Here is a 55,979-nt window from a genome sequence, read left to right as displayed (position 1 = left end):
AGGGTCACGCTTGTGTCAGTGCGAGGGCGTGCGTGCGCGACCGGTTGTGTTAGGCTCGGGCACCCACCGAAAGGACCCGCGATGACAGATCCGCAGACCCATGTCATGCCCGCCGAGGAGGCCCCGCATCAGGCGACCTTCATGCAATGGCCGGTCCATCCCAAGGTCTATCGCGACCGGATCTTTCGCGAGATGGTCCAGCAAACCATCACCGACATCGCCAACGCGATCGCAGAGTTCGAGCCGGTCTATCTGCTGGCCGATGGGGCCGAGCATCGCCGCGCGCGGCGGGGGCTGTCGGACGGGGTGACGCTTTGGGACATCCCGACCGATGACCTCTGGTGCCGGGATGCCGGGCCGATCTTCGTTCAAGGCAGTGACGGAACGCTCGCCCAGCGGCAGATCCAGTTCAACGGTTGGGGCAGGCGGCAGCCTCACAGGAATGACGCTGCCATTGCGGCGCGGGTGGCCGAGCGGCTCGACCTGCCGCTTCTGCCCTCCGGGCTGGTCGGAGAGGGCGGCGGGGTGGAACAGAGCGGCCATGGCCTGCTCATGGCGCATGAGAGCTCCTGGGTGAACCCGAACCGCAATCCCGGCCTGTCGCGCGACGAGATCGGTGCGCGGCTCTGCACGGCGCTCGGGGCGGAGCGGATCATCTGGAGCCCGGGACTCGTCGGCGAGGACATCACCGATTACCACATCGACAGCCTCGCGCGCTTTACCGGACCCGAGCGGGTTCTTATTACCCTGCCGGACAGGCCCGACCCCCGGGACCCGTTCCACAAGGCCGCACTGGAAACCCATGACATCCTTGCCGCGGCCGGGCTCGAGATCGAGGTGATCCCCGAGCCGACCCGCGCCCGGATCGAGCATCCGGACTTCGTGGCCTCCTACGCGAATTACTATGTCTGCAACGGTGCGGTGATCGCCCCCTACTTCGGTGATGCAGAGACAGATGAGATCGCGGCGCAGGCATTGGCGCGGCACTATCCCGGGCGCGAGATCGTCATGCTCAATGTCGATCCGCTGGGCGAGCTGGGGGGTGGGATCCACTGCGCCACCCAGCAGATGCCCGCGGGCTGAGCCCTGCCGCGCGCGGGGTCGGGGCGGGTTCGGCCTTGAAACCCGGTCGCGGAGCCTGCACCCCTTGGGCAGATGCGCGACGGAAAAGGACAGGCCATGGGCTGGTGGACGAAACATGCAAGCGGGATCGAGGCGATGGCCGCGCTGGTCACCGCCTGCGTGGCGATTGCGGCCCTGGTTGGGGCCAAGATCCAGCTGGATCACGCCGACCTGGTTCAGCGAGAGCAATCGGCCCGCGACGCCTATCGCGCCCATCTGGCGCTGGCGGCGACCCGGCCGGAGTTTGCGCGACCAATCGATGCCTGCCAGTTGGTCCAGTCCGATGAGGGCGGGGCCTATATCGCCTTTGTCGATCACCTTCTCTATTCCGCCGAGCAGATGTTGGCGGTGGAGGAAGGCTGGTCCCTGACCTTTCTGGATCAGCTAGCGCCCCATCAGGACTACTTGTGTTCACTTGAGGGGATCTTGCCCCTCGAGGACGGGGTGGCGGCGCTGATGGATCGGTTCACCGACGCCTATTGTCCGGTTGAGCCCGTCTGCGGGCCCGGCGGTTAAAGCGTTACGATGCAGTGATCCTGATGCGGGTCCGCGAAATGCGCGCGGCAGGCCTCGACCACATGCTGTACCAGACGGCGGGGGCGGGAGGTGTCATAGGCGATCGCGAGACTCAGCGCCGGGAGCGGGTCCGAGATCGGCAGGGCGACAAGCCCGTCGCCGCCATAGCTTGTGGCGCTGCGGGGGCGCATGTTCAGGATCGCGCTGCCATGGCCCGCGCCCACGAGGCTACGCACCATCTCGGTCGAACTGGCATAGGCCGCGATATGCGGGGGCGTCGCCTGAGCCTTGAGGATCCGGGCGTAATAGGCCGCCGCAACCGGACGGTTCAGCACCACCAGCGGCCCTTGCGCGATCTCCGCGAGGGAGATCTCGGCCCGCCCGGCCAGCGGATGATCGCGTGGCATCAGGCAATAGGCCGGAGCCTCCACCAGCATCTCGTAAGAGATCATCGGGCGGACATCCTCGCTGACGAACAGGATGATGTCATAGGTCCCGTTCAGCAGGCCGTCCTGCGCGCTGATATTGTCGCATTCCTCCAGCTCCAGCTGGACAGCGCCCGGGTCCGCTAGGCTCTCATGCAGGATCCGGGGCAGAAAGGCGGGTGCGATGGGCGCGTAATACCCGATCCGCAAACGGCCGCCGAGCGCCTGTTTGAGATCCTCGGTCTCGGTCAGGATCGCGCGGTAATCCTCCAGCAGCCGCTCGAACTTGCGCGCGATGGCCAGACCGTTTGCCGTGCCCTGAATGCCCCGCGCCCGCTGACGAGTCACGAGGGTCAGGTCAAACTCCGCCTCGATCTGGTCAATCGCCGCCGAGACCGCCGAGGCCGCGATGTTCAGCTCGCCTGCCGCGCGCGCGATATTGCCATGCCGGAGGGCGGTCACGAAATAGGACATCGCACGCAAGGAGATTGCCATCGTAACCTCGGAAAATCAGCGGTTATTGATCCGTTAAATCTCTTTTTCATGCGAAACCCGATCTGTCAAACTCGGGAAAACCCCATGTCGATCCCCGAGGTGCCCATGTCTGATGCTCCGCTCAAGGGCTGGAACCATGTTCCGAATGTCCCGATCAAGGTGTCCCCCTTCTTCAGCTGGCCCCTGCGCCCGGCCGAAATGCTGCGCTGGGTCTGGAACTCGTGGTTCCTGATCACCGAGAAGCTGATCATTCTCGGCATCGCCTGCGCCTCGTTCTATTGGTTCCAGCCGCCGCTGTCGGAAACCAAGACGCTCGCCTTTGGCTGGATCGCCGAGATGTGGCTGCGCAACATGGTTCTGATGAGCGTGGTGGCCGGGGGGCTGCATCTCTATTTCTATACCTTCACCAAGCAGGGGCAGCGGCTGAAATACGACCCGCGTCCGCTGATGAAGAACGGGCGTCAGTTCACCCTCGGCGGGCAGATCCGGGATAACATGTTCTGGACGCTGGCGAGCGGGGTGACGATCTGGACGGCCTATGAGGTGCTGATGTTCTGGGCCATGGCCAATGGCTATGCGCCGATGCTGACATGGGCGGCCAACCCGGTCTGGTTCATCGCGCTCTTCCTGCTCATCCCGGTCTGGGAGAGCTTTTACTTCTACTGGATCCACCGGTTGCTGCATGTGCCGTTTCTCTACAAGCATGTGCACTCGCTGCATCACCGCAACATCAATGTCGGACCGTGGTCGGGTATGTCCATGCATCCGGTGGAGCATGTGATCTATCTCGGGACCGTGCTGATCCACTGGGTCGTCGCGGCCCATCCGGTGCATATCCTGTTCCACATGCAGTATTACACCCTGACGGCGGCCACGACCCATACGGGGTTTGAGGGGCTGGTGGTCAAGGATGAGAACCGCCTCGCGCTGGGCACCTTTCACCACCAGATGCACCACCGGTATTTCGAGTGCAATTACGGCTCGCTCGAGATCCCGTGGGACAAGCTCTTCGGGTCCTTCCACGACGGGACGGTCGAGGCGGATGCCCGCATGAAAGAGCGCCGCAAGCGCATTATGGGTAGCTGAGCAATGGGGGGACTGACGGTCATGGACCTGCTGGCCGCCAAGGGTCAGCGCAAGCTCGCCTATGTCCAGGTCGCCCGCGAGGAAGAGGCGCGCGCCGCCGCCGAGGCCGGAATGGACATGATCGGCACGGCCTTCGTGCCGGAGCGGGCGCAGTTCGCCCGGGCTGTGCCGGACACCCATTTCCAGTACGGCCTGCCCTGGGGCAGCCATGCTTCGGCGACCGAGGCGCTGCGCACGGCCATGGCCGCCATGGGGGCCGGGGCGCAGTCGGTCTATTGCGGGATGAGCCCCGCCGTGGTCGAAGTGCTGGCGCGCGAAGGCGTGCCGGTGATCTGCCATGTGGGGCTGGTGCCGCCCAAGGCGACCTGGACCGGCGGGTTCCGCGCCGTGGGCAAGACCGCGGATCAGGCCCGCATGGTCTGGCAGCAGGTCCGGGATTTCGAGGCTGCCGGGGCCTTCGCCGTCGAGTTGGAGGTTGTCGCCGCCCCGCTCGCCCGCGAGGTCACCGCGCGGACAAGCATGCTGACGATCTCGCTCGGGTCGGGGCCCGATTGTGACGCGCAATACCTGTTCTCGGCGGATCTGCTTGGCGAGACCACCGGCCATATCCCGCGCCACGCCAAGACCTATCGCAACTTCGCCGCCGAGCGCGCCCGCCTGCAGGCGGAGCGGATCGCGGCCTATCGCGAATACATCGCCGATGTCACCGGCGGCACGTTTCCGGAGCCCGGCCATTCCGTCGGCATGGCGGAGGAGGTGCTGGAAGAGGTGTTTGACGCGCCTTAGCGGCCCGGTCGGGGGACCTGATCTGGCGTGGCCGCGACGGAAACCGCGCCATGGCACGTATTACTCTCTGCATAGCCAAGCGGAGCATCTGATGATCAAGCCCTTTTCCCTCATGGCCTGTCTGGTGGCCTGTCCGCCAGCCTACGCCGCAGAGCCCTTTTTCGCCGATATCTGGGCGGATAACTGGTTCGAGATGCGCGTGAACGGCGTTTCTGTGGCCGAAGACAGCGTTCCGATCACCACCGAACGATCCTTCAACGCCGAAAGCTTCGGGTTCGAGGCCACGCGCCCCTTCGTGATCGGGCTCGTCGCCAAGGACTTCATCGAGAATGATACTGGTCTCGAATACATCGGATCCCGGCGGCAACAGATGGGCGATGGGGGCGTCATCGCCCAGATCACCAATGGCGCGGGCGAGGTTGTCGCCGTCAGCAGCGCGGCGTGGCGATGCCTCGTGATCCATACCGCACCGCTGGACAAAAGCTGCGAGGCCGAGCCGAACCCGGTCGCGGGCGAGGGGGCGTGTGCGTTCGAGATCTCGGAGGAGCCCGCAGGCTGGGACGCCCCCGGCTTCGACGCATCCGATTGGGCCCCGGCCACGGTCTATTCCGCCCGGCAGGTCTCGCCCAAAGGGGGGTATAACCGGATCGACTGGCATCCCGACGCCGCCTTCGTCTGGGGGCCGGATCTGGAGCAGAGCAACACCATCCTCTGCCGGGGGATCGTGGAGTAAAACCGCAATTGGGCGCGCGCAGATCGAAGGGCCGTCAGGGATGCCCGCGCCACATGGGCCGCGCTGAGGACCCGCGGCGCGCCCTAGCTGCGCGGCGGGTGCGGTCGGCATCGCCACTCGCGCTGCGGTCGGCCTCGCTCTGACATTGGTGCGGCGGGACAGCGAAGTGTCCCGGGGCTGACCCTGCAGTCTGCCCCGGGGGTGTTCAGCCCTGCTTGTCGGTCACGTTTTCCTTGAAGGCCACGTCAAACTCGGCCTTCTGCGCCGCGTTGGCCTCGGTCTGGTAATTGGCTTTCCATTCGGACATGGGCATGCCGTAGAAGATCTCGCGTGCTTCTTCCTTGCCCAGCGTGATGCCCTTTTCTGCGGCGGCTTCCTGATACCAGCGGCTCAGGCAGTTCCGACAGAACCCGGCAAGGTTCATCATGTCGATGTTCTGCACATCGGTGCGCTCTTCCATCAGGTGCTTGCGCAGGGTGCGAAAGGCGGCGGCCTCGAGCTCGATCTGGGTCTGCGGGTCGATATCTGCCAAGTCAGGTCTCCTCCATCTGGGATTTTGCCACCTGCAGCAGCCCGGCAAGGCGGCGTCCCCAGGCGGATTGCGTCTCTGGGGTTGAAATGAGGTCGTTGCGCAGCTCGATCAAGACATGGGGGCGTCCGGGCTGCACGCCGTGGCGGTCCATCGTGTCGCCGGGCAGGTGACCGGAATAGGGTTTGTTATCCCCGACGCAGAGATCGGTCTCGCCCTCGGCGGCGGCGATGAAGGGCCGCGCGAGCCGCGCATCCTCGGCATAAAGCACGCCGATATGCCAAGGCCGCGGAGCGCGTCCGCGCAGCTGCGGTGTGAAAGAGTGGATCGAGACCAGCAGGGCCTCGGGATGCCGCAGCAGCATCGCGCCCACTGCGTCGTGGTAGGGCCGGTGCCAATCGGCGATCCGGCGGGCGCGCTCGGTGGCATCCGCATGGCGGTTACCGGGTATGATCGTCCCGTCATAGAGCCGCATCAGCAGCGTGGGATCGTCCTCGGACCTGTTCGGATCGATCACCAGCCGCGAGAAGGTCGAGATCACCGCAGGCGCGCCCAGTTCGGCCGCCAAGGCCCGTGTCACGCCCTCGGCCCCGGGGTCAAAGGCGATATGACGGGCCATATCCTCGGCGGGCAGGCCCAGATCGCCTCCGGCGACCGTGATCGGCACGCGGTTGCGGGCGTGATCGCAGACCAGCACCCAGTCTGACTGCGCGGGGCCGGCAACCTCGAGAAAGGCGGGGCCATCCGTCTGTAATCCTGTCGTCATGCGCCTAGGCCATAGCCTCCTTTGCGGGCCGGGACCAGACCTCTGCCTGCTGCAACTGCAAAACGCCATGGAAAGCCGCTGGGCGACGTGATACCGCTAACGGCGACGGGACCGTCCGGACCGAGGGAGCCGATTGTGAGACGCCATAGAAACCTGAAAATTGTTGCAACGCTGGGCCCGAGCTCCAGTGATTATGAGACCATTCGAGAATTGTTCGAGACGGGCGCAGATGTTTTCCGCCTGAATATGAGCCATGGCAGCCACGAAGATGTGGCCGCGCGGCATGAGATTATCCGGCAGGTTGAGAAAGACACCGGGCGCCCCATCGCGATCCTCGCGGATCTGCAGGGTCCGAAGCTGCGGGTCGGGGCCTTTGCCGATGGACCGCATCAGCTGGAACTGGGACAGGCCTTCCGTCTGGATCTCGATCCGGCCGAGGGGGATGCGACCCGCGTCTGCCTGCCCCACAAGGAGATTTTCGACGCGCTGGAACCCGGCGCGCGGCTTCTGGTCAATGACGGCAAGGTCGTGCTGAAGGTCACCGATTGCGGGGCCGACTTCGCCGAGACCGAAGTGACCGTCGCGGGCGAGATTTCCGACCGCAAGGGCGTGAACGTGCCCGATGTGGTGCTGCCGTTGGCGGCGCTGTCGGACAAGGACCGGGCGGATCTGGATTTTGTCTGCACCCTGGGTGTGGAATGGCTGGCGCTGTCCTTCGTGCAGCGCGCCGAGGACGTGCAGGAGGCGCGCAAGCTGGCCGGGGGCCGGGCGGCGATTTTGTCCAAGATCGAGAAACCCGCCGCCGTCGAGGCCTATGAAGAAATCCTCGCGGCCTCGGACGGGATCATGGTCGCGCGCGGCGATCTCGGGGTCGAGCTGCCGGTGCAGAAGGTCCCGCCGATCCAGAAGCGCCTCGTGCGCGGAGCGCGGCGCGAGGCCAAGCCGGTCATCGTGGCGACCCAGATGCTCGAGAGCATGATCACCTCGCCCATGCCGACCCGTGCCGAGGTGTCGGACGTGGCCGCGGCCATTTATGAGGGCGCGGATGCGGTGATGCTCAGTGCGGAATCCGCCGCTGGCCAGTTCCCGATCGAGGCCGTGCGGACGATGAACAACGTGGCCATCGAGGTCGAGAGTGACCCGACCTACCGTCAGGTGATCGAGGCCTCGCGCCCCGGGGCCCGCTCCACCGTGGCGGACGGGATCGTTTCGGCGGCCCGCGAGATCGCCGAGACCACCTCGGGGATCAAGGCGATCTGCTGCTTCTCGGAATCCGGAACCACCGTGTCCAAGGTCAGCCGCGAGAAACCGCGCGTGCCGATCATTGCCCTGACCAGCCGTCTTGGTACGGCGCGCAAGCTCTGCCTGACATGGGGGGCCCATTGCGTGATGGTCACCGAGATCTCGCGCTTCAAGATGGCGGTGGTCGCCGCGGCTCGGGCCGCGCGAACCGAAGAGTTCGCCACCGAGGCCGATCAGATCCTCGTCGTGGCGGGTGTCCCCTTCAACCAGGCGGGCAGCACCAACATTCTGCGTGTGGCGCCCTGTGAGGAACGGCTGATCTTCTCGACCGAACCGGGCTGAGGCGTCCATGCTGACGGAGCTGACACTGGTCTGCGGACTGCTCTGTGTCGTGTTCTCCGTAACGCGCAGCCTCGTGGCCTCCATCGAGGAGCGGTCGCTCTGGCCGACCCTCGCCCTGGGCGGGGTCGGTCTGCTTTTGCTGGGGATTGCCTGGTATACCGATCCGGATGGCCTCCGGATCGAGGATGTGCCCATCGCGGTGGTCAAGCTTTTCCGGGTGATGTCCGACTGAGGGGACGCGGTGGCGCAGATCCGAGATCTGCGCGGGCGCCTTGCATCGGCCGGGGGGCATGGCCACGTCTGGTGCATGACGCATCCCCCTTCCGACCCCCCGAAACCCGAAACGCCGCGCGCTGACATTGTGGTGCGCGCCGGTTTCCCCGAGGCGCAGCGCGACCGCGCCGCCGCCCTGTACTGGCAGGCTTTCCAAGGCAAATTGCATCGGCTCATGGACCCGGAGGCCAAGGCGCTGAGCTTCCTTCGGCAGGTGGCCGACCCGGATTTCGCGATCAGCGCCCTGGGACCGGATGGGCGGCTTCTGGGGGTGGCAGGGTTCAAGACCGCCGAGGGCGGGTTCATGGGCGGCGAGATGGCGGATCTGCGCGCAGTTTATGGCGGGTTCGGCGCGTGGTGGCGGGGTCTCGGGCTGTCGGTGCTGGAGCGTCCGGTGACGCCGGGCATTCTGTTGATGGACGGGATCATGGTCGAGGCCTCGGGGCGCGGGCAGGGGATTGGCCGTGCGCTCTTGACCGCGATCAAGCAGACCGCGCGCGGGTAGGTGCGGCTCGATGTGATCGACACCAATCCAAGGGCCCGCGCTCTGTATGAACGCGAGGGGTTCGTGGCGGGGGATACCATGCATCTCGGCCCGTTCCGGGCGCTGTCCGGGTTTCGCAGTGCGACAACGATGATCTGCCCCCTCTAGCCTCTGCGCGGCGATACTCGACAGCGGGATCCTGCTCTGACAGGCTCGCGGCCATGGATCAGGGAGGGATCGATGACCACGCAAGACACGCTCGATGCACTGGCCGAGGCCTATACGGCCGCATGGAATTCCGGCGACCCGAATGCGGTCGCGGCGTTTTATGCCGAGGGCGGCGGGATCACCATCAATCGCGGCACCCCGTGGGAGGGGCGCGCAAAGGTGGCCGAAATGGCAGCGGGCTTCTTCGCGGATGTGCCGGACCTGCGGCTGAGCTGCGATGCGATCCGAGGGGCGGGCGCGCATGTGATCTATGTCTGGACCTTCACCGGACATGACGCCACGTCCGGGCGTCCGCTCAATGTGCGCGGCTGGGAGGAATGGGAGCTCGACGCGGATCTCAAGGTCCAGAAATCCCTTGGCTGGTTCGATGCCGAGGACTACGCCCGTCAGGCCGGGGGCTGACCGCGTCCTTCTGCCCTTTGCGCGCAAAGGGCTTGCCAATTCCCGGCACCTGTCCTACACGCGCACGCTCAAGCCCGAGACCGGCCCAAGTGGCATGCCGAGTCGCGGGATCAAGCGTAGACGACAGGAGACGCAAATGCCCAAGATGAAGACGAAGTCGAGCGCCAAGAAGCGCTTCAAGATGACGGCCAGTGGCAAGGTCAAAGCCGGTCAAGCCGGCAAGCGCCACGGCATGATCAAGCGGACCACGAAGTTCATTCGCACCGCGCGGGGCACCACGACCCTCAGCGCGCCCGATGCGAAGATCGTCAAGTCCTACATGCCCTACTCGCGCTAAGGAGACCGGAATATGTCCCGTACCAAAGGTGGAACCGTCACCCACGCCCGTCACAAGAAGGTCACCGATGCCGCCAAAGGCTATTACGGTCGCCGCAAGAACACCTTCAAGGTCGCCCGTCAGGCGGTTGACAAGGCCAACCAATACGCCACGCGCGACCGCAAGGCCCGCAAGCGTCAGTTCCGCGCCCTGTGGATCCAGCGGATCAATGCTGCCGTGCGCGCCCATGACGAGGCGCTGACATATTCGCGCTTCATCAATGGCCTGTCGCTGGCCGGGATCGAAGTGGACCGCAAGGTTCTGGCCGATCTGGCCGTGCATGAGCCCGACGCGTTCAACGCGATCGTGGACCAGGCGAAAGCCGCGCTGCCCGCGTAACGGGCCGCAGCGTTCGAGATCACGAGACCGCGCCTTTCAGGCGCGGTTTTTTTGTGCGCATCTGGGCGCGAAAATCTCGGTTTCCGAGCATGGGATCCGGTTTTGTTCTCTTTTTGTTTACCTAAATGCGGCGAGGATAGTGCCAAAGGCAGGGCAGCCCGACACAGGACCGTCACGCGGGGCCCGGCCAGGTAGACAGGCAGCAAGGCGGAGATCCCCGAACCGTGGCGCGTATCAGCGAAATGCACTACTCGAACGCCTATGCCAAGAAATCCGGCGTATCGGAGTTTCTGGAGGTTTCGCTCGATCCGTCCGAGGATCCGGGCGATTTCACGGTCAGTTTCTACAATCACAATGGCACCTCGGTGATGGAGGTGGATCTCGACCATGAAGATGTGCGCGTGTCCTATGACCCGGACTCGGGTGAGAATGTCTATGTGATCTCGCAGGAAGCGTTTGGGATCCAGCTCACGGATCCGGATGGTGGCGGCAAGTACAATTCCGAGGCCTTTGCCCTGACCGATACGTCCAGTGGTGACGTCATCGACTTCTATGACATCGGGGGCGGCACCAAGAATATCGAGGCGGTGGAAGGGGCGGCTGCCGGAGCCGTGTCCACCAACATTCCCCTGCCAACCAGTGCCAATGCGTCGACCTATTCCATACAATTCAACCAGCCCGACCCGACCACGCCGGTCTTCATGGCGGTGAATGCAGGCGATAGCGGCGTGTGTTTCACGCCCGGCACGATGATCGACATGGAATTTGGCGCGCGCGCGGTAGAGGATCTGGTGCCCGGGGATCGCATCTGGACCCGCGATGCCGGGATCCAGACCCTGCGTTGGGTCAGTGCGCGGACCGTGCCTGCGGCGGGGGTGCTGACCCCGGTGCGGATCCCGGCGGGGATGTTCGGACTGACCCGGCCGCTGCTGGTGTCGCCCCAGCATCGGATGCTGCTGACCGGTTGGCAGGCGGAGCTTCTGACCGGGCGGGATGAGGTGCTGGTCGCCGCGCGTCATCTGGTGGATGGCGACCGTGTGGTGCGCTGGCCCGGGGGGATGGTGCGCTACATTCACCTGCTCTTTGACACCCATCAGCTGGTCTGCGCAAATGGCGCATGGTCCGAGAGCTTTCATCCCGGACAGCAAGCGCTGGACACGCTCGATCCCGCCGCCCGGGCCGAGCTGTCGCGGCTCTTTCCGGGGCTTGTCGCGGATGCGGCCAGCTATGGTCACAGCGCCCGGATGACCCTCCGCGCCCATGAAGCGCAGCTTTTGCGGCAAGACGGGGCGGTCTGAGCGGTTGCATTCGGCCTCCGGGCTCGCTACCTCCGGGCGCGACGCAGGACGAGGCGAAAGACCATGGACGATCTCAAAGCGAAATACCTAACGGCGATTGCCGAGGCGGCGGACGAGTCGGCGCTGGAGAGTTTGCGCGTGGCCGCCGTGGGCAAGAAAGGCGAGGTCAGCCTCAAGATGCGCGAGCTGGGCAAGATGACGCCCGAGGAGCGGCAGGTCGCCGGTCCCGCGCTCAACGCCCTGAAGGATGAAATCAACTCTGCGCTGGCGGCCAAGAAAGCCGCCCTTGCGGATGCGGCGCTGGATGAGCGGCTGCGCTCGGAATGGCTCGACGTGACCCTGCCCGGGCGGCAGCGGCCTGCGGGCTCGCTGCATCCGATCAGCCAGGTCTCCGAAGAAGTTGCGGCGATCTTTGCCGATATGGGCTTCGCCGTGGCCGAAGGGCCGCGGATCGAGAGCGATTGGTACAATTTCGACGCGCTCAACATCCCCGGCCACCACCCGGCCCGCGCCGAGATGGACACGTTTTACATGAAGCGCGCCGAGGGCGATGACCGCCCGCCCCATGTGCTGCGGACCCATACCTCGCCGGTGCAGATCCGTTCCATGCAGGAGCAGGGCGCCCCGCTGCGGGTGATCTGCCCGGGCGGCGTGTATCGCTGTGACTACGACCAGACCCACACGCCAATGTTCCATCAGGTCGAAGGGCTGGCGATCGACCGCGACATCTCCATGGCGAACCTGAAATGGGTGCTCGAGGAGTTCGTGCGCAGCTATTTCGAGGTCGACGACGTGGAGCTGCGCTTCCGCGCCTCGCACTTCCCCTTCACCGAGCCCTCGGCAGAGGTCGATATCCGCTGCTCGTGGGAGGGTGGTCAGCTCAAGGTCGGCGAGGGCGATGACTGGCTCGAGATCCTTGGCTCCGGCATGGTGCATCCCAAAGTGCTCGAGGCGGGCGGGATCGACCCGGCGGAATGGCAGGGCTTTGCCTTCGGCATGGGGATCGACCGGATCGCGATGCTGAAATACGGCATCCCGGACCTGCGCGCCTTCTTCGATTCGGACCTGCGCTGGCTGCGGAACTACGGCTTCCGCGCGCTGGACGTGCCGACGATCAATGCGGGCCTGAGCCGCTAATCATCTCACGCATGTTGCAGCATAGGAGCGCCCTTCCTCAAAGGCGGGCGCTCTCAGGGTGGTGGCCGAAGCCAATCGCGGCCTTGGTCGGGATGCTCCGCGTCTCGCCAAGCGCGCCGCAGCGAAGCAGGCAGGCTCTCAGCATCTCCGCAATACAGCCAGTCAAGAGATGTGCCATAGACAAGTCGTAGTCTCATGGCAGCGTCTATGGACACGCGTTTGTCGCCTGTTTCCCAATTTGAGAGCGCAGTCCGGCCGATGCCGGCCTTCGCTGCGTACTCGGCCTGTTGCAACCCCTCGAATTCCACGCGGTGCCATCTCAGCCGCGCAGCGATGTCTGCGAAAGGGCGCTTGGATACATCGAGTGTGTGTCGTTGTCTTTTGCTCATTCCGAAGCCTCTCATTGAGGCCAAAACAGTTCAAGTCAGCGCAGATGGTCTGTTGTCAGCGATTGCAGGCTGCAAATGCTCGCCGAGCAAGAGCGGTTCCACACACCCGCCGCTGCACTACTTCTCATACATGAAAACACGTCTTGCGCTTGGCGCGCTCATGACCCTGATCATCCTCGCCCATATCGGGCTTTGGACCTCGGACGGCTGGCCCGTGGAGCTGAAGCTGCGACTGACGCTGCTTAATGCGCTGGGCTGGGCGGTGATCCTGCTGCCGGCCTACGGCGTGTCGCGCTGGCTTGCGGCGCGGGAGCGGCGTGAGGACCGCGATCCCTAGTTGAGCGGTGCCGTCCATTCGGACTTGCGCGAGGTGTCGAGCTCCGCGCCCATCTCCGCGCGCGCCTCGCCCAGGAGCCCGGCCGTCAGGCCGAGGACCAGGACAAAGGCCACGCTCATGGCAAGCGTTTCAAACCGGAGGGCGCGGGGCACGGGTGCGGTGGGGATCGTCATGGGAATGTCTCTCTGGGCGGGGTTGGCCGTTAACTGGGTGTTAACTACCGACGCCCCGTGGCGGGAATGTGGCACGGGCCGGGTTGTCTCGCGGCATGGGGCCCCTTGGCGCGGGGAATTCTCGGCCCGGCCTCTTTCCCGCGCGCATCCCTTCGGATAAGAGCAGCGGGACGTTTTACCCATGCAGGACCGGCCCGATGAAATTCACGCTTTCCTGGCTCAAGGATCACCTCGAGACCGAGGCCTCCCTTGACGACATCCTTTATGCCCTGACCGATCTCGGGCTGGAGGTGGAGGGGGTCGAGAACCCCGCCGCGACGCTGTCGGAGTTTATCGTGGGCAAGGTGATCTCGGCCGAGAAACACCCCGAGGCCGACCGGCTGAAGGTTTGTCAGGTGGAGTATGGCGAGGGCCCGACCCAGATCATCTGCGGCGCGCCGAATGCGCGCGAGGGCATCACCGTCGTCGTGGCCCGCCCGGGGGTCTATGTGCCGGGCATCGACACGACCATCGGCGTTGGCAAGATCCGCGGGATCGAGAGCTATGGCATGATGGCCTCCGAGCGCGAGCTCGAGATGTCGGACGAGCATACGGGTATCATCGAGCTGCCCGAGGGCGAGATCGGCCAGAGCTTCCCGGACTGGCTGGCGGCGCATGATCCCGCGCGCGTCGATCCGGTGATCGAGATTGCGATCACGCCGAACCGTCCGGACGCTCTGGGCGTGCGGGGCATCGCGCTCGACCTCGCGGCGCGCGGGCTCGGGACGATGAAGGCGCGCGATACGGACCCTGTGCAAGGCAGCTTCCCCTGTCCGATCTCGGTCAGCATCGACGAAGACGCCCTTGGCGCGGCGCCGGTCTTCTATGGCCGCCTGATCCGCGGTGTGAAAAACGGCCCCTCGCCGGACTGGCTGCAGGCGGCCCTGCGGGCCATCGGCTTGCGCCCGATCTCGACCCTCGTGGATATCACCAATTTCTTCACCTATGACCGCAACCGGCCCCTGCATGTCTTCGATGCAGACAAGGTCAAGGGGGGGCTGCGGGTCCATGCGGCCAAGGGTGGCGAGACCTTCACCGGTCTCGACGAGAAGGAGTATGTGCTCGAACCCGGTATGACCGCGATCTCGGATGAGAACGGCGTCGAGAGCCTTGGCGGGATCATGGGCGGGCTGGCCTCGGGCTGTACCGATGAGACCGTGAATGTCTTTGTCGAGGCGGCCTATTTCGACCCGATCCGGACCGCCTATACGGGGCGCGCGCTGAAGATCAATTCGGACGCGCGCTATCGGTTCGAGCGCGGGATCGACCCGGCCTGGACCCCCACGGGCATGGAACACGCGACGCGGATGATCCTCGATCTCTGCGGCGGGGAGGCCTCGGACGTGGTCATGGCGGGGGCGATGCCGGATGTGAGCCGGGCCTATAAGCTCGATACTGACCGGGTGCAGAGCCTTGTGGGTATGGAGATCGCGCCCGAGACCCAGCGCGCGACGCTGGAGGCGCTGGGCTTCACGCTTGAGGGCGACATGGCCCATGTGCCGAGCTGGCGCCCGGATGTGATGGGCGAGGCGGATCTGGTCGAGGAAGTCGCGCGGATCGCATCCTTGACCAAGCTCGAAGGGCGGCCCTTGCCGCGCTCGGAGACCGGCGTGCCCAAGCCCGTGGTGACCCCGGGCCAGCGGCGGCAGGCCATGGCGCGCCGCATGGCTGCGGGGCTCGGCTACAATGAATGCGTGACCTATTCCTTCATCGATCAGCCGACCGCGGCACTGTTCGGGGGGGGCACCGAGGCCACGGAGCTTGAGAACCCGATCAGTTCCGAGATGAGCCATATGCGGCCCGCGCTTCTGCCCGGGCTGATGCAGGCGGCGGCGCGCAACCAGGCGCGGGGCATGATGGATCTGGCCCTGTTCGAGGTCGGCCCGGCCTTTCATGGCGGCGAGCCGGGCGAGCAGCATACGCTGATCTCGGGCCTGCTGGTCGGGCGCACGGGGCCCAAGGATGTGCGCGGCGAGAGCCGGCCGGTCGATATCTATGACGTGAAGGCCGATGCGGAGGCCGTGCTGGCCGCGATTGGCGCGCCCGCCAAGGTGCAGATTCTGCGCGGGGCGCAGGAATGGTGGCATCCCGGGCGGCACGGCAAGATCTGCCTCGGTCCCAAGAAGGTCCTTGGTGTGTTTGGCGAATTGCACCCCAAGGTCGTTGCGGCGCTGGACCTCAAGGGGCCGGTCATGGGCTTCACCATCTGGCCGGACGAGATCCCGATGCCGCGCAAGTCGAGCGCAACCCGCCCGGCTTTGGAGGCCAAAGACCTGCAGGCGGTGGAGCGGGACTTTGCCTTTGTCGTGGATGCGGGCGTTGAGGCGCTGAACCTGACCAACGCGGCCGCAGGAGCGGACAAGGCGCTGATCGAAGAGGTGCGCGTCTTTGACGAGTTCATCGGTGGGGCGTTGGGCGAGGGGAAGAAGTCGCTCGCGATCACCGTGCGGCTGCAGCCGAAGGATGCGACCCTGACCGAGAAGGATATCGAGGCCGTCGCGGCCAAGATCATTGCCAAGGTCGAAAAGGCCACGGGCGGGGTTCTGCGCGGCTGATCTCGCGCGCTGCTGCGTGCGGCGCGTGGCCTGAGCGGTTGATCTTGTCTCCGGCGGGGATATTTCCTGACTTAAGATGGGGGCGGGGTGCCCCCGTTCCTGCGAACGGAGGGTGCCATGGGGCTGAACATTTATCTTTCGGGTGAGATCCACACGGATTGGCGCGAGCAGATCGTCGATGGGGCGGCGGGGCTTGATGTAAGTTTCAACGCGCCGGTGACCGATCACGCGGCGAGCGATGATTGCGGTGTCGCCATCCTCGGGGCGGAGCCGAACAAATACTGGCATGACCACAAGGGCGCGATGGTCAACGCGATCCGCACCCGCAAAGGCATCGCCGATGCGGATATCGTCGTGGTGCGGTTTGGTGAGAAGTACAAGCAGTGGAACGCGGCCTTCGATGCGGGCTACGCGGCGGCGCTGGGCAAATCGATCATTGTTCTGAACCCGCCAGAGCATCAGCACGCCTTGAAAGAGGTTCATGCAGCGGCTCTGGCCGTGGCTGAGACCCCGGCGCAGGTCGTCGAAGTGTTGCGCTATGTGCTGACCGGGGCTTTGCCTGCAGGGACCGCCGCGGCGGCCGAGTAAGGGTTCAGATCACCAATGCTGCGTCGCGGTTCCGGATCGCGCGCAGCAGGCTGAAGGCGGTGGTTGCCGAAGTTCCGGGCGTTGCCGAGGGTTTCGCGGTCACCGCGAACGACATCTCGGCCGCCTCGGATGCGACGGTATAGGCGTGGCTGTTGCCGGTCGCAGCCGGGTCCGCGATCAGTCGCGCGTCGGTTTCGTCAAACCCCAGCCCGGCCAGCGCCAGTGTCGCGGCAACATTGGCGTTCTTGGGAAACCGCAACGCCGCCTCGCGGGCGGTGCCCTCGAACAGCAGCCTGGGGCGCGTCAGGGCCTCCAGGTCATGCCCTTCGGCTGCCGGGCTTCCGGCCCAGGCGCGGGGCGGTTTGGTCCCGGTATAGGTCACCGAATGCAGGGTGGATTTCGGCAAGGCGGCCACCATGTCCAGCCCGCCGAGCGCGCCTGCGGGGATCAGCAATTGCGCGCCCTTCTGCGGGGCGGCCCGAAACCTGTCCTCGGTCTCGGGATCCGCGAGCGCGCCGACAGAGGCAAGCAGGACTGACATCCCGTCGGCGAGAAGGGCCGGGGCATAGCTGCGCGCGGCGGCATGTCCTGCCGCCTCCACCACCAGATCCGGCGCGAAGTCGCGCAGTGCGTCCAGGGTGCCAAGGGCGGAAACCTCTGGGGCGGTCGCACCCTGCCGTGTCAGCGCGGCCATGGTGGCGGGCTGCGCGCCCTCCCTCAGTCCGGCAGCGACGGCGCGGTTGATTGCGCCGAGCCCGATGAAGGCGATCCTCATCCGTTGCGATCTGGAATGTTGAGGCCGGTCTGCACGGCAGGGCGGGCGAGAAACCGGTCCAGATAGGCGACGAGGTTCTTGTGTTCGGACCAGCCCAGAAGCTCGCGCGTGCCGTAAAACTCGAGCGCGCGGAGCCAGGGAGCGATCGCGATATCGGCGATGGAATATGTGCCTGCGATCCAGTCCTTGCCCTCCAGAGCCCCTTCGAGAACGGCGAGGAGCCGTTTGGCCTCGGCGATGTAGCGCTCTCGCGGGCGGGGGTCCTCGATCTCGCTGCCTGCGAATTTCACGAAATAGCCCAGCTGACCCAGCATCGGCCCGAGCCCGCCCATCTGAAACATCAGCCATTGCGTGATCACGGCTTTCTCTGCCGGGCTGTTGCCGATCAGCTTGCCGGTCTTCTCGCCGAGATAGAGCAGGATGGCTCCCGATTCGAAAAGTGCGACGGGGCCGTCCGGGCCATCGGGATCGATGATGGCCGGGATCTTGTTATTGGGGTTGAGCGAGAGGAACTCCGGGCTTTTCACATCCGCGTCCGAGAGGGTCACCTTATGTGGCTCATAGGGCAGGCCGAGCTCTTCGAGCGCGATCGAGACCTTGATCCCGTTCGGTGTCGGGAAGGAGTAGAGCTGCAGCACCCCGGGGTTTTCAGCGGGCCATTTTCGGGTGATCGGAAAGTCAGAGAGGTCGGTCATCGGGGGCTCCTTCGGCGTTGTTCTGCACAGGTAAGCCAGATGCAGTAGGAAAACAGGGGACCGGCTGTTAACCTCGCCGCGCAGACCATGTGCACCCATGCAGGGGCCGTGTCTGGGTCAAGAGTATTCAAGGAGAGCTTTGCGCAATGCTCAACGAGTTCAAGGAATTTATCGCCAAGGGCAATGTCATGGACATGGCCGTCGGGATCATTATCGGCGCGGCCTTCACGGCCATTGTCACATCACTGGTTCAGGACCTTATTAACCCGATTATCAGCCTGTTTACCGGAGGTTTGGATTTCTCCGGGCTCGGGATCGCCCTGACCGAGGGTGAAGAGGCGGCCATCTTCGCCTATGGCAACTTCATCATGGCCGTGATCAATTTTCTGATCATTGCCTGGGTCGTGTTTCTTCTTGTGAAGATGGTGAACCGGGTGAAAACCATGGCGGAAGAGCCCAAGGAGGAGGCCCCCGCCGAGGACCCGGGCCCCACGGAAAAAGAGCTGCTGATGCAGATCCGGGATGCGCTCGCCAAGTCCTGAGGCGGCGCTAACCCGATAGAAATCTCTCTCCATCATGCTTGTCGCAAGGACAGGTGTGATGGATCTGGTTTACGCGTATATTCGGGACTTGCTGGCGGCGCCGTTCAATATGAACCTGCGGATATCGCTGGTGTATCTTGGCTGCACGCTATGTCTGGCGGCGTCGATCTGGCTCTGGCGTGGGCGACCGGGGGGCTTTCTGGCATGGCTCTTGCCGGCCAAGGTCTATCGTCACCGCTCCAACCTTCTGGATATCAAGCTGTTTTTTACCAATCGGCTGGTCGATGTTTCTGGTTTGGCCGGGGCGTTGTTCTTTCCGCCACTGGTGGCGAGCGGGGTGCTCAGCCTGTGGGCGGATTTTGCTGGCTATGCGCCGCCGCCCGAAAGCTGGCTTCGCGTGCTGGCCGCCACCGTGATCATCGTGATGGCTTCGGATTTCTGCAAGTATTGGGCGCATCGATGGCACCATGAATGGCCGATCCTCTGGCCGTTCCATGCGGTTCATCATTCAGCCGAGGTGCTGACGCCGCTCACCGTGATGCGCGCGCATCCGGTGGAGACATTGCTGCGCAACCTGCTGATGACATTGATCGTGGGGCTGGTGCAGGCGGTTGTGCTGATCGTTCTGCTCGGGCGGATCGATATCGTGACCATTGGCGGGGCGAATGCGCTCTACGTGGTGTTCAACGCCCTGGGGGCGAACCTGCGGCACAGCCATATCTGGCTGAGCTATGGGCGCGTGATGGAGCATGTGTTCATCTCTCCGGCGCAGCATCAGATCCACCACTCCATGGCTGTCGAGCATCACGACAGGAATTACGGATCGATCTTCGCCCTGTGGGACTGGGCCTTTGGCACGCTCTACATCCCCGAACGGCAGGAGGATCTCACTTTCGGGATCTCGGAGGCTGACGGTACTCCCATTCCGCAACCACATCGGACGCTCGGCGCAGCGTTGGTCGGGCCTTTCCGCAACAGCTTCGCCGTGCTGCGGGAGAAATCTCCCGAAGCCTCGAGACAGGCATTGGATCCGTGACCAGTCCTGCACCGGGGGGTATGACGCCGGGGTTCTCTCTCTGGCTGGATCTGTTGCGCGCGGGCGCGGCGCTGACGGTGCTCTTGGGGCATATGGCGCATCTCCGGTTCACCCGGGGCGATTACTATGTCCTGCGCGAGTGGAACGTGGCGAGCGACGCGGTGATCGTTTTTTTCGTGCTTTCGGGCCTTGTGATCGCCGCGGCGGCGGCGCGTGACGGCAGTCTCGGGCGGTTTGCCTTCAAGCGGGTCACGCGCATCTATGGGGTCCTGATCCCGGCCTTGCTGCTGACGGTGGTTTTCGATGCCCTGGGGCGCTGGGTCGATCCCGCTGCCTATCAGGCCCCGTTTTTTGAGCCTGTCTCCGGCGCTGATATGCTGTTGCGCGGGCTCACCGTGACGAGCGAATGGCAAGGGCTCTGGCCGCGTTTGCGGCTCGGCAGCAATGGCCCTTTGTGGTCCCTCAGTTATGAGGTTGCCTTTTACATGCTGTTCGCCACTTGCGTGTTTCTGCACGGGCTGGTGCGGGTGATCCTCGTGCTTTTGCTGGGTCTTCTCGCTGGACTTCCGATTCTCGCGCTGTTGCCGTGCTGGTGGCTCGGCGTCCTGGTATGGTGGCGGATGGACCAGAAGGCTGCCCCATCCCTCAGTATGGCCTGGCTTTGCGCGATTGGAGGCCCGGTTTGCGCGCTGGTGCTGAAGATCTCGGGCCTGCCGGACCTGTTATCCCAACGAACGGCAGAGGCGCTCGCACCGTTCAACCATCATCTTGTGCTGGGCTATTCGGACGAGGCGCTTTGGAGCTTTGTGCTCGCGAGCTGCATCGCGCTGCATCTTTGGGGGGTCTACGGATTGGCGTCCCGGCGCCCCAGTCTAGAGCAGACCGCCCATGCGCGCGCCATTCGCTGGATCGCTGGCGGCAGTTTTTCGATCTATGTGGTGCATTATCCGAGCCTGCATTTGCTCGACGCGGTCCTGCCGAATGACCTGCCGGGTCATGATCTGTGGATGTTCGGGCTAACGCTGACCATCTGCTTCGCCTTTGCCCGCATGTTCGAGCGCCCGCTTGCCTGGCAACGGGGCTGGCTCATCGGTGTCTGGCAGCGCCTCTCGCCGGGGGCGGCGGCGGCCAAGCTTGAGATGGAATAAGGGCGGCGCAGGGTCTGCACCGCCCGTTCTTGGTTCGTTGCCGCGGCAAGCGTGGGCTCAAGCGGCGAGCAGTTCCGCTTCGGTGACCGGAAGGCCGAGCGCTTCGCCCACGGCGCGGTAGGTCAGCTTGCCCGCATGCACGTTCAGACCGGCCCGCAGGTGGGGGTCGGCGGCGATGGCCGCGCGCCAGCCCTTGTCGGCAATGTCGAGCATGTAGGGCAGGGTCGCGTTGCCGAGCGCGATGGTCGAGGTCCGGGCCACGGCGCCGGGCATGTTCGCCACGCAGTAATGCATGATCCCGTCCACATCATAGATCGGATCCTGGTGGGTGGTTGCGCGCGAGGTCTCGAAGCAGCCGCCCTGATCGATGGCGACATCGACGATGGCCGCCCCGGGCTTCATGCTGCCGAGCTGCGCACGGCTGACGAGCTTGGGGGCCGCGGCCCCGGGCACCAGCACCGCGCCGATCACCATATCGGCGCTGGCCACCAGTTCGGCCGTCGCGGCGGAGGAGGCGTAGCGGTTCGCAAACGTGCGGCCATGCACCTCGTCGAGGTAGCGCAGACGCGTGAGCGAGCGGTCAAGAACGGTCACTTTCGCGCCCATCCCGGCGGCCACGCGCGCGGCATGGGTTCCCACGACCCCGCCGCCGATTACGACCACTTCGGCCGCGCCAACCCCGGGCACGCCGCCCATCAGAACACCGCGGCCCCCATTGGCCTTCTGCAGGGTCCAGGCCCCCACCTGCGGGGCGAGACGACCGGCCACTTCGGACATCGGCGCGAGCAGCGGCAGCGTGCCGTCCGGCGCGGTCACGGTCTCGTAGGCGATGGCGGTCACGCCGGAGGCCAGCAGGTCACGGGTCTGGTCGGGATCGGGTGCCAGGTGGAGATAGGTGAAGAGGACCTGACCCTCGCGCAGCATGGCGCGCTCGATGGCCTGAGGCTCTTTCACTTTCACGATCATATCCGCGGTTGCGAAGATCTCGGCGGCTGTGTCGAGGATCGCAGCGCCCGCGGCCACGTAATCGGTATCGTCGAAGCCTGCGCCAACACCGGCACCGGCCTGCACGACGACCTCATGGCCATGGGCGATGGCCTCGGCGGCGGCGGCGGGCGTCAGACCGACGCGATATTCCTGGGGTTTGATTTCTGTCGGGCAACCGATGCGCATGAGAGCCTCCCTCGTGAGATGTGAACGCGATGGACCGAAGCTGTCACGGTTTGTCCGGGAATGCTTTGAAAAGTGATGTGTGAAACCGTTCCGATGTGATAGAATGTTGCGCAATTACGAAAATTCTGGGAAAATTTTGCAAGATGACTGTCCTTGACGACAAGGATCTCCGAATCCTCGCGGCCCTTCAGACCTCCGGGCGTATGTCCAATGCGGAGCTCTCTGATCTGGCGCATCTGTCGCCCTCGGCCTGTCATCGCCGTGTGGCCCGAATGGAGGCAGCGGGTGTGATCCGGGACTATGTCGCGTTGCTGGATCCCCCTGCCGTGGATCGCAAGACGACCGTATTTGTCGAAGTGACCCTGTCGGGGCAGGCCGATGAGGTCCTCGCGGCCTTTGAAAAGGCGGTGCAAACCGTGCCGGAGGTGCTGGAATGCCATCTGATGGCGGGCAAGGCGGACTACCTTCTGAAGGTCGTGGCGCAGGATACGGAGGCCTTTGCCGCGCTCCATCGCAGCCGTTTGGCCACTTTGCCCGGCGTCGCACAGATCCAGTCCAGCTTTGCCCTGCGCACCGTGTTCAAGACGACGGCGCTCCCGCTCTAGAGCTTCTGCGGGGGCTGAACGGTCGGCGCCCCATCCCTGGTCCGTCCACGGCCTGGTCTCAGGTAGGATGCGCCGGGCGAGACCGACCCGAAACCGACCCGACCCGGTGGATTTTGCATTTTCCTGACAGTTTCTTGCAAAGCGCTCACGCATTGCGCGCCCATTGCCGATCCAATGGCGGCATCAAAACTGGAGGACTATATGCGCACAGTCTTATTGACCGCTTTGCTTTGCCTGGGCAGTGCTGCCCTTGCTGATCAACCGACCCCGCGCGAGATGATGATCGAGGATCATGGCACCCATAACCCCGAGGAGCTGTCCCTGCGCGGCGCGCTGGCCCGGCTCAAGATCGGCGAGGCCACCCCTATGGACAGTGCGCTCGGCTATGGCGCAGCCAAGGCCGGCCTGCATGAGGAGGCCCGCGCGCTGTTCGAGGACAGTGCCGCGCGGGGCAATGTGCAGGGCATGACCTGGCTCAGCTGGATGGAGGATAACGGGCTTGCCGGGCCCGAGAACCCGCAAGCCGCCGCCGAGTGGGATCGCCGCGCCGCCGAGCTTGGCAGCGAGGTCGCCATGTTCAATTACGGGCTCGATCTCCTGCGGGGGCGTGGTGTGCCCCGCGACGAGGCCGAGGGGCGTCGGGTGATTGCACGGGCCGCCGAGCTGGGCGAGCCCTCGGCACAGCATCTGATCGACAATGATTACGATCTCGACAGTGTCACGCCCGATGCGGATGCCTGGAAATACGCGCCGCATCTCTTCTGAGCGGCCCCTGAAAAACAACAAACCCCCGGGCAAGGCCTCGGGGGTCGTCGTTTTCAGCGAAAGCTGAGCGAGTTGGGCTTAGAGCCCCCCTTCGCGCTGGGCTTTCTTGCGTGCGAGTTTACGGGCACGGCGAATGGCCTCGGCCTTCTCGCGTGCTTTCTTCTCGGAGGGCTTTTCGTAATGTTGCTTGAGCTTCATTTCCCGAAACACACCCTCGCGCTGCAGCTTCTTCTTGAGAGCCCGCAGTGCCTGATCGACGTTGTTGTCGCGTACGCTGACCTGCATGTGGTTGTCACCACCTTCCTAAGTTTGTGTTGCGTCAGATTGCAGGAGGTGGCCGTATAGCAAGGGCTGGGCTAGATGTCCAGCATGCCTGATCGCCCGTTGATCCGCCGCCGTTGGAGACCCTGATGACCGATACCCGTACCACCCCGGAATTGCGTGACGCGCTGCTCGATGCCGCGCTGATCCATGTGGCGTTCGATGGCTGGTCGCCTGCGACCTTCGAGGCGGCCTGCGCCGATGCCGGGGTTGAGCCCGGTCTGGCCGAGAGTCTTTACCCCCGCCGCCATGTGGACCTGGCGCTGGCATTTCATGCCCGGGGGGATGCCGAAATGGTCGCCCGTCTCCGGCGCGAGCCGCTGGACGGGTTGCGGTTTCGCGACAAGGTCGCGGCGGCCGTGCGCTATCGTCTCGAGGCGGTAGACGACAAGGAGGCCGTGCGCCGGGGCACGACCCTCTTTGCGCTGCCGCAATACGCGGCGGATGGGGCGAAGGCGATCTGGGGGACCTGCGATCTGATCTGGGACACCCTTGGGGACAGTTCCAATGATTTCAACTGGTACTCCAAGCGCGCGACGCTGGCCGGGGTCTATGGCGCGACGGTGCTCTACTGGCTGGGGGACAGCTCCGAAGGGGATGCGGCCACCTGGGCCTTCCTTGACCGCCGGATTGACGATGTGATGAAAATCGAAGAGGTCAAAGGGGCCGTGAACAAGAACCCGCTGCTGCGCGGTCTGATGAGCGGCCCCAACTGGGTGCTGAGCCAGATCAAGCCGCCCTCGAAACTGCCCCGCGCGGATCTTCCCGGATCCTACCGGCCGAAATAGGACGACCCTCATGGACCTGCCCCAGACGATGCGCGCCGTAGAGATCACGGAACCCGGCGGACCCGAGGTTCTGCGCCCCTGTGAGCGGCCCGTGCCCGTGCCCGGGGCTGGTCAGATCCTGATCAAGGTGGCTTTTGCCGGGGTGAACCGCCCCGACGCGTTGCAGCGTGCGGGCAGCTATGCGCCGCCCCCGACGGCGAGCGATCTGCCGGGGCTGGAGGTTTCGGGTACGGTCGTGGCCACGGGCCCGGATGTGGCGCGCTGGGCCGAGGGCGATGCGGTCTGCGCGCTGACCCCGGGCGGTGGGTATGCGGAATACGTGGTGTGCCCTGCCGCCCACGCCCTGCCGATCCCTGAGGGCATGCCCATGGATCAGGCGGCAGCGCTCTGTGAAAACCATTACACGGTCTGGTCCAATGTGGTGACACGCGGCGGTTTGGTCGGGGGTGAGCGGTTTCTGGTCCATGGCGGCTCGTCCGGCATCGGGACCGTGGCGATCCAGCTGGCCCATGCCCGCGGGGCCCGGGTCTTTGCCACCGCCGGCTCGGCGGAGAAATGCGCGGCCTGCACCGAGCTCGGGGCAGAGCGCGCGATCAACTATCGCGAGGAGGATTTCGTGCCAATCCTCAAGGCCGAGGGGGGCGCGGATGTGATCCTCGATATGGTCGGCGGCGACTACATCCTCCGCAACCTCAAGAGCCTGGCTGAGGATGGCCGCCTCGTGCAGATCGCGTTTCTGCAGGGGCCGAAGATGGCGGTGAACTTTGCGCCGCTGATGATGCGGCGGCTGACGATCACCGGGTCGACCCTGAGACCTCAGTCGGATCTGGCAAAGGCCCGGATCGCCGAGGATCTGGAGCGGGAGGTCTGGCCGCTTTTGTCCTCGGGGCGCATCAAGGTGGTGATGGACAGCACCTTCACGCTGGAGGATGCCGAGCAGGCGCATGCGCGGATGGAAAGCTCGGCCCATATCGGAAAGATCGTGCTGTCGGTCTGATCCGGCGGGCGGAGGCGCCTATGGTGGGGGGCGGAGCCTCCGGCGGGGATATTTGGAGACTTAAGAGATCCGGTGCCGCGTGAGAGCCCGCGCGGCCCGCGACGGTGAGGTCGCGGGCCGGACGCTTGCGGTCATTCGGCTGCGATCTTGAGCGCGACGGACCCGCTGGGCGCGTCCGCGGCCTCGGCCCCCGAGGCCGCCCTGGATCTCCGGGGGCGGATGAGGGCGAAGAGCGGTGGGGTAAAATAGAAGCTCACCACGGTCGACAGCAGCACCCCTCCGGCCACCGCCATGGCGAAAGGCGGCCAGAACCCTCCGCCGGCAAGGATCAGCGGCAGGAACCCCCCGAAGGTGGTCAGCGTCGTCGACAGGATATGGCGCGAGCCGTTCATCACGACTTGAGCCATGGCGTCGCGATCCCCGGCCGCCGCCGCTTTATCCTGTTGCAAACCGGTCAGGATGATGATCGCTGCGTTGATGGACACCCCGATGGAGCCGATCACCCCGATGATCGCCGTGATGCCGAACGGGTATTGGAACACCGCCAGGGACAGGATGCTGAGCCCGGCGGACAGCACGGCCACCACCATGGTCACCGCCGAAAGCCGGAAGGAGCCGAAGGTCAGCACGATCGTTGCAAGCGACAGGGTCACGATCAGGCCAAGCGGCGCCATCAGCCGGTTCACCGTGTCGTTGCGTGCATCCGCGTCCCCGCCAATCGCGAGGTCGTACCCGGCCGGAAGGGCGAACCCGGCCGCATCGATGGCCGCCTGCGCGCGGACCAGCGCCTCTTGTGGCAACAGATCGGGCGCGATGAAGGCCTGCACCGTGTTCACCCGTGTCCCGTCGCGCCGCGCGATGGGGCTGTCCGAGGGCACGAGCGCGATTTCTGCGATGGCGGATAGGGGGAACGCGGGCAGGGTCTGGCTCTGACGGCCGGTCCCCGGTGGTGGTACGATGAGCATCTGTGAAATCCGCTCCAGATCGTCCCGCGTTCCCGCCCCCAGCTGCACCCTCACGGGGAGCTGTTCTGATGCCTCGATCAGGGACCCGCCGGTCACGCCATCAAGGCCTGTCTGCAACTGGCGCGCGACATCGGCGAGGCTGAGCCCGGCGAGCTGGGCTGCGGCCTCATCCACATCGACCTGAACCTTGGGCGCGCCGCCTTCGTAGCTCGCGCGCACGGTCGTGATCCCTTCGACACCCAGCAGAATGGCGCGCAGCCGTTCCCCCTCGGCGCGCAGCACCTCAAGCGTTGGGCCCTCGAGCCGAAACTCCACCGGGGCATCCACGGGCGGGCCCTGTATCAGGCCGCGCACGAGGATACGGGCCTCGGGATAGGCTTCGGTCAGGCGGGTTTGCAACGGCTCCAGAAGCGCGGCCGTATCATCCGGCGATCGCGTGGTGATCAGCGCCTGGGCAAAGCTCGGCTCGCTCTGGCGGGAGCCTACGATATTGTAATAGAAGGCGGGCGCGCTTTCCCCGAGGGTCCAGGCAACTCGGGTGATCCCGTCCGTGGCGCGCAGCTCGGCATCCATCGCCTCGACCAGGTCATGGGTCTCGGACAGGGCCGTGCCCTTGGCCAGATCCACTTCGATATGAAACTGGTCGCGATCCACGCCCGGGAAGAACTGCGCCGTCAGGGTGGGAAAGCTGACAAAGCCCATCACTGGCAGGACCAGCGCGAGCGCGACCGACCGGATCGGGTTGTGCACGGACCAGCGCAGGCTTGCGTGGAACACCCGGCCCGGCAGCCCCGAGGGCAGCCCCGCGCCCCGCCCGCCCTCGGGCAGGAGCCAGCCCGCAAGGGCCGGGGTGATGGTCAGGGCGATGATGAAGGACCAGACCAGCATCAGCACCACGGCAATCGCAATTGCGCCAACGAAATCCCCCGCCCCGCCGGGCAGCAGGATCATCGGCACGAAGCTCAGCGCCGTGGTCACGGTCGAGGCCAGAAGCGGCGCGGCCAGACGGCGGATCGCCGTATCCACGGCCTCTAGCCGGGTGGCCCCCTTGGCGAGGCGTTGGCGAATGTCGTCGGTCATCACGATCGCCGCATCGACCAGCAGCCCCAGCGCCACGATCAGGCCGGTCACGCTCATCTGGTGGATCGGCAGGCCGATGAAGTTCATCGAGGCAATCGTCGCGAGGCTCACCAGGGGCAGGACTGCGGCCACGATCAGTGCTGCCCGCACTCCGAGCGTCACCAGCAGCACCAGCACCACGAGGCCAACGCCGATGGCCATGTTCACGGCGACCTCGGTCAGCCGGTCCGCCGTATAGACGGCCTGATCGAAGAGTTGTTCGACCACGAGGGAATTCGGCAGGAGCGTTTCAAAATCCGCGACCTCCTCCTGCACCCAGCCCATCCAGACATCGATCTGCAGCCCTTCATTGGCCTGCACGCCAAGAAGCACGGCGTCCTGGCCATCAACCAGTGCGAGGGCCGCAGCGGGCGTGCGCGGCGTGCGCGAGATTTCGGCCACGTCGCCCAGCCGGGTCACCTGTCCTTCGGCGCCGGTGACCAGCACGATCTGGCGCAGGCGGTCCAGCGCCTCGATATCGCCCTGCACGTCGAGCAGGATGTCGGTGCTGCCACTGACCAGCCGCCCGGACTGGACCTTGGCGTCGGCGCGCTGCACCGCGCCCGAGATGGCCTCTGGCGTCAGTCCGAGGGCGGCGATCCGGGCCGGATCCAGAGTGACGAGGACCTCTTCTTCGGGGGTGCCGAAGCTCTCGACGCTTTTGGTGCCGGGCACATTGCGCAGGCGTTCGGCCAATTCCTCGGCGGTGCGGGCGAGGACCGCGGGGTTGGCGGGCTCGGCGCTGGGCTTGACCGCAAAGATCGCGCCAAAGGCGGCGATTCCGTCGCTATCGAATTCCGGCGGCAATGCGCCGCCGGGGAAGGTGCGGGCGACATCTGTGACGCCGTCGCGGGCCTTGGACCAGATCTCTTCGATCTTGGCGGGGTCCGTGGTCTCGTTCAGCTCGAGGCTGATCACCGAGATCCCCGTGGCCGAGGTGGAGGAGATCGTGTTCATATCCGCTAGGGTGCGCATCTCCTCCTCGAGGGGCTGCGAGATCAGCGCCTCGATCCGGCTGGGCTCGGCCCCCGGGTAGAGGGTCGTGATGGTGGCGTTGAGGTTGGTGATGGTCGGGTCTTCCTGCCGTCCGAGGGACAGGAAGGCCGAGGCCCCGGCCGAGATGATCACCAGCAGCGCAAGGATCACCAGTCGCGGGTTGCGAAAGGGGAGGGTGAACATGGCTCAGCCCTCCGCCGCTATGGGGGTCACGCGCTGGCCGGGGGCCACGCGGTGGGCGCCCGCAGGCACATAGCGCGCGCCATGGGGGAAGGTTCCGGCGACAAAGGCCCGGCTGCCCGTGGCGTGCAGAACCTCGACCGATTCCCGACGCAGGGTGTTGCTGTCATCCAGCAGGTAGAGCGTCCAGAGGCCCTGGATCCCCTCGCTCAGCGCCGAGAGCGGAACCCAGGCTCCGGTTCCGGGCACCTCGCGGGCAAGCTCCAGCGAGACCAGCGTGCCCGAGGGCGCAGGCTGGTCGAGGGTAAAGAGCACGGCGCGGGTCCGGGTCGCCGGGTCGAGATCCGGGCGCAACCGGTCCAGCCGCGCCGTGCCGGTGCCCCGGGGCAGGGTCACAGTGACTTCGGTCTGCGGGGGCAGGGCGCTGGCCAGAGCATCGGGCAGGCCGACGCGCAGATGGGGCGCATCGGTTTCCTCCAGCCGCAGCACCGGCGTGCCGCTGCCAAGGCGCGCGCCCTCGTCCCGCAGCCGGTCCGACACCGTGCCCGGGAAGGGTGCGGTGATCTCGGATTTCGTCAGGGCGATGTCGATGGTCAGCAGGGCCGCGTCGAGCTGGGCGATCTCCGCCTCGGCTTCGGCAAGCCGGAAGCGGGCCTCATCCGCGCGCTGGGTCGAGGAGAAATCCGAGGCGGCCAGCCGTTTCTGCCGCTCGGCGGTCAGCTTGGCGAGATCCCGGCGGGCAATGGCGGCGTCCCGGGCGGCGCTCTGGGCGGCCCGCTCTGCCTGCAGGCTGCGAATGTCGAGCCGTGCCAGCACGTCGCCCGTGACCACCCGGTCGCCCTCATCCACCAGCACCTCCGCCAGAGTGCCGCCGGTCTCAAATCCCAAATCCGCGCTGCGGGCGGCCTCAACCTGCCCGGTAAAGGCGGCGGTGACCGCGTAGCTGTCCTGCACCACCAGCGGTGCGACCTCGACCGGCAGCACCGGGTCCTGCACCGGCGTGCTGTCCCCGGCTGCCCGTGCCGCGATCAACCCAGAGCCGCTCACCACCAGTCCCACGGCCAGCGCGATGGTCAGGCCCGTGCCGGTCAGGATCCCCAGGCGTCGCAGGGTGCGGCGCAGAAGGGACGGGCGGGGTGCGTCGTTGGAGGCGGGCGGGGCGGTGATGGCCATGGCGGGTTCCTTGCAGATGGGCGACAAAGAAGTTAGAAGGTCTTACATCCGTCCTATGTAGGGCGCGAGTGTTAGAAAGTCTAACATTAATTCTTCCCATGCGCGGCGCAGACCGGGCACAAGCGCGAAGGCGCTTGGAAAACAAGGCAGTTCGCTCGTGAAACAGGCAACGAAAGTGACGGGAAAGGCGGGGTACCATCACGGCGATCTCCGCCAGCAGCTTGTCACCGCGACTCGGGAACTGGTCGAGGAAAAGGGCCCCGAAGGCTTCTCGGTCTCCGAGGCCTGCCGCCGGGCCGGGGTCTCGACCGCGGCGCCCTATCGGCATTTTTCCGACAAGACGGATATGCTGGCGGCGGTGATCCTCGAAGGGATGACGCAGATGACCGCCGCGCTGCATGCGGCGGCGGCACCCTTCCCGCATGGTTCTGTCGAGGGGATCATCGCCTCGGGTGTCGCCTATGTGGATTTCGCCGAGGCCCATCCCGGGGTGTTCCGGGTGATGTTTTCCGAAGACTACAAGCGCGACGACCTCGAGGAGGCCGGGCAAGACTGCTATGCGGGCCTGTTGCTGCAGGTCGCGGCTTATCTCGGCAAGACCGAGGTGGACGAGGACGTTCTGAAGGCGTCTTTCCCGCTCTGGACCTTTGTCCATGGCATGTCTTTCCTGCGGATCGACGGCAAGGCAGAGTTTGCCAAGATGCAGACCCCGGTCGAGGATCTGGTGGCGGATGCCACGCGCCGGCTGCTGACCGGGCGTTGAGCGGAAGGTACTCGCTTCGGCGTCAAAGCCTGCTAGGCTCGACGCGGGAGGAGACACCATGACGATCTACAAAAGCGGCTACCGTGACACGCCCTTGCGCGATGTCTCGATCACCGAGGCCCTGTTCGAAGGGCTAGCCATTTCGGGGGACAATCCGGCGCTGATTGACGGGCCCAGCGGCGCGATCATGACCGGCACCCAGCTTGAGGCGCGGATCCGTGCCTTTGCGGGCGGGTTGCAGGCGCGGGGCATCGGCCCCGGCGACGTGATTGCCATCATGGCCCCTAACACGCCGGATTACGCGACCGCCTTTCACGGGGTGGCCTTTGCCGGGGCGACGGTCACCACGCTCAACCCCACCTACACCGCCGAGGAGGCCGCCCATCAGCTGGGCGACAGCGGCGCGAAAATGCTCATCACCGTGCCGCCCTTTGCCGAGCTCGCACAGGCGGCGGCTCAGGCTGCCGATGTCTCTGAGATCGTGATGATCGGGGTCGCGGGGCCCGGCGGGCTCGAGGCGCTGTTCGGCCCGCCGCTGGCGCAGCAGGTGCCCGTGGATCTGGAGACGTATCCTGTCGTGCTGCCCTATTCCTCGGGGACGACGGGCCTGCCCAAGGGGGTGATGCTGAGCCATCGCAATCTGGTGGTGAATGTCGATCAATGTCTGGACGTCATCGAAATCCGGCCGGGTGATGTGACCCTCGGGTTCCTGCCGTTCTTTCACATCTATGGGATGACGGTTCTGATGAACCTCTATCTGGCGCAGGGAGCTGTGGTGGTGACCATGCCGCGCTTCGATCTGGAGCAGTTCCTGTCGCTCTGCCAGACCCACAAGCCCCGGCAGCTCTATATCGCGCCCCCGGTCGCTCTGGCGCTGGCCAAACACCCGCTGGTGGATCAGTACGACCTGTCGAGCCTGGAATACATCGTGTCCGGTGCCGCGCCGCTGGGTGGGGATGTCGCCGACGCGGTGGCGGCGCGGTTGGGCTGCGAGATGGTGCAGGCCTATGGCATGACCGAGATGAGCCCGGTGTCCCATATCACGCCGCAGGGGCGGAATGTGACCGGCTCGGTCGGCCAGATCGTTGGCCGGACCGAATGCCGGATCGTGGAGCCCGAGACCGGTCAGGACGCGGAGGAGGGCGAGCTATGGGTGCGGGGGCCGCAGGTGATGCTCGGCTATCTCAACCGGCCCGACGCCACGGCTGAGACCATGGCCGACGGGGGCTGGTTGCGGACCGGCGATCTTGGCCGGTTTGACGATGCGGGCAATCTCTTCATCACCGACCGGGTGAAAGAGCTGATCAAGGTGAAGGGGTTTCAGGTGGCGCCTGCTGAGCTGGAGGCTGTGCTGCTGACCCATGACGGGATCAGCGATGCTGCGGTGATCGGCGTGCCGGATGACGAGGCGGGCGAGCGGCCCATCGCCTTTGTGGTCAGAACCCGCGACGATCTGGACGCCGAGGCGGTGATCGCCCATGGCGCGGCCCATCTGGCCCATTACAAGCAATTGGCGAAAGTGATCTTTGTCGAGGCTGTGCCGAAATCAGCCTCTGGCAAGATCCTGCGGCGGCTGTTGCGGGATCAGGTCGCAGCGGAGGGGTAACCAGGCTCCGCCGCGACCTGTGGGGTCGGTCTGCGGGGTCAGGCCTTGCGGCGCATGAGCCCCAGACCGCCGAGACCGGCAAGCAGCAGGAGTGCCGGCGCAGGCAGCGGAACCGGTGGGATGACCAGCGGGTCCTGTTCCTTGATCGACAGGCGCAGATCGATGCCCAGGCAGGTGATCGATCCGCCCGTGGCGCAATCCGCCTGATTGTAGTTGCCCAGATCGCCCCATAGGCTGATCTGGGTCAGATCGGTGCCGTTGGCTTCGGGGTTATGGAACGTGTCCGCGAAGACGAAGGTCTGGGTCGTCGCGCCGAACATGCTGTCAGCGCTGAACGAGAAGTCGAGGCTTCCGGCCAGGCTCTGATATCCGATGGAGCTCGTCGCGGTGCCGGTCAGGTCGAGCGTGCCCGAGGCCGTCCCGCCCCCGCCGCCCGCGAGGTCGAAGCTGAACCCGATATCGCCGGTCACGCTGTCCCAGGTGTTGAGGCCAAGCGGCGACGGTATCGCGAGGCTGGGCGTGTCGAGCACGCCGCCGGACATCTGCCCCGCTGTTTGGTCGTGGAACACCGAGCTGCCGAACCCGTTCGGATAGGGATCGGCCGTGCCGATCGTCTGGACAATGCCGGTAATGGAATAGGTGGTTGCTGCGGCGGCGAGTGGCGCGCAGAGCGCGGCGGCTGCGACACAAGCGCCGACGAGGGAACTACGAAACATGAGTGGGGCACCTCTTATACTCACAGGGTCTACAAGGCCCGATTTTAACATGATTTTCATAAACTGAACAGAAAATCGGCAAAGTCCCGCGATTTTAGTGAAATTTTGAGCGAAATCTTGACATTAACATGAGCCGATTTGGCGCAAAAAGCCGAATCGGAGCCAAAACTGCTGCAATAGGGTCGATTATCTCAGTGGTGCGAACAATGCGTCGTCGAGCTGACATTCGCGCAAAACATCCGCTCCGCAGCGCCGCAGTGACAGGTCCCGGGTCAGGCAAATCCGCGCTTCCTGAATGCGGCGGTCGCGGCAGGTGATGGTGATCATATCCGGCTGCAGGTCGGGGTTTTCGCGCAGGAAGGCCTCTTCGACCACAGCGGCCGGCAGGGCGACCTCGCGATCAAGTTTGCGGAGGATCTCGGGGCGGGTGATCTGGCCATAAGCCTTGCGCGAGGCGTCGAAATACCCCTCCGCCGAGAGGCCCGAGCACCGCCCGTGCTTCTTCCACTGGTGCCAGGCGAGACCGCTCGATCCCATGATGTCGACCATATCTCCGGTCATGCGCCGGGACGGGTCCCGCGCGGAGGTCCGGCAATAGCTCGGCCAGCCGCGCTCGTATTGCGGCCAGAGCCCGTGCAGGGTCCAGCCCCGCGCCGCGCCCGGGGCGCATTCCGCCGCCTCGCGGGCATCGCCTTCGCGCAGGCACCAGTTGGGCGACCAGCTCAGCGCAAGGACGTAATAGTCGAACGCCCCGGCTTTTTCGCCATCCGCATGCGCCTGTCCGGGACCGAGTGCGGCCAGCAACAGACCGATCCAAAGCGTTACTATGCGGGGGCATGGGCGCATTTCGGGCTTCCCTCAGAATGGTTCCCAGACTATATACCCGGCAAGTTCCCCCAAAGCGAGAACCTGCACCACGGTCGGTGCCGCCGGTTTCCGGCACGGGGGAAGGTATGTCTGCGGCCCTCGACCGGCCCAGGATTTGAGGAGATGCATGCAATGGCAAAACCATTGATGACGAAGGCGACCGCGGTCTGGCTGGTCGACAACACGACTCTGAGCTTCAAGCAGATCGCCGATTTCTGTGAGCTCCACGAGCTTGAGGTGCAGGGCATCGCCGATGGTGATGTGGCGACGGGCGTGAAGGGGTTCGACCCGATCGCGAACAACCAGCTCGACCAAGTCGAGATCGATCGCGGCGAGAAGAGCCCGAGCTACAAGCTCAAGCTGAAATACAACCCTGCTGCCACCGGTGAGGAAAAGCGCCGTGGACCGCGCTACACCCCGCTGTCCAAGCGGCAGGACCGTCCGGCCTCGATCCTGTGGCTGGTGAAGTTCCACCCGGAGCTCAGCGATGGTCAGATCTCCAAGCTCGTAGGCACCACCAAGCCGACCATCCAGGCGATCCGCGAGCGTACCCATTGGAACATCCAGAACATCCAGCCCATCGACCCGGTGGCACTGGGGCTCTGCAAGCAGACCGAGCTGGACGCCGCCGTGCAGAAGGCCGCGGCCAAGAAGGCCCGCGATGGCGAACTGATGAGCGATGACGAGCGTCGCAAATTGGTATCGACCGAGCAGTCGCTCGAGATGGAGCCGGAGCCGCGGATGCCCACGGCGATCTCGGGGCTCGAGAGCTTCACCCTGCTCGGTGGAGATGACGAGGAAGAAGAGGACAAGAGCACCCTCGTGGATGCCGATAGCCTCTTCAACCTGCCCGATACAAACGACGACGAAGACGAGCAGCCCTGATCCGGGGCGCGCGGTCTCGGCTTGCGGCGGATCAAACCGCCGCGCGCCGAGGTCTCAGGGCGTGCAATGCGCCTTGAAATCCGGGCACCGACCGCGTATCTGCACCAAATCCAACAGCGTCAGGCGATAGAGTTCCATGGCTACCACCAATCCGTTCCAGTTCCTTCAGCAGGTGCGCGCCGAAGTCTCCAAGGTCACTTGGCCGACCCGCAAAGAGGTCCTGGTCACATCGACCATGGTCTTCGTCATGGCGGTCCTGACGGCGATCTTCTTCTTCTTTGTGGACTGGACGATCCGCACGGGTCTGCAGGCGGTCCTGAACTTCTTCGGAAGTTGATCCCGGGCGCTGCCCAGCCGAAAGGCGGGGTCGCGCAGAACCCGGTTGAATTCGACCAGTAACGGGGCTAAACGCCAGCGCATCCCCTGAAATAGCGTGCTGCGATTCGTGCTGCACGCTGTTTTTTGTAAGGGGGACCCGCCGGAGGTTGGTCCGGCAGACAGGAATTCTCCGGACATTGCGTCCGGCAAGCGCCTCAAGGGCAGGGAAACGAGCGACATGGCCAAGCGGTGGTATTCGGTGAGCGTCCTCTCGAATTTCGAGAAGAAGATTGCCGAGCAGATCCGTCATTCTGTCGAGGAGGCGGGCCTCGAGGACGATATCGAGGAAGTGCTGGTTCCGACGGAAGAGGTCATCGAGGTTCGGCGCGGCAAGAAGGTCACCGCCGAGCGGCGCTTCATGCCCGGCTATGTTCTGGTGCGCATGGAGATGACCGACCAGGGCTATCACCTTATCAACTCGATCAACCGCGTCACCGGATTTCTCGGGCCTCAGGGCCGCCCCATGGCCATGCGCGATGAAGAGGTGAACCAGATCCTCAACCGCGTCGAGGAAGGTGCCGAGGCGCCGCGCAGCCTGATCACCTTCGACATCGGCGAAGAGGTCAACGTGACCGACGGACCCTTCGAAGGCTTCTCGGGCAGCGTCGAGGAAGTGGATGACGAGAACAGCCGCCTGAAGGTGACTGTTTCGATCTTTGGCCGGGCCACCCCGGTCGAGCTGGAATTCACGCAGGTCTCGAAAACGGCCTGAGTGCAAACGTGGGAGGCGCGGCGGTCGCGATCGCCAACCCGGACCACGGCAACCCGAACGGGTCCGCCCGTTCATGAAGCCCACCGGACGCGTCCGGCCGGGTGTTGACAAGAAGGAGAGGCCAGATGGCCAAGAAACTCGCAGGCACGATGAAGTTGCAGGTGCCCGCCGGACAAGCGAACCCGTCCCCGCCCGTGGGCCCGGCGCTCGGTCAGCGTGGCATCAACATCATGGAATTCTGCAAGGCGTTCAACGCCAAGACCCAGGATCTCGAGCCCGGCGCGCCGTGCCCGACCGTGATCACCTACTATCAGGACAAGTCCTTCACCATGGACATCAAGACGCCGCCCGCGTCTTACTACCTGAAGAAGGCCGCCAAGGTGAAATCCGGCGCCAACACCCCCTCCCGTCAGGTTGTGGGCACGGTGACCGCCGCGCAGGTGCGCGAGATTGCCGAAGCGAAGATGAAAGATCTGAACGCCAACGATATCGATGGCGCCATGCAGATCATCCTGGGCTCTGCCCGCTCCATGGGCATCGAGGTGAAGTAAGATGGCTAAGCTTGGAAAACGCACCCGCGCCGCCCGTGAAGCTCTGGTTGGCAAGACCGATGTGACCGTGGAAGAGGCCGTCTCCCTGATCAAGGGCAACGCCACCTCGAAATTCGACGAGACCATCGAGATCGCCATGTGCCTCGGCGTTGACCCGCGCCACGCAGACCAGATGGTCCGCGGTGTGGTCAGCCTGCCCAACGGCACCGGCAAGACCGTCCGCGTGGCCGTCTTCGCCCGTGGTCCGAAGGCCGAAGAGGCGCAGGCCGCTGGCGCCGACATCGTCGGTGCCGAGGACTTGATGGAGACCATCCAGTCCGGCAAGATCGAGTTCGACCGCTGCATCGCGACGCCGGACATGATGCCGATCGTTGGCCGCCTGGGTAAGATCCTCGGCCCGCGCAACCTGATGCCGAACCCCAAGGTCGGTACGGTAACCATGGACGTCAAAGCTGCCGTTGAAGCCGCCAAGGGCGGTGAAGTGCAGTTCAAGGCCGAGAAGGCCGGTGTTGTGCATGCTGGCGTCGGCAAAGCGTCCTTCGATGAGGCCAAGCTGATCGAGAACGTGCGCGCCTTCGTGGACGCCGTCTCCAAGGCCAAGCCGTCCGGCGCCAAGGGCGCTTACATGAAAAAGATCGCGCTGAGCTCCACCATGGGCCCGGGCGTGACCATCGCCGTGGACAGCGCCACCGGCAACTGAGCCAGCCTCAGGTAGATTTCCAAAGGGCGGCCCTCGGGTCGCCCTTTTTCTTTGCGAGGCTGCGCATCGCGCGACCGGGTTTAGCCTCGGGCAGATACGTAAGGCTAGTACGGGCCCGCCCCGGACCGCCCACCGTGTTCGCGGAGGCCACTGCCCGGTCGAACCTGTCCACTCATGTTGATGCCCAACTCGAAACATGCGTGACGGGTGTCCGGGCCGGACAAGGCCCTGATCGGGATGACCCTAGGATAACCGGACCTTAGGACCTTTCTGACAAGGCTTTGTGAAACCGCGAGGCCGATCCATGAGTGTCTTCGACGACAAGATAGACAATTACAGCAATGGGGCGACGGGATCGATGACGATGCCCGATGGCTCCAGCGTGGGTTACTCCGTTTCCTCCAACGCGCGGACCCGTGACTGGGGCGACGTCGATGACGGGGCGCAGATCCAGCAATCAAACGGCTTCGTCGAGGTGACGTTCGACGCTCCGGTGGCGAATACGGCAATCTACATTTCCAGCTCGAATGTCGGCGAGGAATATGTGGTGGAGGTGGACGGGCAGCCCACGGATCTCAACGCGATGATTGCTTCGGGGCAGGCCAGCTTTCATGATCTCGGCGGCAATCAGATCATCAATGCCGATGGTGAGCTTACAGCGTCGGGCAGCTGGCAGGGCATGGATACGGCGGTGCTGCAGTTTCACGTGCCGGTCACAAGCCTCAGGGTATCGGGGGATGGTTCCGGCGGGGGCTGGGACATCTTCGATATCGGTCTGGCGGGCAGCGACCTGCCCTGCTTTGCCGGCGGTACCCTGATCGAAACGCCCATCGGGCCTTGCCCGGTCGAGGATATCGTGGCCGGAGATCTGGTTGTTACGCGGGATCATGGGGCGCAGCCTGTGTTGTGGACGGGGCGGCGTCTGTGTTCCGAGGAAAGACTGCGCGTCTTCGAGCGGCAGCGCCCGATCGTGATTGCGCCAGGGGCGCTCGGCAAGGGTCTGCCGCGGCGCCAATTGGTGGTGTCGCGCCAGCACCGGGTGCTTTTGCATGCGGCTGGTGAAGAGATTCTCGTCCCCGCGATCAAGCTGGCGGACCGGCCGGGCATTGACGTGGCCACGCCGAAGGGCGCGATCACCTATCATCACCTGCTGCTGCAGGGCCACGAAGTGCTCCTGGCAGAGGGGGCAGGTTGCGAGAGCCTGTTCTGGGGGCCGCGCAGTCCGGCGCTGTTTCCCGAAGCGTTCCGCGCTGTCCCGCCACCGGCCCGGCTGCGGCTCTTGGGGATGACCCCGGCGCGCCGCTTTGTCGAGCGGAAGGCGGCTTTGCGCGCTCTCTTGCGCCCGGCCTGAGCGGGCTCCACCCGAAGCCACGCATGCGCCGACGCCACCCGGAAGGGTCATTTGCCTGCATCCATCGGTCGAACCTGAAAACGGGCCTTGCCGTGCGCGGCGTTTCGGTCTACTCCGCCCTTCGCTGGAGTTGCGTGGATTCGCGGCTCTTTGCAGTCGTCCAAGACGGTGGGTGACCCTCGAGGTCATAATTCCTGCCCGAGACGGGATCAGACGTACCTCTGACGCGCCCACACTGTAGAGCGCCTGGTGGTGTTGGTTCCGTAGAAAAGGACCAAAACCGCCGGAGCGATCCGGTAAAACTGAGCCGGGGTTCCCCAAGCGATTGGGCCCCCAAGTTGGAGTGAAACTGTGGATAGAGCCCAGAAAGAAAAACTGGTCGAGGAACTCGGCCAGATCTTCGAAAGCTCTGGCGTTGTGGTCGTAGCCCATTACGCAGGTCTCACGGTTGCCGAGATGCAGGATTTCCGGGCGCGCATGCGCGACGCCGGTGGATCCGTTCGTGTCGCCAAGAACAGGCTCGCCAAGATTGCCCTTGAAGGGAAGCCGAACGAAAAGATCGGTGAACTTCTCACGGGCATGACCGTTCTCGCCTATTCCGAAGACCCCGTGGCAGCAGCCAAGGTCGCGGAGGCGTATGCCAAGGACAACACCAAGTACCAAATTCTTGGTGGTGCCATGGGCGAGGACTATCTGGACCCTGCGGGTGTCAAAGCTGTGGCCTCCATGCCGTCGCGCGAAGAGCTTATTGCTCAGATCGCGTCCTGCATCGGTGCCCCCGCTTCGAACATCGCAGGTGCCATTGGCGCCCCTGCTTCGAACATCGCGAGCATCCTGTCGACCATCGAGGAGAAGGCCGAAGCGGCCTGATCCCGTGGCGGAGATCTGCGTGGGGTTTAGCACCACGCGTTGGAACACATTTATACAGACGGAAACAGTAAAATGGCTGATCTGAAGAAACTTGCAGAAGAGATCGTTGGTCTGACGCTTCTCGAAGCACAAGAACTGAAAACCATCCTCAAGGATGAGTACGGCATCGAGCCCGCCGCTGGCGGCGCAGTGATGATGGCAGGCCCGGCAGGCGGCGACGCCGGCGGCGCAGCCGAAGAGCAGACCGAATTTGACGTGATCCTGAAGGCCGCTGGCGGTCAGAAGATCAACGTCATCAAAGAGGTCCGCGCGATCACCGGTCTTGGCCTGAAAGAAGCCAAGGAGCTGGTCGAAGCTGGCGGCAAAGCTGTCAAAGAAGGCGTCGACAAAGCCGAAGCCGAAGAGATCAAAGGCAAGCTGGAAGCAGCTGGCGCCGAGGTCGAGCTCAAGTAATCCGGACCTGTTCCGAATTACAAAAGGGTCGCGGGTTCCGCGGCCCTTTTTCTTTGCGCGGATGCCGGTTCCGGATGGGTCTGCCCGCCGCGCCGACGGGCCGTGTCGGACAGGGGGGACGATCCGATTGCCGCTCCGAACGGTCCCCGTTTGGGGGACGTTATTCCGGGATTGAAAAGCTGCGCTGCACCGGATCCCAAAGCAGGCCGGCACGCTGGGCGAAGACCGCGAACTGCTTCTCCAGCGACCGCGCGTTCAGCCGGGCGGACATGCTTCGAAGGGGGATCAGGTTACGCTCGCCATAGCCGTCGACCAGGAAGCAGCCCATGGTGCCGTCCCGCGTGCCATAGACGATGTTCGAGCCGTTGATGTCGCGGGCCACGATGTGCAGGTCGAACATCCTCTTCACAAAGCTGTTCAGCGCGCTCAGCAGTGTCTCATCGATCTTGCGATCCCGGAGAACCCGGCCGATCTGCAGGGCGAGCTCCCCATCCGGGCCAGCAATCCGTTCGACGACGACACCGGGGCCGCGATTGGTCTGAACAATTCCCATCATTCGGGAAATCGGCAAATGCCGGATTTCCTTATCCAGCCGTAGCGTGGCCAGAAACTCGCAATTCAACTCATTCAGCATGCTGCGGAATTTCATTGTCGGAAACAGCTTCCAGGCAAATCGCTTGAGCGGCTTTCTTGGGGATCTGTTTTCCGGCGTATGGAACACCTTTATCAAAAGCTCAGGCTGTCCGGGAAACGTGTAGACAGAGCGCACTGTGCCGCTGGCGACCCTCTGTGGTTCGGAAAGCTCAATGACCTCTGCGGTAAAAAGCATAGCTGCCCTGCTGTGTTATCGGGGTCCCCGGTATGGGTCTCGGGGGCGTAGAGTTGTTGTAATGACAGCAAAGCTCAAGCGGAGAAAGGGCCGTCTCACGGAGCGCTGCTGTCGCTGGCGATGTGGGTGGGCTGCGTTCCGCGCACCCCGGAGCCATGCGCGCGTCTGCCATCCGGGTCGGCGGAATTTCTGGCACGACAATAAATTGCACGTGACACAGTTGCACTCCGCCATGGCCTGACCTAGATAGCTAATTCTGAGCAAGCGCGCGATTCGGGCGCTTTTTCGGCGTTTTCAGACAGAAGGAGCAACATTTTCCCGGTCACGTGAAACGCCCTTCACAGAAAGTCGCTGAAAATGCCGCCTCGCGCAAGGGGGTCAAGGTCGCAGCGCTTTTCTATGAGAGGCAAGGTCGAGCTGACATAGCATTTCATTCGGCCCCGAGAGGGCCCCAGAGACGCCGGGTTCGGAGTGTTCCGTGTCCGGCAAAACCTGTCTTGGTAAGCCGCTTGCTGCAACTGCAGGGGCCAGCGGTTTTCCCAGATGAGGTTTCCGGTTCGGGCGCGCGCCAGTGGGACGGTGCGCAAGGATAGGACCGGTCTTCATCCGACCCGGCGCGGCGAGCTTTCCCCCCAAGGCTCGCGGTGCTGCGATGCAAGAGGATACAGCGCGCATGGCTCAAACCGTTCTCGGCCAAAAACGGTTCCGCAAGTATTATGGCAAGATCCGCGAAGTTCTGGAGATGCCGAACCTGATCGAGGTGCAGAAGAGCTCCTACGATCTCTTCCTGAAATCCGGCGACCAGCTCCAGCCACTTGATGGCGAGGGGATCATGGGCGTGTTCCAGTCGGTCTTCCCGATCAAGGACTTCAACGAGACGGCTGTGCTGGAGTTCGTGAAATACGAGCTCGAGAAGCCGAAATACGACGTCGAAGAATGCCAGCAGCGCGACATGACCTATTCGGCGCCGCTGAAGGTGACCCTGCGTCTGATCGTGTTCGATGTGGACGAGGATACCGGTGCGAAGTCGGTCAAGGACATCAAGGAACAGGACGTCTTCATGGGCGACATGCCCCTGATGACCCCGAACGGGACGTTCATCGTGAACGGCACCGAGCGTGTGATCGTGAGCCAGATGCACCGCTCCCCGGGCGTGTTCTTCGACCATGACAAGGGCAAGACCCATTCCTCGGGCAAGCTGCTCTTTGCCTGCCGGATCATTCCCTATCGCGGCTCCTGGCTCGATTTCGAATTCGACGCCAAGGACCTCGTCTTCGCGCGCATCGACCGTCGCCGGAAGCTGCCGGTCACCACGCTCCTGTATTCGCTGGGTCTCGACCAGCAGGATATCATGGATGCCTATTACGAGACGGTGAACTACACCTATCGCAAGGGCGAGGGCTGGGTGACCAAGTTCTTCCCCGAGCGGATCCGCGGCACCCGTCCCACACAGGATGTCGTTGATGCCGCCACGGGCGAGGTGATTGCTGAGGCCGGCAAGAAAGTCACCCCGCGCGCGGTCAAGAAACTGATCGACGAAGGCGCGGTCACCGAGATGCTGGTGCCCTTCGACGGGATTGTCGGCAAATTCGCTGCCAAGGACATCATCAACGAAGAGAACGGCGCGATCTATGTCGAGGCTGGCGACGAGCTGACCTGGGAAGTCGACAAGGATGGCGCGGTCACCGGGGGCTCCCTGAAGGAGCTGCTGGATGCGGGCGTCGAAGACATCCCCGTGCTCGACATCGATAATGTCACCGTGGGCGCGTATATGCGCAACACCATGGCGGCGGACAAGAACATGAACCGCGACACCGCGCTCATGGATATCTACCGCGTCATGCGTCCGGGCGAGCCGCCCACCGTCGAGGCCGCCTCGGCGCTCTTCGACACGCTGTTCTTCGACAGCGAGCGCTATGACCTGTCGGCCGTGGGCCGGGTGAAGATGAACATGCGTCTGGCTCTCGATGCGCCGGACACCATGCGCACCCTGCGCAAGGAAGACATCATCTCCTGCATCAAGGCTCTGGTGGATCTGCGCGACGGGCGCGGCGATATCGACGATATTGACCACCTCGGCAACCGCCGGGTGCGCTCGGTCGGCGAGCTGATGGAGAACCAGTATCGCGTGGGTCTCCTGCGCATGGAGCGCGCCATCAAGGAGCGGATGTCCAGCGTCGAGATCGACACGGTGATGCCGCAGGACCTGATCAACGCCAAGCCGGCCGCCGCGGCCGTGCGCGAGTTCTTCGGGTCCAGCCAGCTGTCGCAGTTCATGGACCAGACCAACCCGCTGTCCGAAGTGACGCATAAACGCCGTCTCTCGGCGCTTGGGCCGGGCGGTCTGACCCGCGAGCGCGCAGGCTTCGAGGTGCGCGACGTGCACCCGACCCACTATGGTCGGATGTGCCCGATCGAGACGCCGGAAGGACCGAATATCGGTCTGATCAACTCGCTGGCCACCTTCGCCCGCGTGAACAAGTACGGCTTCATCGAAACCCCCTATCGCAAGGTTGAGGGCGGCAAGGTCACCGATGAGGTGAACTACATGTCCGCAACCGAAGAGATGCGCCACACCGTGGCGCAGGCGAACGCCAATCTCGATGATGCGGGCGGCTTCGTGAACGAGATGGTCAACACGCGTCAGTCCGGTGAATACACGCTGGCCGCGCGGGAAAGCGTGGACCTGATCGACGTGTCGCCCAAGCAGCTGGTGTCCGTCGCGGCCTCGCTCATTCCGTTCCTTGAGAATGACGACGCGAACCGGGCTCTGATGGGCTCGAACATGCAACGTCAGGCCGTGCCGCTTCTGCAGGCGGATGCGCCGTTCGTTGGCACTGGTATCGAGGGCGTGGTTGCGCGCGACTCCGGTGCGGCCATCATGGCCCGTCGCGGTGGCTTCATCGACCAGGTGGACGCCACCCGGATCGTGATCCGCGCGACCGAGGATCTGGAACCGGGCGATCCGGGCGTCGACATCTACCGTCTGCGCAAGTTCCAGCGGTCGAACCAGAACACCTGCATCAACCAGCGTCCGCTGGTGAAGGTGGGTGACAAGGTCGGCAAGAACGACGTGATCGCCGATGGCCCCTCCACCGATCTCGGGGAACTGGCGCTCGGCAAGAACGTTGTCGTCGCCTTCATGCCTTGGAATGGCTACAACTACGAGGACTCCATCCTCATCTCCGAGCGCGTGGCGCGGGACGACGTCTTCACCTCGATCCATATCGAAGAATTCGAAGTCGCTGCCCGGGACACCAAGCTTGGGCCGGAAGAGATCACCCGCGACATCCCGAATGTCGGCGAGGAAGCCCTGCGCAACCTCGACGAGGCGGGGATCGTCTATATCGGCGCCGATGTCGGGCCGGGCGATATCCTCGTGGGCAAGATCACGCCTAAGGGCGAGAGCCCGATGACGCCGGAAGAGAAGCTTCTGCGCGCCATCTTCGGGGAGAAGGCCTCGGATGTCCGTGACACCTCCATGCGCCTGCCGCCGGGGGATTTCGGGACCGTCGTGGAAGTGCGCGTCTTCAACCGCCACGGGGTGGAAAAAGACGAGCGCGCCCTGCAGATCGAGCGGGAAGAGGTCGAAAGCCTCGCGCGCGACCGGGATGACGAGATGGTCATCCTCGAGCGCAACATCTACGCCCGTCTCAAGGACATGATCCTCGGCAAGGCCGCGGTGAAAGGTCCCAAGGGCATCAAGGCCGGGTCCGAGATCACCGAGGAGCTGCTCGGCACGCTCAGCCGTGGCCAGTGGTGGCAGCTCGCCCTCGAGGACGAGGCCGAAGCCCAGATGGTCGAGGCCTTGAACGCTCAGTACGAAGCCCAGAAGCGGGCTCTGACCGCGCGGTTCGAGGACAAGGTCGAGAAGGTCCGTCGTGGCGACGATCTGCCCCCGGGCGTGATGAAGATGGTCAAGGTCTTCATCGCGGTGAAGCGCAAGCTGCAGCCGGGCGACAAGATGGCCGGCCGTCACGGGAACAAGGGTGTGATCTCGAAAGTGGTGCCGATGGAGGACATGCCGTTCCTCGCCGACGGGACCCCGGTCGATTTCGTGCTCAACCCGCTCGGCGTGCCCTCGCGGATGAACGTCGGTCAGATCCTTGAAACCCATATGGGTTGGGCCGCGCGTGGCATGGGTCTGCAGATCGACGAGGCTCTGGGTGAGTATCGTCGTTCCGGCGACATGACCCCGGTGCGCGAGGCGATGCGCCTGGCCTATGGCGACGAAGCCTATGAGGATGCGATTGCCGGTCTCGATCAGGATGACCTTCTGGAGCGTGCAGGCAACGTGACACGCGGTGTTCCGATCGCTACGCCGGTCTTCGACGGTGCGAAAGAGGCGGATGTCAACGACGCGCTCACCCGCGCCGGTTTTGACACCTCGGGTCAGTCGGATCTCTTCGATGGTCGTTCGGGCGAGAAATTCGCGCGGAAGGTCACGGTCGGGGTCAAGTACCTGCTCAAGCTGCACCACCTGGTGGACGACAAGATCCACGCGCGGTCGACCGGGCCGTACTCGCTCGTCACCCAGCAGCCGCTCGGTGGTAAGGCGCAGTTCGGCGGCCAGCGCTTCGGGGAGATGGAGGTCTGGGCGCTCGAAGCGTACGGCGCCGCCTACACCCTGCAGGAAATGCTGACCGTGAAGTCGGATGACGTTGCGGGCCGGACCAAGGTCTATGAGAGCATCGTCAAGGGCGAGGACAACTTCGAGGCCGGCGTGCCGGAGAGCTTCAACGTGCTCGTCAAAGAAGTCCGCGGCCTCGGCCTCAACATGGAACTCCTGGATGCGGAGGGCGAAGAGTGAGCGAGACAGCAAGACATATCTTGCTTGTCACAGGCTGTCCGCGAAGCGGAACCACAGCACTTGTTCGTCTGTTGAACACGCACCCTTCGGTGGCCATCGGCATGGAACGCTACACGCGCCGCCTGCTCGATGAGCACCACCTGGAGGCAGACCTGTTCACGCCTGATCGGTTCGCAACTTTTGTCGAAGGAGACTGCAATCGCGTTTCCTTCGATGCGCGCGCGACGCAGGCGGCTTGCGCTAAGGCCCAGACCGCAACAGTGATAGGCGACAAGTCTCCAAACCCGGTGGAGGTGTTCGAAGCGGCCGAAGCAATGGACGGCGAAGTGTCGGTGATCATGATCCTTCGGAGCCCGCGAGCTGTCGCGCGCAGCTTTCAGGTCCGTGCGGAGCGAGCAAAGACCGATCCCGCGGCAGCTCAGTATTGGCCCGCGAGCCGTGACTACAAGCGTGGCATTAAGGCGTTCAATCGATCTGTAGAGGCAACTCTAGAGTTCGCCAACCGTCTGCGGGGGGATGCCGATCTGTCGCGCCGCGTGCGGTTCAAGGTGGTGTCCTACGAGGACCTGTTCCGGAATCGCGATGAAGCCGACAGTCTATTCGCTTTTTTGGGCATCCGCTCGGACGATGCCGATGGTATTGCCGCCATATATGAAGAATCCGCTGTGCTTTCCGGTATGAGGAAAGCGCCGCTTATTGATCTCGCAGTCGCCCTGTGGGCGAAACGTCGCGACTACGCAAGAGCGCTCGACCTCGCTCAGATGGCCGCGTGAAGGAGACACTGATGAACCAGGAACTGACAACCAACCCGTTCAACCCGGTCGCGCCGGTCAAGACCTTTGACGAGATCAAGGTGTCGTTGGCGAGCCCGGAACGGATCCTCTCGTGGTCCTTTGGCGAGATCAAGAAGCCCGAGACGATCAACTACCGGACGTTCAAGCCTGAGCGTGACGGTCTCTTCTGTGCGCGGATCTTTGGCCCGATCAAGGATTACGAATGCCTCTGCGGCAAGTATAAGCGCATGAAATATCGCGGGGTTATCTGCGAGAAATGCGGGGTGGAAGTCACCCTGCAGAAGGTCCGGCGCGAGCGCATGGGCCATATTGAGCTGGCCGCCCCGGTCGCCCATATCTGGTTCCTGAAATCGCTGCCGTCCCGGATCGGCACGATGCTGGACATGACCCTGCGCGATCTCGAGCGGATCCTCTATTTCGAGAACTACGTTGTGATCGAGCCGGGTCTCACGGACCTCACCTATGGTCAGCTGATGACCGAGGAAGAATTCCTCGATGCTCAGGACGCCTATGGCATGGACGCCTTCACCGCCAATATCGGCGCGGAAGCCATCCGTGAGATGCTCTCGGCGATCGATCTGGAAACCGAGGCCGAGCAGCTGCGCGCGGATCTGGCCGAGGCGACCGGTGAACTGAAGCCGAAGAAGATCATCAAACGTCTGAAGCTGGTCGAGAACTTCCTCGAATCCGGCAACCGTCCTGAGTGGATGGTTCTGACGGTCGTGCCGGTGATCCCGCCAGAGCTGCGCCCGCTGGTGCCGCTGGACGGGGGCCGTTTCGCGACCTCGGACCTCAACGATCTCTATCGCCGGGTGATCAACCGGAACAACCGCCTCAAGCGGCTCATCGAGCTGCGCGCACCGGATATCATCATCCGGAACGAGAAGCGGATGTTGCAGGAATCCGTCGACGCCCTGTTCGACAATGGCCGTCGTGGCCGCGTGATCACGGGCGCCAACAAGCGTCCGCTGAAATCGCTTTCGGACATGCTCAAGGGCAAGCAGGGTCGCTTCCGTCAGAACCTGCTCGGCAAGCGGGTCGACTTCTCGGGGCGTTCGGTCATCGTGACCGGCCCGGAGCTCAAGCTGCATCAATGCGGTCTGCCCAAGAAGATGGCGCTCGAGCTCTTCAAGCCGTTCATCTATTCGCGGCTGGAGGCCAAGGGCCTGTCTTCGACGGTCAAGCAGGCCAAGAAGCTGGTCGAAAAAGAGCGTCCCGAAGTGTGGGATATCCTCGACGAGGTGATCCGCGAACACCCGGTCATGCTGAACCGTGCGCCGACGCTGCACCGTTTGGGCATTCAGGCGTTCGAACCGGTGCTGATTGAAGGCAAGGCGATCCAGCTGCACCCGCTCGTGTGTTCGGCCTTCAACGCCGACTTCGACGGCGACCAGATGGCCGTGCACGTGCCGCTCTCGCTGGAGGCGCAGCTCGAGGCGCGCGTCCTGATGATGTCCACGAACAACGTTCTGTCGCCCGCCAACGGCGCGCCGATCATCGTGCCGTCGCAGGATATGATCCTCGGTCTCTACTACATCACGCTGGAGCGTGAAGGCCTGCCCGGTCAGGGCATGGTGTTCGGCTCGGTCGAAGAGGTGGAGCACGCGCTCAATGCGGGCGAAGTGCACTTGCACACCAAGATCCAGGCGCGGGTCAAGCAGATCGACGGAGAAGGCAACGAGATCTATCAGCGGTTCGAGACCACGCCGGGCCGTGTCCGTCTCGGTGCGCTGCTGCCGTTGAATGCCAAGGCGCCCTTCGAGCTGGTCAACCGTCTTCTGCGGAAAAAGGAAGTGCAGCAGGTCATCGACACCGTTTACCGCTATTGCGGTCAGAAGGAGTCGGTCATCTTCTGCGACCAGATCATGACGATGGGCTTCCGCGAGGCGTTCAAGGCGGGCATCTCGTTCGGCAAGGATGACATGCTGATCCCCGACACCAAGTGGAACATCGTCGAAGGTGTCCGCAACCAGGTGAAGGAATTCGAGCAGCAGTATATGGACGGTCTGATCACCCAGGGTGAGAAGTACAACAAGGTCGTCGATGCCTGGTCGAAATGCTCGGATGAAGTCGCCGGCGAGATGATGGACGAGATCTCCAAGGATCGCTTCGATCCCGAGACCACCGAACAGATGGAGCCAAACTCGGTCTACATGATGGCCCATTCCGGTGCCCGTGGTTCGCCGGCCCAGATGAAGCAGCTTGGCGGGATGCGCGGTCTGATGGCCAAGCCGTCGGGCGAGATCATCGAGACGCCGATCATCTCGAACTTCAAGGAAGGCCTGACCGTTCTGGAGTACTTCAACTCCACCCACGGGGCCCGGAAGGGTCTGGCGGACACCGCGCTCAAGACTGCGAACTCGGGTTATCTGACCCGTCGTCTCGTGGACGTGGCGCAGGACTGCATCGTGCGGATGAACGATTGCGGCACCGAGAACTCGATCACCGCGACCGCCGCCGTCAATGATGGGGAGGTTGTGGCCAGCCTGGGCGAACGTGTTCTGGGTCGCGTGGCGGCTGAGGACGTGCTCGACCCGGCAACGGGCGATGTCATCGTCGCGTTGGGTGAGCTGATCGACGAGCGCAAGGCCGACCTGATCGAACAGGCCGACATTGCCTCCATGCGGATCCGCAGCCCGCTGACCTGTGAAGCGGATGAAGGCGTCTGCGCCCAGTGCTATGGCCGGGATCTCGCGCGCGGGACCAAGGTCAATGTGGGCGAGGCCGTCGGCATCATCGCGGCACAGTCCATCGGCGAGCCCGGCACGCAGCTGACGATGCGGACCTTCCACATCGGCGGCATCGCGCAGGGTGGTCAGCAGTCCTTCCAGGAAGCGGGTCAGGAGGGCAAGGTTGTCTTCCGCAACCCGAACCTGCTGGCCAATGCTGCGGGCGAGAACATCGTCATGGGCCGCAACATGCAGCTCGCGATTGTCGATGGCGAGGGCAACGAGCGGGCGAGCTTCAAACTGGGCTACGGCACCAAGGTCCATGTGGCCGAGGGCACGGATGTGGCCCGGGGCGACAAGCTCTATGAATGGGACCCGTACACCCTGCCGATCATCGCCGAGAAATCGGGGATGGTCCGCTTCGTCGACCTCGTCTCGGGCATCTCGGTGCGCGAAGAGACCGACGATGCCACCGGCATGACCCAGAAGATCGTGTCCGACTGGCGCGCGGCTCCGAAGGGCAACGAGCTCAAGCCCGAGGTCCTCATCGCGGATCCGGAAACCGGCGAGCCTGTGCGCAATGATGCGGGCAACCCGGTGACCTACCCGATGTCCGTGGACGCGATCCTCTCGATCGAGGATGGCACCAACGTGACGGCTGGTGACGTGGTCGCCCGGATCCCGCGCGAAGGGGCCAAGACCAAGGACATCACCGGTGGTCTGCCGCGTGTGGCCGAACTCTTCGAGGCGCGGCGTCCCAAGGATCACGCGATCATCGCCGAGATCGATGGCTATGTCCGGTTCGGGCGCGACTACAAGAACAAGCGTCGCATCTCGATCGAGCCGTCGGATGACACGATGGAGCCCGTGGAATACATGGTGCCCAAGGGCAAGCACATCCCTGTGGCCGAAGGCGACTTCGTCCAGAAGGGGGATTACATCATGGATGGCAACCCTGCCCCCCATGACATCCTCCGGATCATGGGGATCGAGGCGCTCGCGGATTACCTGATCGACGAGGTTCAGGACGTCTACCGACTGCAGGGTGTGAAGATCAACGATAAGCATATCGAAGTGATCGTCCGCCAGATGCTGCAGAAATGGGAGATCCTCGACAGTGGCGAGACCACGCTGCTCAAGGGCGAGCATGTGGACAAGCTCCAGTTCGAGGCAGCCAACGAGAAGGCGGTTGCCGAAGGGCGCCGTCCGGCACAGGGCGAGCCGATCCTTCTGGGGATCACCAAGGCGAGCCTGCAGACCCGGTCCTTCATCTCGGCGGCCTCCTTCCAGGAGACGACCAAGGTGCTGACCGAGGCCTCGACCATGGGCAAGCGCGACAAGCTGATCGGCCTGAAGGAGAACGTCATCGTGGGTCGCCTGATCCCGGCGGGCACCGGAGGTGCGACCCAGCAGATGCGCCGCATCGCCCAGGATCGCGACCAGAAGGTGCTGGAACAGCGTCAGGCAGAGGCCGAGGAGGCCGCCGCCCTCGCCGCGCCGGCTCCGGAGGATGTGTTCGACTCCGGGGGCGATATGGACATGTCCGATATCGCCATGCCGGAGAGCCGCGAGTAAGCCGCGGCCCGATCCCAAGACTTGAAACCCCCGCATCCAGATGCGGGGGTTTTGCTTTGCCGCCCCGCGGTTCTTCCTGAGACCCAGCCATGCCCCAGCCCCTTGCCACCTCGCCCCGCGCCGCGGGCAATCTGCGTGGTGCCGCCTATATGCTGCTCGTCACGGCGAGCTTCACGGTGGGCGACGCACTGATCCGGTCCGCCGCCGAGCAGATGCCCCTGTTCCAGGTGGTGTTCCTGCGCGGGTTGGTCGCCATGGCCCTGCTGGGCGGCATGGCCTGGCGGAGCGGGGCCTTTGCCCTCCGGATCGCGCCCCGGGACCGGCGTCTGATCGGGCTGCGCAGCGGGGCCGAGATCTGCGCCATGATCCCCTTCTTCATCGCGCTGGCCAATATGCCCTTCGCGAATGTCAGTGCTCTGCTGCAGGCTCTGCCGCTGACCCTGACCCTCGCCGGGGCGCTGTTTCTCGGCGAGCACGTGGGCTGGCGGCGGCTCGCAGCGATCGGTGTGGGCCTTGTCGGGGTTCTGTGCATCGTGCAGCCGGGCGGAGCCGGGTTCAGCGCCTATGCGCTGCTGGTGCTGCTGGCGGTGGGGTTCGTGACCTTCCGGGATCTTTCCACCCGCCGGATCGACCCGGGGATCCCCGCCGTGTTCCTGGGCTTCGTCATGGCGGTATTCGTGACCGTGGCGGCCGGGGGGCTGTCGCTGCTGACGCCCTGGGCGCCGGTGACGGGGGTAGGGGCACTGCTGCTGGTCGGGGCCGGGGTGTTCATTGCGTCGGGCTACACTTTTGCCGCGCTGGCCATGCGCTATGGCGAGATCGGATTCGTCACGCCGTTCCGTTATATGGCGCTGATCTGGGCGGTGCTGATCGGCTTTTTCGTCTTCGGCGAATGGCCGGATCCGCTGACATGGATCGGGGCGGGAATCGTGGTGGCCACGGGGCTTTACACCCTGTACCGGGAACAGGTCGTGCGCCGCCGGAGCCGGGCGCGGTAGCGCCCTGCGCGAAAAGCCCGAAGGCGCCTTCGGGGCGTGTTGACAACCCTCCCGACTCCCCCTATACCCCGCGCCACTTGAGGTGCCGGAACGCCGGTCCTCGGGCATCACAATTCGAAGTGGTCACGATCCGGGTTCACGCCCCGATCCTCTGGAATTCCACCGCGCCGGGCTCGCGAAGGGTCCGTCCGCGGTTTTGCGCTTTGCGGACGCGTGAAGTGCCTAACGCAATCCGCGCGACCGTCGCGCGATGTCATGACGAGCTAAACGGGGAACCGGAATGCCAACGATTCAACAGCTGATCCGCAAGCCGCGGCAGCCCAAAGTAAAACGCTCCAAGTCTCAGCACCTGGAAGGTTGCCCGCAAAAGCGCGGCGTCTGCACGCGGGTCTACACGACCACGCCGAAGAAGCCGAACTCGGCCATGCGGAAGGTCGCCAAAGTGCGCCTGACCAACGGCTTCGAGGTGATCAGCTACATCCCGGGTGAAAGCCACAACCTGCAGGAACACTCCGTGGTCCTCATCCGCGGCGGTCGTGTCAAAGACCTTCCCGGTGTGCGCTATCACATCCTGCGTGGTGTTCTGGATACCCAGGGCGTCAAAGACCGTAAGCAACGCCGTTCGAAGTACGGCGCGAAGCGTCCGAAGTAAGAGGAAGAGTAGATGTCTCGCCGTCACGCCGCCGAAAAACGCGAAGTTCTGCCGGACGCCAAATTTGGCGACCGCGTTCTGACCAAGTTCATGAACAACCTGATGATCGACGGCAAGAAGTCCGCCGCTGAGAAGATCGTCTACAACGCGTTTGATCGCGTTGAGGGTAAGCTGAAGCGCTCGCCGCTCGAAGTGTTCCACGAATGCCTCGACAACATCAAACCGTCGGTCGAGGTTCGCTCCCGCCGGGTTGGTGGTGCCACCTACCAGGTGCCGGTCGAAGTGCGTCCCGAGCGCCGCGAAGCCCTGGCCATCCGCTGGTTGATCAACGCCTCCCGCGCGCGCAACGAGAACACCATGGAAGAGCGTCTCGCCGGCGAGCTGGTCGATGCCGTGAACTCCCGTGGTTCCGCCGTTAAAAAGCGCGAAGACACGCACAAGATGGCCGAAGCCAACAAAGCTTTCAGCCATTACCGCTGGTAACATTCCTTCAGCCTAGGACCGAACCCAATGGCACGCGACTATCCCCTCGACCGCTACCGTAACTTCGGGATCATGGCGCATATCGATGCAGGCAAAACCACCTGCTCCGAGCGCATCCTGTATTACACCGGCAAGTCCCACAACATCGGCGAAGTTCATGATGGCGCGGCCACCATGGACTGGATGGAGCAGGAGCAGGAGCGTGGCATCACGATCACCTCTGCTGCGACCACCACCTTCTGGGAGCGCACCGAAGACGGCGCGACGGCTCAGACGGAAAAGCACCGGATGAACATCATCGACACGCCGGGTCACGTGGACTTCACCATCGAGGTGGAGCGTTCGCTCGCCGTTCTCGACGGTGCGGTTGCCGTGCTCGACGCAAACGCTGGTGTGGAGCCCCAGACCGAGACCGTGTGGCGTCAGGCTGACCGCTACAAGGTTCCGCGGATCGTCTTCGTCAACAAGATGGACAAGATCGGCGCAGATTTCTTCAACTGCGTCGAGATGATCCAGGACCGCACCGGGGCCATCCCCGCACCCATTCAGATCCCGATCGGGGCGGAGAACGAGCTCGAAGGCATCGTCGACCTGATCACCATGGAAGAGTGGGTCTGGGCCGGTGAAGACCTGGGCGCTTCCTGGGAGCGTCGCCCGATCCGCGACAGCCTGAAGGAAACTGCCGACGAATGGCGTGCCAAGCTCATCGAGACTGCGGTCGAGATGGATGACGACGCCATGATGGAATACCTCGAAGGCAACGAGCCCGACGTGGACACGCTGCGCGCGCTGATCCGCAAGGGCACCCTCGAGATCGCTTTCATCCCCGTGCTGTGCGGCTCCGCGTTCAAGAACAAGGGTGTTCAGCCCCTGCTCAACGCTGTGATCGACTTCCTGCCGAGCCCGGTCGACGTGGTCGACTACATGGGCTTCAAGCCGGGCGACGAGACAGAAACCCGCGATATTGCACGTCGTGCGGATGACAACATGCCGTTCTCGGGCCTCGCGTTCAAAATCATGAACGACCCCTATATGGGCACGCTGACCTTCACGCGGATCTATTCGGGCACCCTGGCAAAGGGTGACAGCCTGATGAACACCACGAAGGGCAAGAAAGAGCGCATCGGCCGGATGGTGATGATGCACTCCAACAAGCAGGATGAGATCACTGAGGCATTTGCCGGTGACATTATTGCGCTTGCGGGCCTGAAGGACACCACAACCGGTGATACGCTGTCGGATGAGAAGGACCAGGTTGTTCTCGAAACCATGACCTTCCCCGATCCGGTGATCGAGATCGCCGTCGAGCCGAAGACCAAAGCCGACCAGGAGAAGATGTCTCAGGGTCTGCAGCGTCTCGCAGCCGAGGATCCGTCCTTCCGGGTTGAGACCGACCTCGAGTCCGGTCAGACCATCATGAAGGGCATGGGCGAACTTCACCTGGACATCCTGGTGGATCGCCTGAAGCGCGAGTTCAAGGTTGAGGCGAATATTGGTGCGCCGCAGGTGGCCTATCGCGAGACCATCGGTCACGAGGTCGAGCATACCTACACCCACAAGAAGCAGTCGGGTGGGTCCGGTCAGTTCGCCGAAGTGAAGATGATCATCACACCGACGGAGCCGGGCGAAGGTTATTCCTTCGAGTCCAAGATCGTTGGTGGTGCTGTGCCCAAGGAATATATCCCGGGCGTGGAAAAAGGCATCAACTCGGTGATGGATAGCGGCCCGCTGGCTGGCTTCCCGGTCATCGACTTCAAGGTTGCTCTGATCGACGGCAAGTTCCACGACGTGGACTCCAGCGTTCTGGCCTTCGAAATCGCCGCTCGTATGGGCATGCGCGAAGGCATGAAGAAAGCGGGCGCCAAGCTGCTTGAGCCGGTGATGAAGGTCGAGGTGGTGACACCCGAAGACTACACCGGTGGCATCATCGGCGACCTGACCTCCCGTCGCGGGCAGGTCACCGGGCAGGAGCCGCGCGGCAACGCCGTGGCAATCAACGCCTTCGTCCCGCTGGCCAACATGTTCGGCTACATCAACACCCTGCGCTCCATGTCTTCGGGCCGGGCGCAGTTTACGATGCAGTTCGATCACTATGATCCGGTTCCGGCGAATATCAGCCAGGAAATCCAAGAGAAATTTGCATAACCGGGACGGCGGGGGGATCCCCGCCCTACCCAACACCGTAGGGCGGGGCCGACCCCGCCACCCCGACAAGAGACAAGGAGGCCATCATGGCTAAGGAAAAGTTTGAGCGTTCTAAACCGCATGTTAACATCGGCACGATCGGGCATGTTGACCACGGCAAGACGACGCTGACGGCTGCGATCACCAAGCAGTTTGGCGACTTCAAAGCCTATGACGAGATTGACGGCGCGCCGGAAGAGAAGGCCCGCGGGATCACGATCTCGACCGCGCATGTGGAATACGAGACCGACGCGCGTCACTACGCCCATGTGGACTGCCCGGGTCACGCTGACTACGTCAAGAACATGATCACCGGCGCGGCCCAGATGGACGGCGCGATCCTCGTGGTGAACGCGGCCGATGGCCCGATGCCCCAGACCCGCGAGCACATCCTGCTCGGCCGTCAGGTGGGCATCCCCTACATGGTCGTCTTCATGAACAAGGTGGACCAGGTCGACGACGAAGAGCTCCTGGAGCTGGTCGAGATGGAAATCCGCGAGCTTCTGGACAGCTACGAGTACCCGGGCGACGACATTCCGATCGTTGCGGGCTCCGCCCTGGCGGCTCTCGAGGGCCGTGACGACGCGATCGGCACCGAGAAGATCGCCGAGCTGATGGCGGCTGTGGATGACTACATCCCGACCCCGGCGCGCGCCGTGGACCAGCCCTTCCTGATGCCGATCGAGGACGTGTTCTCGATCTCCGGCCGCGGCACGGTTGTGACCGGTCGTGTGGAGCGTGGCGTGATCAATGTGGGCGACGAGATCGAAATCGTCGGCATCCGCGACACCACCAAGACGACCTGCACCGGTGTGGAAATGTTCCGCAAGCTGCTGGATCGCGGTGAAGCGGGCGACAATATCGGCGCCCTGTTGCGCGGTGTGGACCGTGAAGGTGTCGAGCGTGGTCAGGTTCTCTGCAAGCCGGGCTCCGTGACGCCGCACACCAAGTTCGAAGCCGAAGCCTATATCCTGACCAAGGATGAAGGTGGCCGTCACACGCCGTTCTTCGCGAACTACCGTCCGCAGTTCTACTTCCGGACGACGGATGTGACCGGGACCGTGACGCTGCCGGAAGGCACCGAGATGGTGATGCCGGGCGACAACCTGAAATTCGGTGTCGAGCTGATCGCCCCGATCGCCATGGAAGACGGCCTCCGCTTCGCCATCCGCGAAGGCGGCCGCACCGTCGGCGC

At 64.1% G+C, this 55,979-nt stretch carries 55 protein-coding genes; 41 read left to right on the top strand and 14 right to left on the bottom strand.

Annotated elements, in window-relative coordinates; genetic code table 11:
- The first annotated feature begins 81 nt into the window (after positions 1 to 81).
- Positions 82 to 1,083 (top strand): agmatine deiminase family protein, encoded by a 1,002-nt coding sequence (locus ACP15I_RS21345; protein WP_424976601.1) that lies wholly within the window; start codon positions 82 to 84, stop codon positions 1,081 to 1,083.
- Between the two features lie 72 nt (positions 1,084 to 1,155).
- A complete protein-coding gene (locus ACP15I_RS21340) occupies positions 1,156 to 1,638 on the top strand; it encodes a hypothetical protein (RefSeq protein WP_424976600.1) in 483 nt (160 codons plus the stop codon).
- On the opposite strand, the gene ACP15I_RS21335 is transcribed toward ACP15I_RS21340, so the two are convergent.
- Entirely contained in the window at positions 1,635 to 2,558 is a 924-nt protein-coding gene (locus ACP15I_RS21335) for a LysR family transcriptional regulator (protein ID WP_424976599.1), read from the bottom strand. The two genes, ACP15I_RS21340 and ACP15I_RS21335, sit on opposite strands and share 4 nt — an antisense overlap.
- A 105-nt stretch (positions 2,559 to 2,663) precedes the next feature.
- Here ACP15I_RS21335 and ACP15I_RS21330 point away from each other — a divergent pair, with 105 nt between their 5' ends.
- The 3 genes from ACP15I_RS21330 to ACP15I_RS21320 all read left to right on the top strand — a co-directional run bounded on the left by ACP15I_RS21330 (position 2,664) and on the right by ACP15I_RS21320 (position 5,163).
- On the top strand, positions 2,664 to 3,644 hold the full coding sequence (locus ACP15I_RS21330; protein WP_424976598.1) for a sterol desaturase family protein: 981 nt from the start codon (positions 2,664 to 2,666) through the stop codon (positions 3,642 to 3,644).
- Between the two features lie 3 nt (positions 3,645 to 3,647).
- Positions 3,648 to 4,430, top strand: coding sequence for a 3-methyl-2-oxobutanoate hydroxymethyltransferase (locus ACP15I_RS21325; protein ID WP_424976597.1), 783 nt, complete (start codon positions 3,648 to 3,650; stop codon positions 4,428 to 4,430).
- Positions 4,431 to 4,521: 91 nt separating this feature from the next.
- On the top strand, positions 4,522 to 5,163 hold the full coding sequence (locus ACP15I_RS21320; RefSeq protein ID WP_424976596.1) for a PEBP family protein: 642 nt from the start codon (positions 4,522 to 4,524) through the stop codon (positions 5,161 to 5,163).
- A 205-nt stretch (positions 5,164 to 5,368) separates the two neighbouring features.
- On the opposite strand, the gene ACP15I_RS21315 is transcribed toward ACP15I_RS21320, so the two are convergent.
- Positions 5,369 to 5,686: a DUF1244 domain-containing protein gene (locus ACP15I_RS21315; protein ID WP_424968750.1), complete on the bottom strand. Its 318-nt coding sequence runs from the start codon at positions 5,684 to 5,686 to the stop codon at positions 5,369 to 5,371.
- 10 nt (positions 5,687 to 5,696) lie between these two features.
- Complete coding sequence (locus ACP15I_RS21310) at positions 5,697 to 6,458, bottom strand: N-formylglutamate amidohydrolase (protein ID WP_424976595.1); 762 nt, start codon at positions 6,456 to 6,458, stop codon at positions 5,697 to 5,699.
- A gap of 135 nt (positions 6,459 to 6,593) precedes the next feature.
- Between ACP15I_RS21310 and pyk the strand changes: the two genes are divergently transcribed.
- The 8 genes from pyk to pheS all read left to right on the top strand — a co-directional run bounded on the left by pyk (position 6,594) and on the right by pheS (position 12,579).
- Positions 6,594 to 8,042, top strand: coding sequence for a pyruvate kinase (gene pyk, locus ACP15I_RS21305; RefSeq protein WP_424976594.1), 1,449 nt, complete (start codon positions 6,594 to 6,596; stop codon positions 8,040 to 8,042).
- Between the two features lie 7 nt (positions 8,043 to 8,049).
- Positions 8,050 to 8,274, top strand: coding sequence for a hypothetical protein (locus ACP15I_RS21300; RefSeq protein WP_424976593.1), 225 nt, complete (start codon positions 8,050 to 8,052; stop codon positions 8,272 to 8,274).
- Between the two features lie 75 nt (positions 8,275 to 8,349).
- Positions 8,350 to 8,820: a GNAT family N-acetyltransferase gene (locus tag ACP15I_RS21295; protein WP_424976592.1), complete on the top strand. Its 471-nt coding sequence runs from the start codon at positions 8,350 to 8,352 to the stop codon at positions 8,818 to 8,820.
- 219 nt (positions 8,821 to 9,039) lie between these two features.
- Entirely contained in the window at positions 9,040 to 9,429 is a 390-nt protein-coding gene (locus ACP15I_RS21290; RefSeq protein WP_424968730.1) for a nuclear transport factor 2 family protein, read from the top strand.
- Positions 9,430 to 9,565: 136 nt separating this feature from the next.
- Complete coding sequence (gene rpmI, locus ACP15I_RS21285; RefSeq protein ID WP_424968729.1) at positions 9,566 to 9,766, top strand: 50S ribosomal protein L35; 201 nt, start codon at positions 9,566 to 9,568, stop codon at positions 9,764 to 9,766.
- A 12-nt stretch (positions 9,767 to 9,778) separates the two neighbouring features.
- Positions 9,779 to 10,144, top strand: a complete 366-nt coding sequence (gene rplT, locus ACP15I_RS21280; RefSeq protein ID WP_424968728.1) for a 50S ribosomal protein L20 — start codon at positions 9,779 to 9,781, stop codon at positions 10,142 to 10,144.
- 224 nt (positions 10,145 to 10,368) lie between these two features.
- On the top strand, positions 10,369 to 11,442 hold the full coding sequence (locus ACP15I_RS21275) for a Hint domain-containing protein (protein ID WP_424976591.1): 1,074 nt from the start codon (positions 10,369 to 10,371) through the stop codon (positions 11,440 to 11,442).
- A 63-nt stretch (positions 11,443 to 11,505) separates the two neighbouring features.
- Entirely contained in the window at positions 11,506 to 12,579 is a 1,074-nt protein-coding gene (pheS, locus tag ACP15I_RS21270) for a phenylalanine--tRNA ligase subunit alpha (RefSeq protein WP_424968726.1), read from the top strand.
- A 53-nt stretch (positions 12,580 to 12,632) separates the two neighbouring features.
- On the opposite strand, the gene ACP15I_RS21265 is transcribed toward pheS, so the two are convergent.
- Positions 12,633 to 12,968: a helix-turn-helix domain-containing protein gene (locus ACP15I_RS21265; RefSeq protein ID WP_424976590.1), complete on the bottom strand. Its 336-nt coding sequence runs from the start codon at positions 12,966 to 12,968 to the stop codon at positions 12,633 to 12,635.
- Between the two features lie 130 nt (positions 12,969 to 13,098).
- Between ACP15I_RS21265 and ACP15I_RS21260 the strand changes: the two genes are divergently transcribed.
- Entirely contained in the window at positions 13,099 to 13,305 is a 207-nt protein-coding gene (locus ACP15I_RS21260) for a phenylalanyl-tRNA synthetase subunit beta (protein ID WP_424976589.1), read from the top strand.
- Here the strand turns inward: ACP15I_RS21260 and ACP15I_RS21255 are convergent.
- Positions 13,302 to 13,478 (bottom strand): hypothetical protein, encoded by a 177-nt coding sequence (locus ACP15I_RS21255; RefSeq protein ID WP_424968724.1) that lies wholly within the window; start codon positions 13,476 to 13,478, stop codon positions 13,302 to 13,304. The two genes, ACP15I_RS21260 and ACP15I_RS21255, sit on opposite strands and share 4 nt — an antisense overlap.
- 197 nt (positions 13,479 to 13,675) lie before the next feature.
- Between ACP15I_RS21255 and pheT the strand changes: the two genes are divergently transcribed.
- Positions 13,676 to 16,072, top strand: coding sequence for a phenylalanine--tRNA ligase subunit beta (pheT, locus tag ACP15I_RS21250; protein ID WP_424976588.1), 2,397 nt, complete (start codon positions 13,676 to 13,678; stop codon positions 16,070 to 16,072).
- Between the two features lie 117 nt (positions 16,073 to 16,189).
- Entirely contained in the window at positions 16,190 to 16,660 is a 471-nt protein-coding gene (locus ACP15I_RS21245; protein ID WP_424976587.1) for a YtoQ family protein, read from the top strand.
- A 4-nt stretch (positions 16,661 to 16,664) separates the two neighbouring features.
- Here ACP15I_RS21245 and ACP15I_RS21240 read toward each other — a convergent pair whose 3' ends face one another.
- Together ACP15I_RS21240 and ACP15I_RS21235 are read right to left on the bottom strand one after the other, a co-directional pair.
- The gene (locus tag ACP15I_RS21240; RefSeq protein ID WP_424976586.1) at positions 16,665 to 17,435 is read right to left on the bottom strand and encodes an aspartate dehydrogenase; all 771 of its coding nucleotides are present in this window, start codon (positions 17,433 to 17,435) and stop codon (positions 16,665 to 16,667) included.
- Positions 17,432 to 18,130, bottom strand: a complete 699-nt coding sequence (locus ACP15I_RS21235) for a glutathione S-transferase family protein (RefSeq protein ID WP_424976585.1) — start codon at positions 18,128 to 18,130, stop codon at positions 17,432 to 17,434. Before ACP15I_RS21235 ends, ACP15I_RS21240 begins: the two co-directional genes overlap by 4 nt.
- A 146-nt stretch (positions 18,131 to 18,276) precedes the next feature.
- On the opposite strand from ACP15I_RS21235, the gene mscL reads away from it, so the two are divergent.
- From mscL to ACP15I_RS21220, 3 genes are read left to right on the top strand one after another with little or no spacing between them, the layout of a single operon-like run.
- Complete coding sequence (mscL, locus tag ACP15I_RS21230) at positions 18,277 to 18,672, top strand: large-conductance mechanosensitive channel protein MscL (RefSeq protein WP_424968718.1); 396 nt, start codon at positions 18,277 to 18,279, stop codon at positions 18,670 to 18,672.
- Between the two features lie 58 nt (positions 18,673 to 18,730).
- Positions 18,731 to 19,708, top strand: a complete 978-nt coding sequence (locus tag ACP15I_RS21225; protein ID WP_424976584.1) for a sterol desaturase family protein — start codon at positions 18,731 to 18,733, stop codon at positions 19,706 to 19,708.
- A 20-nt stretch (positions 19,709 to 19,728) separates the two neighbouring features.
- Positions 19,729 to 20,856 carry an acyltransferase family protein gene (locus ACP15I_RS21220; RefSeq protein WP_424976583.1) on the top strand — a complete coding sequence of 376 codons (1,128 nt, stop codon included), beginning with the start codon at positions 19,729 to 19,731 and terminating at the stop codon, positions 20,854 to 20,856.
- Between the two features lie 57 nt (positions 20,857 to 20,913).
- Here ACP15I_RS21220 and ald read toward each other — a convergent pair whose 3' ends face one another.
- Positions 20,914 to 22,029, bottom strand: a complete 1,116-nt coding sequence (ald, locus tag ACP15I_RS21215) for an alanine dehydrogenase (protein WP_424976582.1) — start codon at positions 22,027 to 22,029, stop codon at positions 20,914 to 20,916.
- Positions 22,030 to 22,172: 143 nt separating this feature from the next.
- On the opposite strand from ald, the gene ACP15I_RS21210 reads away from it, so the two are divergent.
- Together ACP15I_RS21210 and ACP15I_RS21205 are read left to right on the top strand one after the other, a co-directional pair.
- Positions 22,173 to 22,634, top strand: coding sequence for an Lrp/AsnC family transcriptional regulator (locus ACP15I_RS21210; protein ID WP_424976581.1), 462 nt, complete (start codon positions 22,173 to 22,175; stop codon positions 22,632 to 22,634).
- 201 nt (positions 22,635 to 22,835) lie between these two features.
- Complete coding sequence (locus tag ACP15I_RS21205) at positions 22,836 to 23,399, top strand: tetratricopeptide repeat protein (RefSeq protein ID WP_424976580.1); 564 nt, start codon at positions 22,836 to 22,838, stop codon at positions 23,397 to 23,399.
- 78 nt (positions 23,400 to 23,477) lie between these two features.
- Here ACP15I_RS21205 and rpsU read toward each other — a convergent pair whose 3' ends face one another.
- A complete protein-coding gene (rpsU, locus tag ACP15I_RS21200; RefSeq protein WP_012176928.1) occupies positions 23,478 to 23,684 on the bottom strand; it encodes a 30S ribosomal protein S21 in 207 nt (68 codons plus the stop codon).
- A gap of 125 nt (positions 23,685 to 23,809) precedes the next feature.
- Between rpsU and ACP15I_RS21195 the strand changes: the two genes are divergently transcribed.
- Both ACP15I_RS21195 and ACP15I_RS21190 read left to right on the top strand, forming a co-directional pair.
- Positions 23,810 to 24,508 (top strand): COQ9 family protein, encoded by a 699-nt coding sequence (locus ACP15I_RS21195; protein ID WP_424968711.1) that lies wholly within the window; start codon positions 23,810 to 23,812, stop codon positions 24,506 to 24,508.
- 10 nt (positions 24,509 to 24,518) lie between these two features.
- The gene (locus tag ACP15I_RS21190) at positions 24,519 to 25,505 is read left to right on the top strand and encodes an NAD(P)H-quinone oxidoreductase (RefSeq protein WP_424976579.1); all 987 of its coding nucleotides are present in this window, start codon (positions 24,519 to 24,521) and stop codon (positions 25,503 to 25,505) included.
- 131 nt (positions 25,506 to 25,636) lie between these two features.
- Here the strand turns inward: ACP15I_RS21190 and ACP15I_RS21185 are convergent, their stop codons facing one another.
- Together ACP15I_RS21185 and ACP15I_RS21180 are read right to left on the bottom strand one after the other, a co-directional pair.
- Entirely contained in the window at positions 25,637 to 28,768 is a 3,132-nt protein-coding gene (locus ACP15I_RS21185) for an efflux RND transporter permease subunit (RefSeq protein WP_424976578.1), read from the bottom strand.
- A gap of 3 nt (positions 28,769 to 28,771) precedes the next feature.
- Entirely contained in the window at positions 28,772 to 29,938 is a 1,167-nt protein-coding gene (locus ACP15I_RS21180) for an efflux RND transporter periplasmic adaptor subunit (RefSeq protein WP_424976577.1), read from the bottom strand.
- Positions 29,939 to 30,095: 157 nt separating this feature from the next.
- Here ACP15I_RS21180 and ACP15I_RS21175 point away from each other — a divergent pair, with 157 nt between their 5' ends.
- Positions 30,096 to 30,701: a TetR/AcrR family transcriptional regulator gene (locus ACP15I_RS21175; protein WP_424968706.1), complete on the top strand. Its 606-nt coding sequence runs from the start codon at positions 30,096 to 30,098 to the stop codon at positions 30,699 to 30,701.
- 58 nt (positions 30,702 to 30,759) lie between these two features.
- Positions 30,760 to 32,307, top strand: a complete 1,548-nt coding sequence (locus ACP15I_RS21170; RefSeq protein ID WP_424976576.1) for an AMP-binding protein — start codon at positions 30,760 to 30,762, stop codon at positions 32,305 to 32,307.
- A gap of 38 nt (positions 32,308 to 32,345) precedes the next feature.
- Here the strand turns inward: ACP15I_RS21170 and ACP15I_RS21165 are convergent, their stop codons facing one another.
- Both ACP15I_RS21165 and ACP15I_RS21160 read right to left on the bottom strand, forming a co-directional pair.
- On the bottom strand, positions 32,346 to 33,023 hold the full coding sequence (locus tag ACP15I_RS21165) for a VPLPA-CTERM sorting domain-containing protein (protein ID WP_424976575.1): 678 nt from the start codon (positions 33,021 to 33,023) through the stop codon (positions 32,346 to 32,348).
- A 186-nt stretch (positions 33,024 to 33,209) separates the two neighbouring features.
- Entirely contained in the window at positions 33,210 to 33,869 is a 660-nt protein-coding gene (locus ACP15I_RS21160) for a ribonuclease T2 family protein (protein WP_424976574.1), read from the bottom strand.
- A 153-nt stretch (positions 33,870 to 34,022) separates the two neighbouring features.
- Between ACP15I_RS21160 and ACP15I_RS21155 the strand changes: the two genes are divergently transcribed.
- From ACP15I_RS21155 to rplL, 8 genes are all read left to right on the top strand, one after another.
- Entirely contained in the window at positions 34,023 to 34,775 is a 753-nt protein-coding gene (locus tag ACP15I_RS21155) for a DUF1013 domain-containing protein (protein ID WP_424976573.1), read from the top strand.
- Between the two features lie 136 nt (positions 34,776 to 34,911).
- Positions 34,912 to 35,112 carry a preprotein translocase subunit SecE gene (gene secE / locus ACP15I_RS21150; protein WP_424968701.1) on the top strand — a complete coding sequence of 67 codons (201 nt, stop codon included), beginning with the start codon at positions 34,912 to 34,914 and terminating at the stop codon, positions 35,110 to 35,112.
- A gap of 219 nt (positions 35,113 to 35,331) precedes the next feature.
- Positions 35,332 to 35,865 (top strand): transcription termination/antitermination protein NusG, encoded by a 534-nt coding sequence (gene nusG / locus ACP15I_RS21145; RefSeq protein ID WP_424968700.1) that lies wholly within the window; start codon positions 35,332 to 35,334, stop codon positions 35,863 to 35,865.
- Positions 35,866 to 35,990: 125 nt separating this feature from the next.
- Positions 35,991 to 36,416: a 50S ribosomal protein L11 gene (gene rplK, locus ACP15I_RS21140; RefSeq protein WP_424968699.1), complete on the top strand. Its 426-nt coding sequence runs from the start codon at positions 35,991 to 35,993 to the stop codon at positions 36,414 to 36,416.
- A gap of 1 nt (position 36,417) precedes the next feature.
- Positions 36,418 to 37,116 (top strand): 50S ribosomal protein L1, encoded by a 699-nt coding sequence (gene rplA, locus ACP15I_RS21135; RefSeq protein ID WP_424968698.1) that lies wholly within the window; start codon positions 36,418 to 36,420, stop codon positions 37,114 to 37,116.
- A gap of 304 nt (positions 37,117 to 37,420) precedes the next feature.
- Positions 37,421 to 38,467 carry a Hint domain-containing protein gene (locus ACP15I_RS21130; RefSeq protein ID WP_424976572.1) on the top strand — a complete coding sequence of 349 codons (1,047 nt, stop codon included), beginning with the start codon at positions 37,421 to 37,423 and terminating at the stop codon, positions 38,465 to 38,467.
- A 351-nt stretch (positions 38,468 to 38,818) separates the two neighbouring features.
- The gene (gene rplJ, locus ACP15I_RS21125) at positions 38,819 to 39,337 is read left to right on the top strand and encodes a 50S ribosomal protein L10 (protein WP_424968695.1); all 519 of its coding nucleotides are present in this window, start codon (positions 38,819 to 38,821) and stop codon (positions 39,335 to 39,337) included.
- Positions 39,338 to 39,409: 72 nt separating this feature from the next.
- On the top strand, positions 39,410 to 39,790 hold the full coding sequence (gene rplL / locus ACP15I_RS21120; RefSeq protein ID WP_424968694.1) for a 50S ribosomal protein L7/L12: 381 nt from the start codon (positions 39,410 to 39,412) through the stop codon (positions 39,788 to 39,790).
- A gap of 160 nt (positions 39,791 to 39,950) precedes the next feature.
- Here the strand turns inward: rplL and ACP15I_RS21115 are convergent, their stop codons facing one another.
- The gene (locus ACP15I_RS21115; RefSeq protein WP_424976571.1) at positions 39,951 to 40,619 is read right to left on the bottom strand and encodes a YrbL family protein; all 669 of its coding nucleotides are present in this window, start codon (positions 40,617 to 40,619) and stop codon (positions 39,951 to 39,953) included.
- A 673-nt stretch (positions 40,620 to 41,292) separates the two neighbouring features.
- Here ACP15I_RS21115 and rpoB point away from each other — a divergent pair.
- The 8 genes from rpoB to tuf form a co-directional block, all read left to right on the top strand.
- The gene (rpoB, locus tag ACP15I_RS21110) at positions 41,293 to 45,429 is read left to right on the top strand and encodes a DNA-directed RNA polymerase subunit beta (RefSeq protein ID WP_424976570.1); all 4,137 of its coding nucleotides are present in this window, start codon (positions 41,293 to 41,295) and stop codon (positions 45,427 to 45,429) included.
- Entirely contained in the window at positions 45,426 to 46,202 is a 777-nt protein-coding gene (locus ACP15I_RS21105) for a sulfotransferase family protein (protein WP_424976569.1), read from the top strand. The genes rpoB and ACP15I_RS21105 overlap by 4 nt, the downstream gene beginning before the upstream one ends.
- Before the next feature lie 11 nt (positions 46,203 to 46,213).
- A complete protein-coding gene (gene rpoC / locus ACP15I_RS21100; RefSeq protein ID WP_424976568.1) occupies positions 46,214 to 50,467 on the top strand; it encodes a DNA-directed RNA polymerase subunit beta' in 4,254 nt (1,417 codons plus the stop codon).
- Between the two features lie 89 nt (positions 50,468 to 50,556).
- Complete coding sequence (locus ACP15I_RS21095; RefSeq protein ID WP_424976567.1) at positions 50,557 to 51,465, top strand: DMT family transporter; 909 nt, start codon at positions 50,557 to 50,559, stop codon at positions 51,463 to 51,465.
- A gap of 280 nt (positions 51,466 to 51,745) precedes the next feature.
- Entirely contained in the window at positions 51,746 to 52,117 is a 372-nt protein-coding gene (gene rpsL / locus ACP15I_RS21090) for a 30S ribosomal protein S12 (protein WP_116133146.1), read from the top strand.
- A 12-nt stretch (positions 52,118 to 52,129) separates the two neighbouring features.
- A complete protein-coding gene (gene rpsG / locus ACP15I_RS21085; protein ID WP_424968689.1) occupies positions 52,130 to 52,600 on the top strand; it encodes a 30S ribosomal protein S7 in 471 nt (156 codons plus the stop codon).
- Positions 52,601 to 52,627: 27 nt separating this feature from the next.
- Positions 52,628 to 54,745 (top strand): elongation factor G, encoded by a 2,118-nt coding sequence (gene fusA / locus ACP15I_RS21080; protein WP_424976566.1) that lies wholly within the window; start codon positions 52,628 to 52,630, stop codon positions 54,743 to 54,745.
- Between the two features lie 86 nt (positions 54,746 to 54,831).
- Positions 54,832 to 55,979 (top strand): elongation factor Tu (gene tuf, locus ACP15I_RS21075; RefSeq protein ID WP_424976565.1); only part of this gene is annotated, 1,148 nt, incomplete at its 3' end.

Source organism: Dinoroseobacter sp. S124A (assembly GCF_049801015.1).
GTDB lineage: Bacteria > Pseudomonadota > Alphaproteobacteria > Rhodobacterales > Rhodobacteraceae > Dinoroseobacter.
Note: the sequence above shows the minus strand (reverse complement) of the source record. Positions and strands in the feature narration are given on the sequence as shown.

Coding starts and splice junctions, on each gene's coding strand:
- ACP15I_RS21345 (WP_424976601.1), top strand. CDS start 82: ATGACAGATCCGCAGACCCATGTCATGCCCGCCGAGGAGGCCCCGCAT.
- ACP15I_RS21340 (WP_424976600.1), top strand. CDS start 1,156: ATGCGCGACGGAAAAGGACAGGCCATGGGCTGGTGGACGAAACATGCA.
- ACP15I_RS21335 (WP_424976599.1), bottom strand. CDS start 2,558: ATGGCAATCTCCTTGCGTGCGATGTCCTATTTCGTGACCGCCCTCCGG.
- ACP15I_RS21330 (WP_424976598.1), top strand. CDS start 2,664: ATGTCTGATGCTCCGCTCAAGGGCTGGAACCATGTTCCGAATGTCCCG.
- ACP15I_RS21325 (WP_424976597.1), top strand. CDS start 3,648: ATGGGGGGACTGACGGTCATGGACCTGCTGGCCGCCAAGGGTCAGCGC.
- ACP15I_RS21320 (WP_424976596.1), top strand. CDS start 4,522: ATGATCAAGCCCTTTTCCCTCATGGCCTGTCTGGTGGCCTGTCCGCCA.
- ACP15I_RS21310 (WP_424976595.1), bottom strand. CDS start 6,458: ATGACGACAGGATTACAGACGGATGGCCCCGCCTTTCTCGAGGTTGCC.
- ACP15I_RS21300 (WP_424976593.1), top strand. CDS start 8,050: ATGCTGACGGAGCTGACACTGGTCTGCGGACTGCTCTGTGTCGTGTTC.
- ACP15I_RS21295 (WP_424976592.1), top strand. CDS start 8,350: ATGACGCATCCCCCTTCCGACCCCCCGAAACCCGAAACGCCGCGCGCT.
- ACP15I_RS21290 (WP_424968730.1), top strand. CDS start 9,040: ATGACCACGCAAGACACGCTCGATGCACTGGCCGAGGCCTATACGGCC.
- rpmI (WP_424968729.1), top strand. CDS start 9,566: ATGCCCAAGATGAAGACGAAGTCGAGCGCCAAGAAGCGCTTCAAGATG.
- rplT (WP_424968728.1), top strand. CDS start 9,779: ATGTCCCGTACCAAAGGTGGAACCGTCACCCACGCCCGTCACAAGAAG.
- pheS (WP_424968726.1), top strand. CDS start 11,506: ATGGACGATCTCAAAGCGAAATACCTAACGGCGATTGCCGAGGCGGCG.
- ACP15I_RS21265 (WP_424976590.1), bottom strand. CDS start 12,968: ATGAGCAAAAGACAACGACACACACTCGATGTATCCAAGCGCCCTTTC.
- ACP15I_RS21260 (WP_424976589.1), top strand. CDS start 13,099: ATGAAAACACGTCTTGCGCTTGGCGCGCTCATGACCCTGATCATCCTC.
- ACP15I_RS21255 (WP_424968724.1), bottom strand. CDS start 13,478: ATGACGATCCCCACCGCACCCGTGCCCCGCGCCCTCCGGTTTGAAACG.
- pheT (WP_424976588.1), top strand. CDS start 13,676: ATGAAATTCACGCTTTCCTGGCTCAAGGATCACCTCGAGACCGAGGCC.
- ACP15I_RS21245 (WP_424976587.1), top strand. CDS start 16,190: ATGGGGCTGAACATTTATCTTTCGGGTGAGATCCACACGGATTGGCGC.
- ACP15I_RS21240 (WP_424976586.1), bottom strand. CDS start 17,435: ATGAGGATCGCCTTCATCGGGCTCGGCGCAATCAACCGCGCCGTCGCT.
- ACP15I_RS21235 (WP_424976585.1), bottom strand. CDS start 18,130: ATGACCGACCTCTCTGACTTTCCGATCACCCGAAAATGGCCCGCTGAA.
- mscL (WP_424968718.1), top strand. CDS start 18,277: ATGCTCAACGAGTTCAAGGAATTTATCGCCAAGGGCAATGTCATGGAC.
- ACP15I_RS21225 (WP_424976584.1), top strand. CDS start 18,731: ATGGATCTGGTTTACGCGTATATTCGGGACTTGCTGGCGGCGCCGTTC.
- ACP15I_RS21220 (WP_424976583.1), top strand. CDS start 19,729: ATGACGCCGGGGTTCTCTCTCTGGCTGGATCTGTTGCGCGCGGGCGCG.
- ald (WP_424976582.1), bottom strand. CDS start 22,029: ATGCGCATCGGTTGCCCGACAGAAATCAAACCCCAGGAATATCGCGTC.
- ACP15I_RS21210 (WP_424976581.1), top strand. CDS start 22,173: ATGACTGTCCTTGACGACAAGGATCTCCGAATCCTCGCGGCCCTTCAG.
- ACP15I_RS21205 (WP_424976580.1), top strand. CDS start 22,836: ATGCGCACAGTCTTATTGACCGCTTTGCTTTGCCTGGGCAGTGCTGCC.
- rpsU (WP_012176928.1), bottom strand. CDS start 23,684: ATGCAGGTCAGCGTACGCGACAACAACGTCGATCAGGCACTGCGGGCT.
- ACP15I_RS21195 (WP_424968711.1), top strand. CDS start 23,810: ATGACCGATACCCGTACCACCCCGGAATTGCGTGACGCGCTGCTCGAT.
- ACP15I_RS21190 (WP_424976579.1), top strand. CDS start 24,519: ATGGACCTGCCCCAGACGATGCGCGCCGTAGAGATCACGGAACCCGGC.
- ACP15I_RS21185 (WP_424976578.1), bottom strand. CDS start 28,768: ATGTTCACCCTCCCCTTTCGCAACCCGCGACTGGTGATCCTTGCGCTG.
- ACP15I_RS21180 (WP_424976577.1), bottom strand. CDS start 29,938: ATGGCCATCACCGCCCCGCCCGCCTCCAACGACGCACCCCGCCCGTCC.
- ACP15I_RS21170 (WP_424976576.1), top strand. CDS start 30,760: ATGACGATCTACAAAAGCGGCTACCGTGACACGCCCTTGCGCGATGTC.
- ACP15I_RS21165 (WP_424976575.1), bottom strand. CDS start 33,023: ATGTTTCGTAGTTCCCTCGTCGGCGCTTGTGTCGCAGCCGCCGCGCTC.
- ACP15I_RS21160 (WP_424976574.1), bottom strand. CDS start 33,869: ATGCGCCCATGCCCCCGCATAGTAACGCTTTGGATCGGTCTGTTGCTG.
- ACP15I_RS21155 (WP_424976573.1), top strand. CDS start 34,023: ATGGCAAAACCATTGATGACGAAGGCGACCGCGGTCTGGCTGGTCGAC.
- secE (WP_424968701.1), top strand. CDS start 34,912: ATGGCTACCACCAATCCGTTCCAGTTCCTTCAGCAGGTGCGCGCCGAA.
- nusG (WP_424968700.1), top strand. CDS start 35,332: ATGGCCAAGCGGTGGTATTCGGTGAGCGTCCTCTCGAATTTCGAGAAG.
- rplK (WP_424968699.1), top strand. CDS start 35,991: ATGGCCAAGAAACTCGCAGGCACGATGAAGTTGCAGGTGCCCGCCGGA.
- rplA (WP_424968698.1), top strand. CDS start 36,418: ATGGCTAAGCTTGGAAAACGCACCCGCGCCGCCCGTGAAGCTCTGGTT.
- ACP15I_RS21130 (WP_424976572.1), top strand. CDS start 37,421: ATGAGTGTCTTCGACGACAAGATAGACAATTACAGCAATGGGGCGACG.
- rplL (WP_424968694.1), top strand. CDS start 39,410: ATGGCTGATCTGAAGAAACTTGCAGAAGAGATCGTTGGTCTGACGCTT.
- ACP15I_RS21115 (WP_424976571.1), bottom strand. CDS start 40,619: ATGCTTTTTACCGCAGAGGTCATTGAGCTTTCCGAACCACAGAGGGTC.
- rpoB (WP_424976570.1), top strand. CDS start 41,293: ATGGCTCAAACCGTTCTCGGCCAAAAACGGTTCCGCAAGTATTATGGC.
- rpoC (WP_424976568.1), top strand. CDS start 46,214: ATGAACCAGGAACTGACAACCAACCCGTTCAACCCGGTCGCGCCGGTC.
- ACP15I_RS21095 (WP_424976567.1), top strand. CDS start 50,557: ATGCCCCAGCCCCTTGCCACCTCGCCCCGCGCCGCGGGCAATCTGCGT.
- rpsL (WP_116133146.1), top strand. CDS start 51,746: ATGCCAACGATTCAACAGCTGATCCGCAAGCCGCGGCAGCCCAAAGTA.
- rpsG (WP_424968689.1), top strand. CDS start 52,130: ATGTCTCGCCGTCACGCCGCCGAAAAACGCGAAGTTCTGCCGGACGCC.
- fusA (WP_424976566.1), top strand. CDS start 52,628: ATGGCACGCGACTATCCCCTCGACCGCTACCGTAACTTCGGGATCATG.